Origin of the sequence: Lysinibacillus sp. A1, assembly GCF_000801965.1 — a bacterium.
GTDB classification, from domain to species: domain Bacteria; phylum Bacillota; class Bacilli; order Bacillales_A; family Planococcaceae; genus Lysinibacillus; species Lysinibacillus fusiformis.
Genome location: NZ_JSZM01000043.1, coordinates 1 through 50807, shown reverse-complemented (window position 1 = coordinate 50807; position 50807 = coordinate 1). Strand labels below are relative to the sequence as shown.

Here is a 50807-nt window from a genome sequence, read left to right as displayed (position 1 = left end):
AATGGTAATGGTAACGGCAATGGTAACGGCAATGGTAATGGTAATGGTAATGGTAATGGTAATGGTAATGGTAATGGTAATGGTAATGGTAACGGCAATGGTAATGGTAATGGTAATGGTAACGGCAATGGTAATGGTAATGGTAATGGTAATGGTAATAAAAATAATACTGAAGTTATCATGCTTAAGGCATAATTCACCTCAGAACAAGCAAAAAGAGAAATTGCTCTGTGCAATTTCTCTTTTTGTCTTTTCGTATAAGGCCATTGATATTCTCGACATTTTTGATAAAAATCTGTACCTCTTTATCTTTCATAAATAACATCATTTACTTATGATGAGGATCTTCGCAAAACTGCCAAGCGGGCTTTTATTTATGAACATTTATTCAAAAATCCCTAATAACATCACTGATGCTAACATTTATATTAATGGTACGGCACATAAAGAAAAATTTTTACTTTTATTAAGCTTCTAGTGTTCTATAAATCTTTTCGACTCTTTTTAATTGTGGTGCTGTTAGGTATTTTTCTCTTTTTCGTAACACTTTCAATAATTCATTTTTATTTTCATCTGTTACGGCTAACAGCGTACTTTCCGAGTGCTGAGGAATTTCCTTTGGTCTGCAATTCTAAAGGTGATGAAGTAATATTGGAAAAATCACATCATTGTTTTCTTTACTGACAGCTGCTAGCTTCGCAAGAGTGAGGACACCTTTATCAATTGTAATAACTGAACCCATTTTCATCGCACTTTTTAATATAGTTAGATGAGCCATAATGGTTTCTGATGCTACCTCGGCAATCGTTGCCAATGCCATCATCCCGCCCCAGACCAAACGATTATTAGAGCTTTTTAGCAACTCTATAAAAGTCAGGACATACTTACTGATCAGTTCCGGTTTAACTTGCCCAATTTCGTATGCTACTTTCATACAATCATATTGAATTTTTTTATCTTTGCACGTTAGGTTTTCAATTATTTCTTCTATACCCGCATAATTTTCTTCATGTATCAATTTATGTGCAAACTCCATATTTGGCTCTTCATCGTTTCGACCTAGTTGAGAAGCTAACAGATCCACAACTGACATGATTATCCCCCACTTACGAAATTTATTTAATGTAGAAACATTATCACATTTAGCTCTTAACAGATCAGCTATCTTCATTACGGAAATCATCTCATTTAATAGTAGAAATATTATTGCAATATAAATGCCATGGACGAAATCAAATTAACATCTCCTTGTTCTTTTTCTCAAAAAAATCTATGTTACGATGATTCTACATTAACAACTAAGAACGCACATGGAGGATTAATACATGCTTAAAAAAATAATTTCAATTGTACCAGTTGCAATGCTTTCGGCAACTTTAGGTGCTAATGCTCAAGCTGCAACAATTAACGTACAAAAAGGTGATACTCTTTGGGATTTATCTCGTACACATCATACTTCTGTAGAAAATATTAAAACATTGAATCATATGACTACTAACCTTATTCACCCTGGTGATGTCCTTACCATTGCACAACAATATACCGTTAAGCAAGGAGATACACTATGGGATATAGCCCTAGATCATCAAGTCTCTGTTTCACAAATTAAAGAATGGAACCAATTACAGACGGACCTTATTCATCCCGGTTTACATCTATCGATTATCGATGGTACGAAAACAAGTAAGGCTGTAACTGACAAACCAATAAAGCCTACAGCTCATGCAGCAAAGGAAACGACAACTTCAGTAACAAATAATACAACTGCAGTAGAAAGTAAACCTGAAGCGACCGCTCCATCAACAAGTACTACTGCTTCAAAGGATAGTGCACCTGAAGCAACTGCTCCATCAACAAGTACTACCGCTTCAAAGGAGAATGCTCCTGAAGCCAACGCTTCTTCTACAAATAAAACTGCTTCAAAGGAAATTATAGTGGAAGCTTCAGCCTATACGGCTTCATGTGAGGGATGTTCTGGTATTACTTCTACTGGCATGAACCTTAAAACCAACCCAAATGCGAAGGTCATCTCAGTTGACCCAGCTGTAATTCCATTGGGTAGTAAAGTTTATGTGGAAGGCTATGGTGAAGCAATTGCAGGGGATACTGGTGGTGCCATTAAAGGAAAACGAATCGATGTCTTTTTCCCTTCTCAACAAGATGCCATTAATTTTGGAGTAAAACAATTAAAGGTCACAATATTAGACTAACTTAACCAATCTAAAAAGCCAAAAAAGAACCAGTTTATGTTCTTTTTTGGCTTATTTATTCAGTTCTATATATTTTTATAAAATGCATAATTCATGGTGATAGTTCCAAAGAATTGCACTTTCTTATGATACGATTCGCCGTAATGGATTTAAGTGCGGTTTTTTCGTCTAACCTTTATAATAAAATAAAGGACGGTGATAGCATGTTAAATCGAGAAGTTGAACAGCAGTTAATAAAAACAATTAATGAACAATTGAATCCAGCTTTCATCCTATGAACGTTTTACGCTTGCCGGAGACTTGGCAGTATCACACGGCACTTTATATAAGTCTAACGAAGCCTCAACTTCCTTCTCAATAAGCTCTACAATGTCCCCATAGTCCTCTGTCGTATGTGCTTTGTCTAATGCATCGTAATACGCCAATCTATTTTCTATTCGAATAATAATGTGGATAGCCAGAATTCATTAGCTCTAAATTTAACAACAATCTTGATGTACGACCATTCCATCAATGAATGGGTGAATTCCAATAAAAATTGCATGTAACAACGCTCCACGAACGATTCGGTGTAATGCTTGTGCTTCCCTTCCGTTCCAACTCATTAAAGCATTCATTTGCTCTTGAATTTTGAAAGGTGTGCGCATCCATTTTAACATGTCGATGAATTGTTTAAATGATTGTAGAAGTAAATCAGTGCTCAACTTCTAAAATCGTTCTATAACTCTTTTCATGAAACCTTCAGCTGCTTTACTCAAATATTTGTCGTTACGATAGAAGATATCTAGTTCCCTCGTTGGTGCATTTTCAATGGGTATTGATCGAATACCTAGCGATTGGAAGTTTTCGATAAGTTGGCTAGGTTGAATAGTAGCACCAATGTCTTTTTGAACGAGTTGAAATAATGATGTAGCTGAACCAGTTTCCATAACACTATTAATCGTTACTCCTTGCCTATCACACCATTTATCGATTAGATCACGACCACATTTCCCTTGAGGATACATAACAAGTGGTATATCTACCAACTCTTCTGGTTTGACGCTCTTCCTCTGAGATAAGTCATGACTTTCATTCACAAATAAACTGTACCTCTCCGTATAGAATGGAATACGCTCTAAATGAGAATTTCCTTCTACCTTTAAACCAATGCCAATATCAACTTCATTACCTAGCACTTTTGTTAAACTTTCTATTGTCGGAAATACTTGCACTTTTGTGTTGGGGAATTCCTTTCGAAAATCAATTAAAATCTCGGTTAAGCGATAATCAAGATCCGAAGGCAGTATTGCGATACGTAAATGTCCCTTGTTAAAATCTATCAAATCAGAGATAGCTTTCTTGGCATTTTCTAAATCCTGTTGAACTTTTAGAGCATAGTGCTCAAGTAACTCACCAGCTTCCGTTTTCACTGTTTTTTTGCCAATTCGATCGAATAATGGTGCCCCTATTTCACCCTCTAGAACACGTATCTGCTGACTTAATGTCGGTTGAGAAATCCCCAATTTAAAAGCTGCTTCAGAAAAATGTAACTCCTTACACAGCATAAGGAAGTAATTTAATTGTCTAATCTCCATATCAAACCCTCCTTTTCTATAGCCAAAACCTATTGTTTGTATAGAAAAAATAGTATTGAACTATTATATTTCAAATTTTACAATGAACGTATTAAAAAGGAAAGGAACTTAGGTAGGATACTGTGGTGAAAAATTATTAGAAAAGGAGTTTACAAATATGAAGAACAGATATATTGAATTGATGGAAAAGAGGCGTTCAATTTACGCTCTAGGAAAAAATGTAGAACAGACTGAAGGAAAACTTCAAGACACTATTATGGAGGCAATAAAGCATAGTCCAACTGCTTTTAACTCACAAACTTCACGGGCAGTAATTTTATTTAACGAACATCATGATAAATTATGGGATCTAGTTGAAGAACAGTTACGCTCAATTGTTCCAGCAGAAAACTTTGCCCGAACAGAAGAAAAAATAGACTCTTTCCGTGCAGGCTTCGCTTCCATTTTATTTTTTGAAGACCAAGACGTCATTCAACAGTATCAAAATCAATTCTCTCTATATGCAGAACAGTTTCCTATCTGGTCTGAACAAGCAACCGGAATTGCGCAGCATTCTGTATGGATGGCATTAGCCCAAGAAAGACTAGGTGCCTCCCTTCAACATTACAACCCACTTATCGATCAAAATGTGAAAGACGAATGGGAAATTCCCAATAATTGGAAATTAACTGCACAAATGCCATTCGGAAGTATCGAAGCAGTGCCAAGTGAAAAAGAATTTTTGGCAAATGAAGAGCGCTTTAAAGTGTTTCGTTAATATACCTACGAAAGTAAAACTTTAATCCGTGGTAGTTTTTTTATCTCCCACCTAACTTTTTTGCCGACAGCTAAATTTTGAGGTGGGGGTGTTCCTGCCCGATAATGCAGGATAAAAGGATTGGAGTCTTGTAAAAATGTCTAAAAAAACAAAAGCTTATTTCGCAGCAACCATGTATGCACTCATCATCGGCTTTTCATTTATGTTCGTAAAACTGAGCCTTGTTGCTTCTTCACCGCTTGATACACTGGCACACCGCTTTTCTATAGCTTTTGTTATCGCTACTGCTATTATTGTCTTGAAAAAGATTCGCTTAAATGTGACAAAGAAGGACGTATGTAATATTATTCCATTAGCTTTAATTTATCCTACTTTATTTTTCACATTTCAAACGTTCGGTCTAGTCTATGCTTCTTCTTCAGAAGCCGGTATTATTCTAGCTACTGTACCAATTTTCACTCTGATTTTAGCATCAGTATATTTGAAAGAACATACAGTACCATTACAAAAGGCCTCGGTGTTATTATCAGTCTCAGGTGTCATTTTCATTTTTGTTATGAATGGAGCAGATACAGGTTCACAAAATGTAAAAGGAATTTTCCTTATGTTACTGTCAGCCCTTACTGGTGCTTACAATACCGTTTTAGCACGTAAACTTGTGCAACATTACTCATTTTTTACGATAACTTACGTTATGACGCTCTTTGGCTTTATCTTTTTTAATATTGTAGCTATTGGAAATCATATGATAACGAAAACGATGCATCAATTCATCGAACCGTTCTCAAGCGGAACGTTTATCATCGCTATTGTTTACCTTGGAGCACTTTCATCTTTAGGAACTTCCTTTTTCTCCAATTATGCACTTTCGCAAATTGAAGCGTCAAAAATGAGTGTCTTTAATAATTTAGCTACATTAATTACGATTATTGCTGGCGTCCTTTTCTTAAACGAAACGATTCAATCCTATCATATTTTCGGTACAATCATTATTCTACTAGGTGTTTTAGGATCTAACTATAACGCTCAGCAAAAAAGTGAAAAAGCCTATGCTATCCCTAGACAAGTAAATGAGGATTAACCAGAAGTTCGAAAATAGCGTACATTTATTGATGTAAGAAAAGCAAGCACCCTTAAAGTTCAAGATGATTTTTGGCAATTACGGCGTGCTTTGAACGAAACATTCTAGATACAATTTCGAAAGCTTTCGCTTATAAAGATTGTTTCAAATAACGACACAAAGCGAAAACTCACGAATCGTAATTGTTGTCGAGACAAATCACCTTAGGAGTTTTCGTTTTGTGTTATCAGTCTATTAAATTGAGCTTCCTTACACACTAGTGAACGTTGGTTTCACGTATATGCAACGGAACAACTAGTAAAAGAAAAGGCATAAGCTATTACATTAAATATGAGTGAAAAACCGCACTTACTTATGATACGGTTCACCCTTCATAATTCTAAAGCTTCGATAAACCTGCTCTACGAGTACGAGCTTCATGAGCTGGTGCGGTAATGTCATTTTGCCGAAGGATTGTTGCTCGTCGGCTCTTTTTAGGACGTCTTCGTGTAGGCCTAGGGAGCCGCCGATGACGAAGGCAATTTTGCTTTTGCCGTAGGTCATGAGTGATTCAAGATCAGCAGCCATTTGTTCAGAGGTTTTCATTTTGCCATTGATAGCGAGGGCAATGACATACGCGTCTGCACTAATTTTGGCTAGTATCCGTTCTCCCTCTTTTTTCTTCACGATATCCATTTCAGCATCACTAAGTTGTTCGGGTGCTTTTTCGTCAGGTACCTCAATCAAATCCATTTTTGCATAGCCGCCTAGTCGTTTTACGTACTCATCGATCCCCATTTTTAAGTACTTTTCTTTTAACTTGCCGACTGATACAATCGTTATATTCACACGTTATCCACCTTTACAATTCATTTACAAACAAATTATCCACAAAAGTTATCAACATATCCACATGCCATTGCTATATATTGTGTAAAGTTATTTACTTGATACAATATATTCTGCTGGCTGTTCACAGTAGCTACACTTTGTGGATAACTTTTTTTCCTCTTCGATTTTATCCATAATTGGGAACACTTTTTGCTCTGCTACAAACATGTCTAAAGCGTGTTCTATATGGCTTTCACAGCTGTATTTTTCCATTTTTTGATGTCTCCTTATTTTCCGAAATTTCCACAAACTTATTCACATTTCGGTCTATGTTATCCACAACCTATTGTATCAAAGGAATAGCATGTATGGAAGAAGTGCCTTTTCCTCACTGTTTATTGTATACAATCAGTATTCATAATTTTCTAGTTATCCACAATATTTTATTAAAGGACTTCTCTATCTCCACAAAAAAGCAGCGGAGATTTTTTCAATCCCCACTGCTATTCACCCTTTTTACAATGAATTACCGTTCGTTAATGTAAGTGTAAGTTCTACCAATTTACCTTGGCGGTAAACTTTTAATGTTAATTGATCACCGATTTTTTTCTCATTATATAGATGTTTACGTAAATCAATGGCTGTTTCTATTTTTTGACCATCCATTTCCACAATAACATCATATTGTTGGATTCCTGCTTTGGATGCTGGTGAGTTATTCATTACATCTGTAATCACAACTCCTGTTGTCACCTCAGCTGGTAATTTTAATGTTTGTTGTTGGTAGAAGGCTGGAACATCTGTTAAGTCAGCTAATGAAATTCCCATTGTTGGACGTTTCATTTCACCATTTTTCTCTAGCTCCTCAATAATCGGAATGGCTGAATTAATTGGAATAGAGAAACCTAAACCTTCCACAGAGGATTCTGCAATTTTCATGGAGTTAATCCCTATTAACTCTCCAGCTAAATTGACAAGTGCTCCTCCGCTATTCCCTGGATTAATGGCTGCATCCGTTTGTAATACTTCTTGCTGCCAATCTTCTGTGCCATCACCGTTTAAGTCTACTGGTACAGAACGATCCTTACCTGAAACAACGCCAGTTGTCACAGAGCCATAGAAATCTAAGCCAAGTGGATTACCTATTGCTATAACTGTTTCCCCTTGTTTTAACACATCGGAGTTACCGAATGTTGCTACTGTTTTTACATTTTTTGAGCTAATTGAAATAACGGCAAGGTCTGTCCAAACATCATGGCCCACTAGTTCGGCTTGCTCTTTTGTTCCATCAGGCATTGTGACCTCTAGTTGTTTAGCCCCTTCAATAACGTGATTATTTGTTACGATAAAGGCTTTGTCACCTTCAATTTTATACACTACACCTGAACCGCTTCCCGCTTCTTTTGTTGTTGTTGATTGCTGGCTCCAAAATCCTCCGCTTGTTACTTCCTGAATGTTAGTAATACCCACAACGGCTGGAGAAGCTTTATCAACGGCTTTTGTAACATCCGTCGTTACCTCTGTGGCAACTTGATCAATGGTCGTATTATTTTTCCCTGTATTACTTGATGTTGTACCAGGCATTTGATTGACCAGACCAGGCAACATCAGCCAAACAAGTAAGGCACCTATAATGACGCCGACTAAGCCACTAAAGAAATAGCCACCTTTTCCTCCGCCTCCACCTTTCTTTTTATGACGCTTGGCCTGCATTTCTTGCTCCTCGCGCTCTAGTCTTTCTTGAAGAGGTGATTTCGGTATTTCATCATTTTTTAGGAAATCACTGTTTTTATCATCATCTTGAAAATAACTCATGTTCCTCATCCTTTCCTTTATTGCTTTTGTTAATTGTTACCCTAATCTTACGATTCAAACATTAAAATCAGATGAAAAACAAATAAAATGGACATAAAAATAGCTGCCCAACGCATTTACTCAAATGCGTCGAACAGCTTTAAGTTTTACCTAAATAACGAGTCGTTAAACCGTTACTAATTTTGTTGGCTCCTCTGCATCTGTATCAAAAAGATGAACGTGTTCGCCAACCATAACGCCACAGGATTGTAAGGTTTGTGACACGCTCATGCGCGCCAGCTCTTTCATATTATTATCCTTACTTAAATGCGAAAGATAGATATTGGTCGTCTTATCAAATATGACCTCACTCATTGCAATCGCTGCATCCTCATTGGACACATGTCCTACATCGCTTAAAATACGGCGTTTAATGGACCAAGGATAACGTCCTATTTGAAGCATATTAACATCATGATTACTTTCAAAAACGAAGGAATCTGCTCCGCGTATAATACCCTTCATACGATCACTGACATACCCTGTATCTGTAATAATAACAAGCTTGCGACTACCCTCATGGAATGTGTAGAACATTGGATCTGCTGCATCATGTGAAACAGCAAAAGATTCAACAGCTAAAGAGCCAAAATGCTTCACTGTATCCATGTCAAACTCAAAACGTTGCTCTACAGGAATATCACCAACTAGCCCGTCCATTGCCTGCCATGTTTTGGCGTTTGCATAAATCGGTACATTATATTTTCGTGCCAGTACACCTATCCCTTTAATATGATCACTATGCTCGTGTGTAACGAAAATTCCACTAAGCTGCTTCATATTACGATCAATTTTTGTAAATAGCTGCTCCATCTTTTTCCCACTAAGACCAGCATCCACGATAAAGGCATAATCGTCATTCTCTACATAAATCGAATTCCCTGTACTGCCACTTGCTAAAACACTAAATCGCATTATTCAACTCCCCAGTCTTCTTCTTCGCCCTCTTGCTTGTCCTCCTGGATTTCAATGACTTTGCCTTCTACTGCATTGACAAAATACTCTTCTGTTTCTCCATCCGATAATTTCACTCGTACTTCCCATGTTGGCACTAATACCTGTGTACGAGTCAATTTAACAAGTGTTGAGTAACCTAACTTCATTTGCGTAATACGTGAGTCTGGCTTGAGCGGTCCTTTTGCATATAAAGTTTGAATAATTTGAAGGGGAGGAATGACAGTTTCCTGTTGTTCCATTTCTTCAATATTATCAATCATTGTTTGCTCATACATAGTTACTTCATTATTGGTATTCCATTTAATTTTTAATGAACCATTGTAATAGAACATCCGGTTATTAGTCTTCTGGAAAAAAATTGCGATGCGCTCTTCGCGATCTACTTTCCATAAGGCATACGATGCTCCCTCATTTACGTTTGCAACAGCAAAATCCGTAAAGCTTGCATCATCACTCACATTCCGTAATTTAACAGGCTTTATGAAAATAGCACGAACTTTCGTATTCGTATTATCCCTAAATGTAATTTGTTGGTTACTATTACTAAATTCATCTGTAGTGAATTTATGCACTTGAGCTGTCATATACGAAGCAAACTCAATATTATTTGGTAAGGAGCCATACGTAATATTATCATCTTTTAAACGAGCTTCTATTGTTTTTTCACCCGGAACCTCAATATCTTTCGCCTCATTATAGCGATTTACATAAAGGGAATATAAGAAGATGTTTAGAATTAAAAAAACGAATATAAAAATAGATTTCGTTCTATTCCAATCCATTTTTAACACCTCCTAAAACTTCAGGAGTTAGTTTAATCCAAGATCCATTACGGATGACAAACCAACAAGGTTCAAATGTAAATATATTTAGTTCTTGATTTTGTGTTAAATAATAACCTAAAACAATTTCATCGATATCTGCTAAGGCAATATTATTCCCAACTTTTAATCTCTCGGCAATATCTGCTCCCGACGATAATTCTTTAATTTCCTTTTCTGCTTCAATATCCATATCTAATGAGAAGTATGGACGCTTATAATGGAAAATCCGGCTATCTCCCCAAATTGTCGTCATTCGGGTAATGACATGATTGCTATAGACCGGTAAACCTTGTAAATATAATTGATAATCCATTTGATTTTTATTTGTGTTCGTTGAAGCATAACGGAAATCGGCAGTATATCCACCATGCTCGTTGATAAATTCAAAGCTATCTTTTAGCAATTTTGAAGGCTCTATTCTAATACTGCTTTCTGCAGCTGGATAAACATAGTTTAATGACTTTAGATTTGTATCTAATGTCATTAATGACATACCATCTGTATATTTTTCAGAAGAAGCACTTTCAACATTGCGTCGCACTATATTTGGATCTGTAAATAACACATTTTTAAATAATTCTGGTGTGATTTCTTCAATATAGTACGTAAATTTTACAGATTCCATTTTATTGTTATCTACATAAAGAGATGTCTGATTTTCTCGCTCAATTTCTTTAAACGCACCATATTTTTTTTGCAGGCTCTATGACTTCCTGTATAAATTGGTTCATGTTTGGCACGCTTACATGTGAGCGGAATAATGATTGGTTATTACTACTAATGTAATAAACCATTAACTCTTTGGTGCTTGAATTACTCCAGTCAATAATCATACGATTGAAGGTTGTTTCTGGTAACTCCTTATCAGCAAATTGAAAAATGGTGTTAAAGGCTGAAAATGGAACCTCACCAGTGAAAAAGATTGTCATTCGATGGTCTGCGCCAATAATTTGATTTACATAGTTTGGCGAAAGGTTGTTGTTAACAGGCTCTAAATCTAGAACGTTCCAGCCTTTAAAAGTTTTCATCAAATTCTTCATGGAATTATTAGATACTGTGCCTGTATAACCCTCATCAAAACGGAAAATAGCCTTGTATGGACGAATAATATCCTCCATTTCCTTTTGTGGCTTAATTAAAATTTCCTTCCGCTCCGTATTTTCAATATATTTATAATCTGGTGTGTACGTCCAAATCAAAAAAGTTAGAATCACACTTAGCATGACAAGTAGAAATAAAACAACAGATTTAACTGGCTCTATATATTTCATTCCCACTCACCTGCCTCACCAAATTCATCTGCATCATATGGTAATGTGAAGAAAATAGTCGTGCCTTGCCCTTCCTCACTCTCTGCCCAAATCTTTCCGCCATGCGCTTCAATCATTTCCTGCGCAATAGCAAGCCCCAAGCCTGTTCCTCCCATAGAACGAGCACGGGCCCGATCGACACGATAGAAGCGATCAAAAATGCGGCCTACATTTTCTTTAGGAATCCCCATGCCATCATCTGAAATCATGACTTTTAGCATGTCACCTTGCCCCGTGAAGCCAAAGCGAATATTTCCGCCATCTGGAGAATATTTAATGGCATTCGAAATGATATTATCAATGACCTGTGTCACCTTATCCGTATCAATTTCTACATAAAAGGAGGTTTCAGGGAATAGTCGTGCAAACTGTACTTTATCAGACTTAGACATTTCAAATCGATCGATAATTCGATTAAAGAATGAATTAAATAAGACAATATCTTTGTTTAACTCATAGTCTGAACTATCCATTCGTGATAATTGCAATAAATCATTGACTAGTCGAATCATACGTTCTGTTTCAGTTTGCGTTACGTTTAAAAATGTAGGAGCAATATTTTCATCCTTCCATGCCCCATCTGCTAGTGCCTCTAAATAACTACGCATAGTTGTTAATGGTGTTCTTAATTCATGGGATACATTCGATACAAACTCGCGACGATCCATTTCTATCTTTTCCTGCTCTGTTATATCGTGTAATACAGTAATAAGACCATTAATAAAGCCTGTCTCTTTTTGAATAACCGAGAAATTGGCACGTAATATATAAGGTGCATCTGATGTACTGAAATTTAAATTAATAGCATCACTCATATGAATTAAATCTTCAAAGCTATATTCCTGATCAATCCCTAATACCGAAGCAATGGGACGACCTAGTGTAATATCCCTTGAAATATGCAGTAACTCCAGCGCCGGGTCATTAATTAAAATAATACGTCCCTTACGATCTGTCGCAATAACGCCATCTGTCATATTACTAAGGACTGAATCTAGCTTTCGCCGCTCCGCATCAGTAGTGGATTGTGCCTCTTGCAAACGGTTGGTTAAATGATTAAAGGTAACGGCAAGCTGACCTATTTCATCTGTACCATATACCCTTACCTTGCGAGAATAGTTGCCCTTTGCCATCGCTTGAGCCTGCTTTCGCATATCAGCAATTGGTTGTGTTATTGTTCGAGCAACGAGAATACCTAAAAAGATAGCAAAGACTAACGACATAGCTGTGCCGCCAAGGAAAATACGGTTAATTTCGTTCATTTGTTCAAAAACGGACTCAATATTCGCTTCAATATATAGAACACCTATAATTTCATCGTCTGGCCCTGCACCAGCTCGAATCGGGTTTGCCAATACCCATACTCGATTCCTCGTTTTGTTATCGAGTTTTATAATATCAAAGAGCGTTTCAGCAGATATCGCACGACGCACAAGGTCTGTGTTAGAGCGTTGTCCTATTAAATTTTGATTCTCGAGCTCAGATGTGGCAAGTATTCTTTGTCTATCATCAATGACACGAATTTCTAAAATATCACCATTAGAAACGTCTCTTAAACCCGTTGAAAACTCTGTAACGATTGACTTCAAGCTTTCCTCTAGTTTAGGCATGCTTTCGTCCCGTTCCTTTAAAATTTCCTCACGAAGACTATATTGCATCAGGTCAACTCGCTGAAAGATAGAATCTTGGAAGTTGCTCTTCAAATTTTGTTCTAACTGGCGAGCAAAATAAATACCGATAATTTGTAAAGCAAGCAATATTAATAAAATATAAATCAGCACTAGTTTGACATGAATGGATTTAAAGAAGCTCACTTTCTGCATTCCGATTACTCCTGTTCAGGATTTCGTAAATAATAACCTACACCACGTCTTGTGACAATCCAAGCAGGGTGACTAGGATTATCCTCGATTTTTTCACGTAAACGACGAATTGTTACGTCAACAGTACGAACATCCCCAAAGTAGTCATAGCCCCATACCGTTTGTAAAAGATGTTCACGTGTCATTACTTGTCCAATATGTTTACCTAAATAATGTAGTAGCTCAAATTCTCGATGAGTAAGCTCAATAGCCTCATCACGCTTCATTACTAAATAAGCATCCGGCTGGATAACAAGGGATCCTACAACAATTTCGTTTGATTCCTCTTCTGCTTCTTCTGCTGCAGGTGCAGCAACCTGTAAACGTCGCATATTGGCCTTTACACGAGCAATAAGCTCTCGTGTACTGAATGGCTTAGTGACATAATCATCTGCGCCCATTTCTAAGCCTAATACTTTATCAATCTCAGAGCCTTTAGCCGTCAGCATGATAATAGGGAAATCATATTTTTTCCGTATCTCTCTACATACTTCCATACCATCGCGCTTTGGTAGCATGATATCTAGTAGCATTAAATCTGGTTGCTCTTCCTCAACCTTCTTTAGTGCCTCATCACCATCATACGCACATATCACTTTATATCCTTCTTTTATTAAATTAAATTGCAGAATATCTGCGATTGGTTTTTCATCATCAACAACTAAAATCGTTTTGTTCATTCATTCTCTCCCTTTCGTTTTTTATCTATTCTTAAACATGTTGTATTTGTAAGTTCACTACTCTTAACTCTATCATGCTTTCAGTTTCCTTGCATTAATCGTTCATCAATCACTTTAAATACTTTGACATAATGGGCTATATTTCAACAAGTATTTCTCGGGAAATAATAGAAAAGACAGCCCACTATTTGGACTGTCTACTATTAAAAATGTTTATCGACCTACATATGATAACGGATTAACTAATGAACCGTTCTTTTCAACTTCAAAGTGTAAATGTGTGCCTGTCGAATTTCCAGTAGAACCCATAATACCGATAACAGAACCCTTTTCCACTACTTGTCCTACTTCAACATTAATAGAAGATAGATGTCCATAAAGCGTTGTATAGCCATTATTGTGATTAATAACAATGCGATTACCATAAGTACCAGACGTACCAGCTGCACTAACTACACCATTATCGGCCGCCAAAATATTATAATTACTTGGACGAGCAATGTCGATTCCACGGTGGAAGGCGCCCCAACGTTCGCCCATACCGCTTGAGATATAGCCTCCTACAGCTGGCCATGAAAATTCACCTGTACCACGTGAAGAGATTACCTTTGTCCCAACTACTTCAATTTGGTCCACTGGCTCTTGGGTTACTTTTTCTTCTAATGCAACTTTTGCTGTTTGCTTACCATTTTCAGACGTTAGGGCGTAGGTTGTTTCTTTTTTACCATTAGCGCCTTCTTGCTTGATGACCTTTTCACCTTTATACATAGTAGGATCTTCTTCCACTACTTTTTTGAATGGAATCACATCTGCTACTTTCTTTTTCTTTTTAACCTCAAGATTTACAAATGGCTTTGCCACCGTTACATTCAATTCCTGTCCAACTTGTAAAACAGTATCAACTGTTACATCAGGGTTTAAATCTAGCAGCTCATTCGTTGTTAAATTATGTTTTTTTGCGACAGAACCTAATACATCACCTGATTGAATTTTATAGCTATCTTGTTCAAGGTAGCCTGTCATTAAATAGTTGACAGCTTGCTCAGGTGTTAAGATTTGAGTTGGTGTAACTTTTTGAGATATTCCTGAAACATCCTGTTTAAATGAAATATCTAAAAGTCGTGATTCGCCTGCTTGTAATTCTTGTAAATTAATTGTAGATTGTTGGTTTTTCGCTAATTTATCTAACTCTGGCTGAGAAATATATTGTAGCTTCAACAGTTGAACCGTTTTTTCATAGGCTTCCGTATTTTTTAATGATACGACTGGCTTATGATTTACTAGTAATGTAAAAGCATCCGATTTCGCTACTAAAGATTGCTTTAGTTTGGATAATGTTTCTGCATCTTTTGTTTCATTCGTAAAAACCTGTTCTGGGATTATTTTAACAGATGAGCTAGCATCCATAGATAACTCTTTGAATTGCTGACTTGCTTCTTTTTCTTTTGATGTAATAACTTCTTGAATAGCTTTCTCGTCAGATACTGCACCAATATAATCATTTCCCACATAAACATGGTATATTTTATTTAAATTTTCTTTCGTATGTTCTTTAGCAAAACCCATATTTATCGTTAGGCTCGTCATTAAAACTGCCATGATCGAAACCTTTTTAAAAGAAGAAAAATTGTAGGTGAATCTATTGTTTTCTTCTTTTTTATTCCAAAACGAATTCATCAATAAAGCCCCTTCCAACTTTCCCTTGTGATAGGATGATTTACCCACAAGGAATTTTTGCACCCTTATAATGTATCATAAAGAAAATAGCGTTTGAATGATTTCACTCTTTTGTAATGTAAATGTATTATTTATCTACTAATTGTTACATAGAATATATTTTATATAGTTGATAAATACTGTATTTTTATTCATAAAATGGGTATTGAACAACATTATTTACCGTATTAAAAATCATATACTTAGCCATTGGTATAGTATTCTATTATTTTTTTCAAGTGAATTTAGGCATAATACTTTTTACTTTTTTAATATTCCGATAAAATATAAAAGAAGGCACATTATGGATTGGAGCGATTAAATTGAGTGATTCACAGACCTCTGATATGGCAGCAAAAATGCTGCGGCATCAGAAAAGTAACATGCGTAAAACATTTCTAAGGATTATTATGGTATCGTTAGGTGCAATCATTATGGCTTTGGGCTTAGAGTTATTTTTAGTACCCAACCACATTATGGATGGAGGCATCGTAGGTGTTTCCATTATTACATCTCATTTATTAAATTTACCCCTTGGTATCTTCATCTTCATTTTAAACTTACCTTTTATTTTTTTAGGCTACAAACAAATTGGTAAAACCTTTGCGCTGTCCACAGGGCTAGGTATTACTGTACTCTCTACTGCAACACTTGCCTTACATAACCTACACCCATTTACGGAAGATACATTATTGGCCACAGTTTTTGGTGGGATGATTTTAGGAGTTGGTGTCGGTATTGTCATTCGTTATGGTGGTTCGTTAGACGGAACTGAAATATTGGCAATTTTATTTAATAGTAAAACTCCTTTTTCAGTTGGAGAAATCATTATGTTCTTCAACATTATTATTTTTGCAATAGCAGGATTTGTATTTAACTGGGAACAAGCAATGTATTCCATCATTGCATATTATATTGCTTATAAAATGATTGATATTGTCATTCAAGGGTTGGAAGAATCAAAATCAGTTTATATCATAAGTGATGCTATTGATGAAATTGGACAAACCATTATGGATCGACTTGGTCGTGGTGTCACTTTCCTTCATGGTGAAGGGGCTTATACAGGAAATGATAAAAAGGTCATCTTTACTGTTATTACTCGCTTGGAAGAATCGAAGCTGAAAACCATTGTTGCCGATATCGATGACAATGCATTTTTAGCCATTGGTAATATAGCAGAGGTAAAAGGTGGTCGTTTTAAGAAGAAGGATATTCACTAAGAAAAGGGCGTACCATCTATGGCACGCCCCTTTTATTGTATTTATTTTATTAGGCTTCCCAAACATCTACTAATACGTTTGTTTGCTCACGAGCAGGACCAACTGAGAAAGTAGCAATTTGAATACCTGTTAATTCACTAACACGCTCTACATAGCGTCGTGCATTTTCAGGTAGCTCTTCTAAAGTACGGCATGCTGTAACGTCCTCAGACCAGCCTGGAAGCTCTTCATAGATTGGTTCACATTGTTCAATAATATGAAGATTTGCTGGGTACTCTGTAATTGTTTCACCTTTATAGTTATAGGCTGTACAGATTTTTACTGTCTCTAAACCAGATAAAACATCAATTGAGTTAAGTGCTAGATGCGTAATACCACTTACGCGACGTGAGTGACGAACAACTACCGTATCGAACCAACCTACACGACGTGGACGGCCTGTTGTTGTACCATATTCACGACCAACTTCACGAATTTGCTGACCTACTTCATCAAATAATTCTGTAGGGAATGGACCATCACCTACTCGAGATGTATAAGCTTTAGATACTCCAATAACGCTTGTTACAAGTGAAGGACCAACACCAGCACCAATTGCTACACCGCCTGCTACAGGATTTGAAGATGTAACATATGGATACGTACCTTGATCGACATCAAGCAAAATACCTTGAGCGCCTTCAAATAATACTTTACCGCCTTCATCAAGTACATCATTCAAAATTTTAGATGTATCTGTCACATATTTTGCGATTTCTTGACCATAACCATAGTATTCCTCAAAAATCTCTTCGAAAGTAACACCTTCGACTTCATAGAATTTCTCGAATAATTTATTTTTAATGGCTAAATTATGACGTAGTTTTTCTTCAAAAATATCCTTATCAAGTAAATCAGCCATACGGATACCAATACGAGCTACTTTATCTTGATAGCATGGTCCGATCCCTTTACAAGTTGTCCCAATTTTATTATCTCCGCGGCTTTCTTCATCCGCAATATCTTGCTTTATATGATACGGCAGAATAACATGTGCACGGTTAGAAATACGTAAATTATCTGTATTAATGCCACGTTCTTGTAAGCCTTTTAGTTCTGTTACTATTGATTTTGGATTGACAACTAATCCATTACCAATAACTGAAGTTTTTTCTTTATAGAAGATACCTGATGGAATTAAATGTAGTTTATATGTTTCACCATCTATTTTAATGGTATGTCCTGCATTATCTCCACCTGCAAAACGAGCGATTGCATCGGCTTTTTGCGAAAGGAAATCCGTAATTTTACCTTTTCCTTCGTCTCCCCACTGTGTTCCTACAACTACTACTGATGTCATAATCAGCACCTCCGTTAGATACCTGTGTATCTCAATTTTTTAGCCTCAATCATTGTAACAATGATAGAAACACCTCGTCAATAAAAAATAGTGAAAAAACACGAACATAAAATCAAAAAATCTGATTCAACGTTCGTGTTTAATAACAGAATGGTATGAATATTATCGAACATTCAGATTAATTCAGTCCAAGGTTAATTTGTAGAGGCAATTTATCTGAATGACGCACATGATTAATCACGTGACGGTGGCGGTGGCATTTGTGACCAATCCACATTAATGAATTTATTGAACTCTTTTTTAAAGGCAAGTGTAACAGTCCCTGTTGGACCATTACGTTGCTTTGCAATAATAATTTCGATCATATTTTTACTTTCAGACTCTTTATCGTAATAGTCATCACGGTATAAAAAGGCTACAATATCAGCATCTTGCTCAATACTTCCCGATTCACGTAAATCACTCATCATCGGACGTTTATCTTGTCTTTGCTCCACTCCACGAGATAGCTGCGATAAGGCAATAACAGGCACCTTTAATTCACGTGCTAGTCCTTTTAGCGATCGTGAAATCTCAGATACCTCTTGCTGACGGTTCTCGCCTGGTTTCCCACTACCTTGAATAAGCTGTAAATAATCAATCAGGATCATTCCAAGCCCATTTTCTTGAGCTAAACGTCGACATTTTGCACGAATCTCATTAATACGTACACCCGGTGTATCATCAATAAAAATCCCTGAATTCGATAAACTCCCCATTGCCATAGTTAGTTTACCCCAATCTTCCGTAGTTAAAGCACCTGTACGTAAAACTTGTGCATCAATATTTCCTTCTGCACATAGCATACGCATGACAAGTTGCTCTGCACCCATCTCTAAAGAGAAGATTGCAACATTCTCTCGTGCCTGTACGGCAACACTTTGCGCAACATTCAAGGCAAAGGCAGTTTTCCCTACGGATGGACGGGCAGCTACAATAATTAAATCATTACGTTGGAAGCCAGCAGTAATGTTATCCAAATCACGGAAGCCTGTCGGTATCCCCGTTACATCTCCCTTTTGTGATTGAAGCTGCTCAATGTTGTCGAAGGTTTCCACTAGCACATCTTTCACATGCTTAAAGTCCCCCGCATTCTTCCTATTGGCAACCTCCATCATTTTTTTCTCTGCTTCGCCTAGTAATGCCTCTACTTCGTCTTCTCGTGTGTAGCCATCCTCAACAATTTTAGTAGCAACACGAATTAAGCGACGTAATAGTGCCTTTTCCTCAACGATTTTAGCATAGTGAGCAACGTTGGCAGCTGTAGGGACAGCATTGGCGAGCTCTAGTAAATAAGATAGCCCGCCAACGTCTTCAATCTCTTTTTTAGCTGATAATTCTTCTGTAACTGTAACAACATCTATCGCTTTTCCTTGATCGCTTAACCGTAGCATTGTTTCAAAAATCTTCTTGTGGGCGTTTAAATAAAAATCATCTGCCAATAAAATTTCCGATGCTGTGATTAAAGATTGTGGCTCAAGGAAAATTGCACCGATAACCGATTGCTCCGCCTCCCGGTTATGCGGTGGAACGCGGTCCATCATCGGTTCGTTCATGGATCGTCGCTCCTTATTCTTCCGTTACATGTACTTTTAATGTAGCTGTTACTTCATGATGTAGTTTTACAGGAACATTTGTAAAGCCTAGTGCACGAATTCCATCATTTAAAGTCATTTTACGTTTATCAATTTTAATGCCATGCACTTTTTGTAGGGCATCAGCAATTTGCTTGGTAGACACTGAACCAAATAGACGACCGCCTTCACCAGACTTTGCTTTTAGCTCAACTGTTAATGTTTCTACTTTTTCCTTTAACGCTTGTGCTTCTGCTAGTTCAGCTGCAGCATTTTTTTCTTCTAATTTCTTCTGACCATCTAATTGACTTAGTGCTTGAGCGTTTGCTTCTGCTGCATAGCCATTTTTAATTAAGAAATTTTGTGCGTAACCATCTGCTACGTTTTTAATTTCACCTTTTTTTCCTTTTCCTTTAACGTCTTTTAAAAATACTACTTTCATTAGTCAGAACTCCCTTCAAAGACCTCTTCTATGGCCTCTTCTAATTGTGTTTTCACGTTATCAATTGTTTTGGCTTCTACTTGGCAGGCAGCGTTCGTTAAATGACCACCACCGCCAAGTCTTTCCATAATAAGCTGGACATTGACTTCGCCTAGTGATCGGGCACTAATTCCTATTTTTCCATCTGCCCGATGTGCAATAACAAAGGATGCACCAACATCCTTCATAGTTAGTAAAATATCTGCTGTTTGTGCAATTAAGACAGAGTCATACACTTTCGATTCCTCACCTACAGCTACAGCAATTCCTGGCTTTACGAATTTAACCGTTTGCACTATTTTTGATCGCTCAATATAGGTGTCTACATCTTCTTTTAAAAGACGTTGCACTAATACTGTATCGGCACCATTCGTCCGTAGGTACGAGGCAGCTTCAAACGTACGTGCACCCGTTCGAAGTGTAAAGCTCTTCGTATCGACAATAATACCCGCTAGTAGTGCAGTAGCCTCTAGCATATTAATCTTTGCTCGCTTCGGCTGATATTCTAATAACTCAGTTACCAGCTCAGCAGTTGATGAGGCATACGGTTCCATATAAACAAGTGTTGGATTTTCAATAAAATCCTCACTTCGTCGATGATGGTCGATTACAACAACCTTTTCAGCTAGCTTTAATAGGTGTGAATCAATAACTAAATTAGGTTTATGTGTATCCACAATAACAAGCAAGGACTTTTCGGTCATTTTCCCTGCAGCTTCCTCTGGTGTTAGGAAGTTTTCATAGAAATCAGATTTACTCTCTATTTCATTCATTAAACGTGTAACGCTACCATTTAACTCATCAAAATTTATGATGACATAGCCCTTCACATCATTCATTTGTGCCATTTTCCGAACACCGACAGATGCACCAATCGAGTCCATATCAGGGCTTTTATGTCCCATAACAAATACTTGATCACTATCTTGAATTAAATCACGTAATGCATGTGAGATGACGCGAGCTCTAACACGTGTGCGCTTTTCAACCGGATTCGTTTTCCCGCCATAAAATTTTAGCTTTCCTGTAGGTTGCTTTATGGCAACTTGGTCACCACCACGTCCTAATACGAGATCCAGACTTGATTGTGCCAATTCGCCAAGCTCCACTAGGGAGGACGAACCCGCTCCTACACCAATACTTAATGTTAAAGATAAATTCTTTTGCGCTGTTTTTTCTCGGATAACATCTAAAATAGCAAATTTTTTCTTTTCAAGCTCTGTTAAAATTGACTCATTTAATACTGCTAAAAACCGATCTGATGATATTCGTTTTACAAATACACCATGCTCAGCAGCCCATTCATTGACGATTGAAGTAACCATTGTATTCGTTAAACTACGTGGTTGGTCATCCATGGCCTGTGTGATTTCATCGTAATTATCAACAAATAAAATAGCGATAACTGTACGATCTGCAAAGTATTGCTTCTCAATAGCAATCTGCTCAGTAATATCAAAGAAGTATAGTAATCGTTCCTCTTTTTTATAATAAACACGATATTTACGATCACGTAATGTAATTGTAGCCTCATTTGTTTCTTCAGTCTTCATTAGTACATAGATATCATCAGATATATTAACAATTCCTTCTCCGACTAATGATTCCATATTTAAGATACCTTGCATATATGGATTCGACCATTCTATTTCATATTGCTCGTTCACCAACAGTATCCCAATTGGCATTTCAAGCAATGCTTCTTCCCCTACTTTTTTCATGCGGAATGAAATGGATTCTATATGCTTTTCAGTTTCTTCAAAAGCAATCTTTTCCACCTTCCATGTGTAGACCATCAGTAAAGCAAAACCTATTCCATAACCTATACCTATCCCGATATTCCAAATACATAGAAGTACGAACGTCACAATTCCAAAAATGGAAAGAACAAAAAGCGGATAGCGAATTGGTCGTTTTCTAAAAGTTCCCATTACAATCAGCCCCTTATTCTTTAGTCTTCCCCTTTACAAGTGAACGTACGTCAAAACCTAAATCAACGATACCTAGTAAGATCATGAAGGATGATAATGGAATAGCTAACACGGTAGCAACCCATTTAACCCCATTTGGCATCCCTTTTCTAGAAATGAAATAATGGATAAATGATATCCCTTGTAGAATGAGTAGCACCCATAAAATATAAGAAACATTCAATACAATTATATCTAGTGTAGAACCAGCCTCTGGACGCATAAATAAATTAATGCATAAAACGATCATGTAGTACCATAAAATAGATCGTGGTAAGCGCATATTTTGGAATGGTGCAAACTTTGGAACATCCACGCCAAGTCGTTTTAAAGCTGGCAAATTTAGCGCTATGATAATAAATGCAGCAAAAAATGCTGATATTGTTATTGTTGCAGGCATTGTCAGCTCGATCGTGTTAAACATAGCCTCTAGCTGTTCCGGCTTTATCGCCACTTGCCCTGTAACGTTTTTCGCAAATTCATTTGATTGCTCATAATTTTTGCGAGCCATCTCTAGACTCATGCTAATAAAGTCAATTCCTGCAAGTTTTACATAGGCAACATAAACAAGTGCCATCGAGATTAGATTAGCAATCCCCGTTGACATAAATAAATAAAGCTTACTCTTCTTCTGATAAATGGCGTTACCCATTACGACGCCCAGCAACCCCATTACAAAGGCAAATGGTAGCATCGATAGTCCACTCGTTATAGTGGTTAACATACAGCCTACTATTGCTACGAGTATTGATGAAGAACGTTTGTAATTTGCGCTATACCAAGCAATCGGTAGTGGAGCGAATATTAAAGCTACTATAAAAACGAATGGTACATATGCGGAAATCAGCATTAATATTGTAAAAAGTGCAACCATCATCGAGCCTTGGACAAGCGCTTTTGTTTGATTATTCGGCATTGAAAACCTTCCTTTTTTTCAGTCAAACTTACTACCCTTTATTGTACCATTTTTTCATAGTATTGAACAAAAATCGCTTAGATCACTATATGCTTTATTATGAATTTTATCTAAAAAACGTCTACTTCAATTTTCGATAAAAAAAACCAGCATACCCGATACGAATATCGTAATATGCTGGTATTCAAAATTGATGTAAGGTCAATTCCTTAACGTCATCAATCTTATTTGTCTTCTGCTACGAATGGAAGTAATCCCATGATACGAGATACTTTAATAGCTGAAGTTAATTTACGTTGGTACTTTGCACTTGTGCCAGTTACGCGACGTGGTAAAATTTTACCGCGCTCAGAGATGAATTTTTTTAATAAATCTACATCTTTGTAGTCGATGTGCGTAATATTGTTTGAAGTGAAGTAGCAAACTTTACGGCGTTTGCGGCCTCCGCGACGTGGTGCCATAGTGTGTCTCCTCCTTATCTTTTTTTATTGTAGAAGCATTAGAATGGAAGATCATCCTCAGATACTTCTATCGGTCCTTTGCTATTAGCAAATGGATCCTCATCTACACGTGTATAGTTTGGCTGATTCATAGGTGGTTGATTTTGCTGATAAGCATCGCCGCCGCCATAGGAACCCTGTCCTGGCATAGCGCCACCAAACTGTTGTTGTGGTTGACCACCGCCATATGACGGTTGGTTATTACCGTAAGTTTGTCCACTACCGTATTGAGGAGCAGGAGCTCCGCTACCATTACGTGGTTCTAAAAACTGTACGCTATCCGCCACAACGTCTGTTGTATATACTCGCTTACCGTCTTGTCCTTCATAACTGCCTGTTTGGATACGACCTTCTACCCCAATTAAACTTCCTTTTCGCATGAAGTTCGCTAGGTTTTCAGCCTGTTTTCGCCATGCAACACAGTTAATGAAATCAGCTTCACGTTCACCTTGTTGATTTGAGAATGCACGATTCACAGCAACTGTAAATCTTGTAGACGCAATTCCATTTGGTGTATAACGTAGCTCAGGATCTTTTGTTAGTCTTCCAACTAATACGACACGGTTTATCATCAGAATGCAACCTCCTTTTCAGCGTTTTGTTAAAAATAATTCAATATTAAGCTTCTTGGCGAACTGCAATGTGACGAATGATGTCTTCGCTGATGTTAGCTAGACGTGTATACTCGTTGATTGCATCTGAAGTAGCGTTTACTTTTACGATTTGGTAGTAACCTTCGCGGAAGTCTTGAATTTCATAAGCTAAGCGGCGTTTGCCCCACTCTTTTGATTCGATGACTTCTGCACCGTTAGAAGTTAAAGCTTCGTTGAAACGTTCAACTAGAGCTTTCTTCGCTTCGTCTTCAATGTTCGGACGTACGATGTACATTAATTCGTATTTTCTCATCTGTTTACACCTCCTTATGGACTAGGCTCTCCTATATTAAGGGAGCAAGGAGCAAGTAATAAATTATTACTCACATCAATGAATTGTAACATATAGGTACTTTTCTTTCAAGTCGCAAACTTACAATTCATTTTATATAATGAACGTAACCTGTTTAATTCGTGAAAGGAGAACTTTTGTGCTACAGAATAAAGAACCTATTGTTATTGAATTAAATATAAAAAAATTAATGATCGACAATAATGTGATCACAATTGGTCTTGTCATATTATTTATAGCCATTCAATATATTTGCTTTAAAGATTTTCACTTTTCTTTTTGGGCTTTCATTGGTGGTACAGTACTGTTTGTTATTCTGTATGTAGTTTTTATTATTTTGCATGAAGCTTTTCATTTGCTTGGCTTTATGCTCTTTGGCAAAGTACCTTTGAAGTCTTTACAATATGGCATAAACTTAGAGCTAGGTGTTGCCTATGCAACTACTACAAAGCCTCTATATAATCACGCCATGAAACGGGCATTATTGCTGCCATTTTGGACGACTGGCGTTCTTCCTACTATTGCAGGGTTTTATTTTAATAATACCATTTTAATACTGGTAGGAGCCTTATTAATAGCAGGTGCAGTAGGTGACTTTGCCATGTATAAGGAGTTACGAAAATATCCTAATAACGCCTTAGTGCAAGATGATCCTAAATTACCGAAGCTTTATGTTTATATAGAAAATGACCATTCACCAAGGCAAGATACATACGAAAATTAGACTCTGTCGTTCGTCAAAATGACAGAGTCTAGTCACAACTCTTAAGGAGTTAAAAAGCCATGCTGTGCAGCTGTATACAAATTCCTCCAAATGCGATTTATTGAGGCAGTCTCGGTAATAGCATCCATGCCAAGATTACGTATTAATTTATTGGCAATCTCTATACAAGCAGCAGCAATCTCTTTACTCATTTGTGTAAATTGTGTTAGTTCTTCCTCTGTCAAAGATTTATCTCCCTGATGCTTTTGCCAATATTCCGACAAGGTTGTATAGAACTGCTTTTCAAATTGTTTAAAATGCTTCTGTTTCTGCATGAGTAAAAATTGTAATGCTCCCATACGCTCAGCTTTATGGGCATCATGATTGCGTTGCTTTATTAAAATAAATGCTTCTTCTAAAAAATTCTCAGTTATCCCTAGACAAACGCTTAAAAAGGAAGCCTCTGCAAAGGTGGTAAATGGAAAGGTGTGTACAGCATTCCCATAGCTATTTCTAATCGTACCTATTTGGAAAGTAGCCTCTTGAGGTACCCATACGTTGTTCACGCGAATAGTATGACTTGCCGTTGCCTTCAAGCCCATTGCGCGCCAATCATTTAAAACTTCAACATCTTGACGGTCTAAGGAACAACTAATGACCTTTTCTGTTTTCACGCCATCTTGCTCTATCAAACAATTCATTGTAAAGGTTGTAGCATAGTCCGAACCACTACAATATTTCCATTGCCCTGTTACTACATAACCATCTTCTACTTTTACAGCTACACCCGTTGGATAACCACTACCTGCGATAACTGCATTTTTAGGGGTAAAGATTTTTTCGCACATTTCTTGGCTAAATGCTGGAATAAATGCATTACCTCCAGTCCCGATTGTCACAAGCCAACCAACATTACCGTCGAGGGCAGCTAGTTGTTGAAACACTTTTATTCCCTCTACTAAATCTAGATTCTTACCTCCTAGTTCATTTGCAGTGAACAATTTGAACAATTTCTGTTCATACATAAACTCTAAGACATCCTGGGGTAATCTTTCTAGCTGCTCAAACTCTAGACCACGTTCTTTTATGTCCATTACGTTCATTTGATGTCACTCCCATACACTAAAAATTCAGATAAAATAACAATTGAAAAAAGGCAATCACTAAGATTGCCCTCTGTTCATCTTATACATTAAAGCGGAATAACATTATATCGCCATCTTGAACTTCATACTCTTTACCTTCAAGACGTACCTTACCAGCTTCCTTAGCCGCTGCTTGAGAACCTGCCTCTAATAGATCATCATAAGCAACTGTTTCAGCACGAATGAAGCCTCGTTCAAAGTCTGTATGGATGATCCCTGCACATTGCGGTGCCTTCATCCCTTTACGGAACGTCCATGCACGAACTTCTTGTACACCAGCAGTGAAATACGTAGCTAAGCCTAATAAGTCATAAGAAGTACGGATGAGCTGATCTAAACCAGACTCTTTAATTCCTAATTCTTCTAAGAACATAGCCTTTTCCTCATCGTCTAGCTCTGAGATTTCTTCCTCGATTTTTGCACAAATTGTAATGACTTGAGCACCTTCAGCTGACGCATATTCATGTACCTTTTTGACATATTCATTATTGTCAGCATCCGCCACTTCATCTTCTGAAACGTTGGCAACATACAGCATTGGTTTAATTGTTAGCAAATGAAGACCTTTAATTACCTTTAGTTCATCATCTGAAAGCTCGGCAGCACGCGCTGGTTTACCGTTCTCTAACTGCTCTTTAATTTTTAAAAGTACTGGCTCTTCAATCATGGCCTCTTTGTCTTTTTGTTTGGCCATTTTGCTAACACGTTGGATACGTTTATCTACTGATTCTAAATCGGCTAGTGCTAGCTCTAGGTTAATAACCTCGATATCATCAATTGGATCCACCGCACCCGATACGTGTGTAATATTTTCGTCTACAAAACAACGTACAACTTGGCAAATGGCATCTACTTCACGGATATGCGCTAAAAATTTATTCCCTAGACCTTCACCTTTGGAAGCACCTTTTACAATCCCAGCTATATCTGTAAATTCAAATGCTGTTGGTACTGTTTTTTTAGGTACAACTAATTCTGTTAATTTATCTAAACGTGCGTCTGGTACTTCAACGATACCGACATTCGGATCAATCGTTGCGAATGGATAGTTTGCAGCCAATGCGCCCGCTTTTGTAATTGCGTTAAATAATGTTGATTTTCCAACGTTAGGTAAACCAACGATTCCAGCTGTTAATGCCATGAATGGACACAACCTTTCTATAATCAGTTCAAATTTTCTCTCATATAACCTTTTCTATTATATTGATTCACTTACAAAAAGTCTAATATGCCTGAAGTTTAGGCCTCACTAGCAGAAAGTAAAACCTTTTTCATTTTTTTCTCAAATTCTCGACGTGGAATCATTACGCTATGTTGGCAACCTTCACATTTAATTCGAACATCAGCACCCATACGAATAATCTTCCATTGATTCGTACCACAAGGATGTTGCTTTTTCATTTCAACAATATCATTTAAACCATATTTCTTTTCTTCCACCTTACTCACTTCTCCCCTCACCTTTGTCATAGAACATCATTTTTGGATGAGCCATTGGTATACGATGCTCCTCAAAAAGCTTTGTCACATCTCGGCGAATACTACGAGCCACTCCATATTGTTGCTGCGGTAATGTTTCTGCTGCAATGCGGATCGTTACCTCTGTACCTTTGACATTTTGTACACCTAAAAACACTGGTGCCGCTATTAATTCTTTATGTTTTTCTGGTAAAGATTCTAAATACTGATTAATAACCGTTTCCGCTTTTTCAAAGTCAGCATCCGCGGTCATTTGTAAATCTATAAAAATTTTGGAGTTGTTAACAGAGTAATTGACGACCTCACCAATTGCACCATTAGGAATGATAAATTGCTCTCCAGTCCCCCCATTAATTTTCGTAGTACGTAAACCAATTTCTACAACTGTACCTTCTGCTCCATTAATTTTTATATAATCACCTACACCAAACTGATCTTCAAAAATAATAAAGAAGCCCGTGATAACATCCTTCACCAAACTTTGGGCACCAAAACCGACGGCTAAACCAACAATCCCTGCCCCTGCTAAAAGACCGGCTACCTTTATATTTAAAGAAGATAGAATGCCAATGATTGCAGAGAAATAAACAACATAGGAAATTACACTTTGTAATAATCTCGAAATCGTACGTTGACGTCGCTCTGAATGATTTAATGGGGAACGCATACGGATTAAAAATAATTTTTTAATTAATTTTTTACCCATTCTTACAGCTATCCAGGATGCTAGTAAAATTAGCATAATCTCAATAGAAGAATCTATGACACCTTCCCAAAGTTTGTCAGATGTGAGCTTTTCCCAGTATCTCTCCATTAATTTCTTATTCCATTCCATCGTTTCCACCTCTTGAATAACTTGCTAAAAATTTGCGTATACTGCATAAAAATTGAGCACTTCTAAAAATAAAAAGAAAGTGAGTTTTTTTATGAATACTATACCAAATTTGTTACTACCTTATTCCCTTCATCACGAAAGTAAAAATGCTGTTTGGCAATTAAGTACATTATTTTTAGAATATATACCGTTTCATCATGAACGACTAATTTTTTGCTGCATTGGCAGCGACCGATGTACAGGTGATACGCTTGGACCGTTAACGGGTAGCTTTTTAAATAAGTCAGTTAGCTTCCCCTATGAAATTGTCGGTTCTTTAGAAGATCCGCTACATGCTCTAAATCTAGATTCTACTATTCAACAGCTACACAATCATACTACAAAACCATTCATTATTGCGATTGATGCCTGTCTTGGTAGTGAGCAAAATGTCGGTCATATTTCCGTTCAAAGCGGTCCTATTTTTCCTGGGAAGGCTGTAAAAAAAGAATTACCCCCAATCGGTGACATTTCCATTAAAGGAATCGTCAATATTGGAGGTTTTATGGAAATGCTTGTTTTACAAAATACAAGGCTTCATATTTCTTATGCTATGGCTGAAAAGCTTTCAAGAGCATTATTACTGGCTGCCCACCGTTATTCATTGAAAAATGTAGAAGAAAGCAACCATAATACCAACAATGACGATACCTGGCAGCAAGTTAGCAGCCTTGATCTTAGTTAAACCAGCTATATTTAACCCTATTGCCATAATCATAACGCCGCCAACGGCTGTCATTTCGGTAATATACATTTGTAGCGCAGCATCAGGTATAAAAGAACTAATGACCCCTGCAAAAACTGCAATTAATCCTTGATAAATAAAAACAGGTATCGCCGAAAGCAATACACCTATACCTAATGTGGATGCTAGAATTATGGATGTAAAACCATCTATTAATCCTTTTGTAATCAATACATTATGATCATTACGAAGACCGCTATCAAGTGCACCAATAACAGCCATGGAGCCAACAACAAAGATTAATGAAGCAGTGACAAACCCTTCTGCAATGCTAATTTGATTTTGATCATTTCGTTTTGTACGAAATAATGACTCTACCCATTTGCCTAGGCGATTCATTTGCTTATCTAAATCTAACCACTCACCTACTACAGTACCCACCACTAAACTTACGATTAAGATAATAAAATTATCACTTTCAAATCCCATTTTTATCCCTAATAATGCGACTGCTAAACCAATTATGGATAGGACAGTAGACTTCATAGATTCAGGAATATTTTTGAAAATTCGCCCCACTAATGCACCTGCTATAATTAGCACAGCATTAATCAATGCCCCTAGTATTACCACCCTTTTGCCTTCCTTCTCTCTAAAAAATAGAGAGCGCCTGTTTGCTTGGCGCTCTGATTAAATTATATAAATATCATTTATTCTTCTTGTACATTGAGGATTTCTAATATGCGCTCTAAATCATCTTCAGAGTAAAATTCTATTTCAATTTTCCCTTTATTATTATTCTTTCTAATTTGAACATTTGTTCCAAAATAATCTCTTAATTGAGATTCCTTCGCCGCCACAAATATATCTTTTTTCTTGGGCGGAATTGTTTCACGTGAAACTTCCTCATTTAAGGATTGTACTAACATTTCAACTTGGCGGACATTTAAACCTTGCTTCATTACCTTCATGGCAACTTCAGAGATTCGTCTTTTATTTTTTAAGCCGAGTAATGCCCTACCTTGTCCCATAGATAGTGTGCCATCATTCATAAATTTTCGTACATCTTCAGGTAAAGCAAGGAGGCGAACATGGTTAGCTATATGTGGTCTACTTTTTCCTAAACGCTTTGATAGCTCTTCCTGTGTTAAATGTAAGTTTTCCATTAAGCTTTGGTAGGCTTCTGCTTCTTCAATGACTGTTAGATCCTCACGCTGAAGGTTCTCTAGAATAGCTAGTTCCATCATTTGTGCGTCTGATAATTCTTTAATGATTACAGGAATAACATCTAAACCTGCTAGTAAACACGCTCGATAACGACGTTCCCCTGCAACGATTTCAAATTTACGCCCCTTTTTCCGTACAGCAATAGGTTGCAAAATGCCATGCTCATTAATCGAATCTGCTAATTCTTGTAAAGCTTCTTCATCAAAAATTTTACGAGGCTGAAATGGGTTTGCAACAATTAAATCTAATTGAATTTCTTCCACTTGCCCACTTTGTTCTAATGACTCTCCTGGAAATAGTGCACCAATGCCCTTTCCTAAACCTTTAGCCATTTTTAATCACTTCCCTCGCCATCTCCAAATAAACTTCTGCACCTCTAGATCTTGCGTCATAAGTGATGATTGGTTGCCCATGACTAGGTGCTTCACTTAAACGCACATTACGAGGAATTATCGTTTTATATACTTTATCTTGGAAATATTTTTTCACTTCATCTATAACTTGTAAGCCAAGGTTTGTTCGTGCATCTAGCATTGTTAGTAAAACACCATCAATATATAACTGTTGGTTCAAATGCTTTTGTACAAGACGAACAGTAGATAACAATTGGCTTAGACCTTCCAATGCATAATATTCGCATTGTACTGGAATAATCAATGCATCTGAAGCTGTTAAAGCATTAATTGTTAAAAGTCCTAAAGATGGTGGACAGTCAATAATTATATAATCGAAATCTTCTTTTACATTTTGTAATGCATGTTTCAAACGCACTTCCCTTGAAATAGTCGACACCAATTCAATTTCAGCGCCTGCAAGCGAAATTGTGGCTGGCACAATTGATAAATTATCTACATTTGTTTTTTGAATGACATTTTCAACATCTTCATCATCAATGAGCACATCATAAATACAACTTTGTATGTCTCCTTTATTAATACCAAGGCCACTTGTTGTATTCCCTTGCGGATCAGTATCAATAAGTAGCACTTTCTTACCTAAATAGGCTAGGCAAGCGCTCAAATTGACTGAAGTTGTTGTTTTTCCTACGCCACCCTTTTGATTGGCGATTGCTATAATTCTACCCATTTAAAAGCACCTGCTTTCATTTATCAACGTTTACTTTGACAAATCATTTGTAAAATCAATGTATTTAACCCGCATCTAACTTTCATTCTATCAAAAAAACAGTTAGAAGTTGTATAAAATATTAAGAATATATACAAAAAAGGAGACACCTCATTCAACTTTCTGAGATATCTCCTTTTTATAGTGAGGGAAAATTTACTAATAAATTATTCCGAGATAATTTATTGCACCTTTTTCTTTTTAGGTATCTTCACCGTAATTTGATAATATTCTTCTGTATCTTCTTCTTCCGTATTTACCGTAATACCACTTTTCGTTACCATCGTTAATGATTGCTTAATAGTATTTAAGGCTATACGGACATCTTTACTAATGGCTTTGCGTTTCGGCCTTGCTTTCTTTGGTACCGACTCCTCTTGCTCGTCTGTTACCGGGTGCAAGATGGCCTGAATCTGTTCCTCTAACTGGCGAACATTCCAATCACTATCAACTGTTTGTTGTAAAATTTCTAGTTGTAATGGTTGATCTTTAATAGCAATTAATGCACGTGCATGTCGTTCAGAGATCTTGCGCTGTAATATGGCTTGTTGCACTTCATCTGGAAGCCTTAATAAACGTAATTTATTGGCTACAGTGGATTGTCCTTTTCCAAGTCTTTGGGCAAGAGCTTCTTGTGTGAGCTCATGTAGCTCCAACAATTTTTGATAGGCTACCGCTTCTTCAATTGCAGTTAATTCCTCACGCTGTAAGTTCTCTATTAACGCAATAGAAGCTGTCTCCTTATCGGTTAAATTACGTACAATAGCAGGAACCTCTGTCCATTGTAGCTTTTTCATAGCTCGATAACGACGCTCACCGGCAATGATTTCATATTGATTTTCTGATGTTTTACGTACAACAATTGGCTGAATCACACCATGCGTATGAATGGTTCTTGATAATTCTTCAATTTTTTCATCATCAAAAATAGTACGTGGCTGAAAACGGTTAGGTACAATTTCATCAATAGGCAATTTTATGACTTCTTCTGCTGTTTGAACCGCCTCTGCTTGTTCTACTTCATTTTTCACAATAGGCTCTGTTTTACTTCCGCCTCCAAAAAAACGTGAAAAAGGACTTTTCATCCAAGTGGCACCACCTTTAAGTAACTATCTTGCTCTGTCTCATTCTATTATTATTTATTATATTTCCTCAAATGTATATAGTTCATAGATGACTTTTGCGTGAACCATCCATAACTAGTATGTATGCTCAAAATAGAAAAAATATATTCTACTTTGAGAAAGTTTCACATGAAACACTAATTATTGAATTGGTGTTTTATTTGGTACACCTGGCTTACGCGGGTATTTTTTCGGTGTTCCTTTTATTTTATCAAATATATATAAAGTGCGGTCACTTTCTTCCACAGGTAGCTTGAAAGAATATTCTTCTTTCAGTTTAACACCTAATGTTGTTAATGCTTTTTTAGCATCTTTTAATTCTTCTGCACCTGCAGCTGCTTTTAAGGCAACAAAATAGCCATCTTGTTTTGCTAATGGCACACATAGCTCCGATAAAACAGATAAACGAGCTACTGCACGTGCTGTCACCACATCATATTGTTCACGATATTTTAAATTTTGACCAAACTCTTCTGCGCGGGCATGCACAAAATTCATATTTTCTAATTGTAACTCATCACTTAAATGGTTTAAAAATGTAATTCTTTTATTTAAGGAGTCGACAATTGTGACATGTAAATGTGGGAAACAGATTTTTATTGGGATACTAGGGAAACCAGCACCTGCTCCTACATCACAAACAGTTATTACTTTTGAAAAATCAAAATAAAATGAGGCACTGATTGAGTCAAAGAAATGTTTTAAATAAACACCTTCTAAATCTGTAATAGCAGTCAGGTTCATCTTTTCATTCCACTCGACTAGTAATTCAAAGTATTTTTTAAATTGAGCAATTTGCTTTTCGGAAAGCTCGATGCCTTTTTTTTTAAGTGCCTCAATAAATTGTTGTTCGTTCATGTAAAGTCTCCTTTATTAATCTAGCCATACTAGTACATCTTAACAATAGTATTGCTTTAAAAATAGGAAGCGGGCACAATGGTATGCCCGCCCCTTATTCACTTTACTGTTCTTATTAACCGCTTATTTTCGCGATTTTACCTTGTTCAATGTAAACAAGCAGAATAGAAATATCTGCTGGGTTCACACCAGAAATACGAGAGGCTTGTGCAATGGAAAGCGGTGTAACTTGTTTTAATTTTTGACGCGCTTCTGTCGCTAAACCAGAAATTGCATCATAATCAATGTTTTCAGGAATTTTTTTATTTTCCATTTTATGCAGCTTCTCTACTTGTAGCAATGCTTTTTCGATATAGCCTTCATATTTAAGCTGAATTTCAATTTGCTCTTTTACTTCTTCTGTAAATTCGATATCTGCCGGAATTAATGAGGAAATCATCTCATAATGCATTTCTGGGCGTTTTAGTAAATCAGCGCCACGAATTCCATCTTTTAATTCACTACCACCAGCAGAACGAATAACAGCTTGTGTAGCTTCATTCGGTTTAATAATTATTTCACGAAGACGTGCAATTTCATTATCAATCAATGCTTTTTTCTCATTGAACTTGTCATATCGTTCTTGTTGAACCATGCCGGTTTTATAGGCTAACTCTAATAATCGTAAATCAGCGTTATCATGACGTAACAATAAGCGATACTCTGCACGAGATGTTAGTAAACGATAAGGCTCGTTTGTTCCTTTTGTCACAAGGTCATCGATGAGTACCCCTATATAGGCATCCGAACGACTAAGGATTAATTCCTCTTTGCCAAGTACATTAGCTGCAGCATTCATTCCTGCCATTAATCCTTGGGCGGCCGCTTCCTCATAACCGGATGTACCATTAATTTGGCCAGCTGTATATAAGCCTTTAATGCGCTTTGTTTCTAGTGTTGGCCACAATTGTGTGGGTACAATTGAATCATATTCAATGGCATAGCCAGCACGCATCATTTCTGCGTTCTCTAAGCCTGGGATTGATTTTAGTAAACGTGTTTGAACATGCTCTGGTAGGCTTGTTGATAAACCTTGAACATAAACCTCACGTGTATTACGTCCTTCTGGCTCTAAGAAGATTTGATGTCTCGGCTTATCGTTGAAGCGTACTACTTTATCTTCAATTGAAGGGCAGTAGCGTGGACCTGTCCCTTTAATCATCCCAGAATACATCGGTGAAAGATGTAAATTCGCCTCAATTATTTCATGTGTTTCAGGGCTTGTATACGTTAACCAGCAAGGTAGTTGGTCCATAATGAATTCCGTTGTTTCAAAACTAAATGCACGTGGAACTTCATCTCCTGGCTGAATTTCAGTTTTATCATAATCAATTGTACGATTATTAACACGTGGTGGTGTACCGGTTTTAAATCGAACAAGGTCAAAACCAAGCTCTTTTAAATTATCAGCTAAGCGAATTGACGGTTGTTGGTTATTAGGACCACTTGAATATTTTATATCCCCTATAATAATTTCACCGCGTAGGAAGGTACCTGTTGTGACAACTACTGTTTTGGCACGATAAATTGCACCAATTTGTGTAATAACCCCTGTTACTTCTCCATCCTCAATGATAAGTTCTTCTACCATTCCTTGATGGATTGTTAAGTTTTCGGTTTCTTCTAATATGCGTTTCATCTCTTGTTGATACAAAACTTTGTCAGCTTGCGCACGTAATGCACGTACAGCTGGGCCTTTTCCTGTATTTAACATTCGCATTTGAATATGCGTTTTATCTATAACTTTCCCCATGACGCCACCTAAAGCGTCTATTTCACGTACGACGATTCCTTTGGCAGGACCACCAATGGATGGATTACATGGCATAAATGCAATCATATCTAAGTTGATCGTTAACATCAGTGTGTTAGCACCCATTTTAGCCGCAGCATGTGCAGCTTCTGAACCTGCATGACCTGCGCCAATAACGATCACATCAAACGTGCCTGCCTCATATTTTGTTGGCATGCTCGTATCTTCCTTTCTTTCTTAAAGTTATTTTCCTAAACAAAACTGAGAAAATAGCTGGTTGATTAGGCTTTCTTGCACTGTGTCACCTATAATCTCACCAAGTAATTCCCACGTTCTTGTGACATCAATTTGTACCATATCAACTGGAACTCCAGCTTGAGCAGCTGCTATTGCATCCTCAACTGTCGCCTGTGCTTGATGCAATAATGCAATATGTCTTGCATTTGAAACATATGTTAAATCGCCCGCTTCAAGTTGCCCTTCAAAGAACAATGCAGCTATCGCTTCTTCTAACTCTGTAACACCCTCCTCCTGTAAGAGAGAAGTCGTTACAATGCGATGTTTACCTGCTAGCTCTTTGACACGCGCTAAATTAATTTTTTGCGGTAGATCTGTTTTATTGATAATAACGATGTAGTCCATCGCCTCAATAGTTTCGAATAAACGCTCGTCCTCAGCAGTTAACTCATCTGCATAGTTTAATACGAATAATATTAAGTCTGCTCCACGAAGCGCTTCTCTCGAACGTTCTACGCCAATTCGTTCAACAATGTCTTCTGTCTCACGAATACCCGCTGTATCCACTAAACGAAGCGGAACACCGCGTACATTAACGTACTCTTCTATAATATCACGAGTAGTACCAGCAATATCTGTCACTATGGCCTTATTTTCCTGTACCAAGCTATTTAAAAGAGAAGATTTCCCTACATTTGGACGCCCTAAAATAACAGTCGATAAACCCTCGCGTAATATTTTCCCTTGAGAAGATGTTTGAAGAAGTTTAATAATCTCATCTCGTACCCATGTACATTTTTCTACTAAAACAGGTACAGTCATCTCTTCTACATCATCATACTCTGGATAATCTATATTAACCTCTACTTGCGCTAATGTCTCTAGTAAAGCTTGGCGCAAGTCACCAATAAGTCTTGATAATTTTCCATCCATCTGACCCAAGGCAACATTCATTGCTCGATCTGTTTTGGCTCTTATCAAATCCATTACTGCTTCAGCCTGAGATAAATCAATACGCCCATTTAAAAACGCACGTTTAGTAAATTCACCTGGCTCTGCTAATCTTGCTCCATTCGTTAATGCTAGTTGTAAAACACGATTAACTGAAACTAATCCACCGTGACAATTTATTTCAACTACGTCCTCGCGTGTGAAAGTTTTTGGACCACGCATTAATGATAGCATTACTTCCTCTACTACCTCTTTTGTTTTAGGATCCACTAAATGACCATAATGAATAGTGTGCGAATCCTTTGTCGTTAAACTTTTTCCACCTGGTGATTTAAATATTTTATCTGCAATCGCCACTGCTTCGTCCCCACTTAAACGAACGATGGCTATGGCACCTTCACCCATAGGTGTGGATATCGCAGCAATTGTATCAAACTCCATTTAATGACCTCCTTAACGTTATCCACATGTGGATAATCGAAACCGACCAATACTTACTAACACCTTAGACTAACATATTTTCAACAAAATCTAAAGTAAGGATCATTTCCAAATGTGGATAACAGCCATTTTTTATAGGACTAAATTTCGACAATACTACAATCTTTGCCTCATAAAAAAAGGTCACTTTATCGCGAGGGATAAAATGACCTTTAAAACTATAGTGTCTGTATGTTTTTGAAAATAATCTAATTGTTTTTGACAGGCTCAATGACTAAATAACGATTTGGTTCTGAGCCTTCTGAATATGTCTCAAGATCAAGACGATTTGCTAATTGATTATGAATTATTTTTCTTTCGTATGACGGCATTGGTTCAAATGCCACACGTTGATTTGAACGTAATGCTTTATCCGCCATTCGATCAGCAAGTAACTCTAAAGCTACTTGTCGACGTTCGCGATAGTTTTCCACATCTAATTTCACCATTAAGAACTGCTTAGCGCTTTTATTGAGCACTAGCTGCGTTAATTGCTGTAAGGAATTTAATGTTTGACCACGTTTTCCGATAAGTAGAGCTGCTTTCTCACTTTTCAGCTGAAAATAAATATATTTCCCTTCACGTGTCATAGTTATTTCAAGATCATGAATATCCAATTGCTCAGCAATCGTTACTAAATAGGCTTTTGCCTCCTCAATTGGGTTTGCTGAATCTTCTTCCTCATTTTGTTCGTTTACAACTTTTTGAACAGCTTCGATTTCATTTGGTTGATCAGAAACTTGTGAACGGATTGTTTCAACATCATCTACTGCTAATTGTTTGTCTAATTGAGTCGTTATTTGCGATTCGGCTTCTTCACTTTCAATTACCGAAATCTGAACTTCCTTTACAGTTACACGAACTTCTGCAGAACGTGCACCAAAACCTAAAAATCCTTTTTTACCTTCTTGTAAAACTTCAACATCTACTTGTTCACGGGTTTTGCCAAGTTTCTGTAACGCCAATGAGATCGCTTCTTGTGTTGTTGCGCCTATTTGCGTAAGTTGTTTCACTTTTTAGCCCCTCCATTTTGAGCAGGTTGTGTTTTATCTTTATTCCAAGGCTTATAAATATACAGGTTTTGGAAAATCGAAATAATGTTCCCGATTACCCAATATAGTGATAATGCAGCTGGTAAGGCCATACCAAAAGCAATAATCATGAATGGCATAATATACATCATGATTTTCATTTGAGGATTATCCATTGCTGGTCCTGTACGTAATACGATAAATTGCATTAAACCTGCTGTAATTGCTAATGCAGGTGCAGGATCCGCTAGAGGGAAGATAAAGAAATTCCCTAAATCAAATGTAGATGTAGCATTCATACGGCTAATTGCATGATAGAAACCAATTAAAATTGGCATTTGAATGATTACTGGTAAACACCCTGCAAGTGGGTTTACACCTGATTCACTCATCAGCTTCATCATTTCTTGCTGATATTGTTGTTGTGTCTGAGCATCCTTAGAAGCATACTTCTTTTGCAGTTCCTTCAATTTTGGCTGAATTTCTTGCATCTTTTTAGAACTCTTTGTTTGTTTAATCATTAGTGGCAAAATTGCTAAACGAATAATAATCGTTACGGCAATGATCCCCCATGCGTACGTGCCAAGTAGATCAGCAAAGTATTTTATCGCTGATACCAACGGCCAAACAATGAATTCATTCCAGAAGCCAGTGCTGTCTTTGGAAATTGGTTCATTGAATTCTGTACAACCAGATAGTAGTAGAGCTACTGATACTAGTGACAAAATTACCCAATGTTGTTTTTTCAACCTTCTTCCCCCTACAATTACTATTCACTTTTTCTAAATCTATATGCATCTTCTTTATTCACTGACTGACAGTTTCCTGCCCTAAAATCTGTGACATCTGACAGCAGCTTTATCTAAACTTAAACAAAGATAAAGTTATCAGCTATTTTATCATGCCTATAACGTTTCACTCTACTAAATATTCTCACAATATACACTTATTCCTGAGTTTTGTGGCGAATTTAACATATTCTTAAGTGAAATCTAACGTTGAAAATACCCCTATACGTATACTTCCCTAGGTTATGGTATGCAATTTCACTCTCATTCTTAAAGCTAATAATACAGGCGCATTTTACCACTCGGTTGCATACATTACACTTTCTTTAATACCTTTGCGATTTTTAGTACATGTTGCAAACTTTGTTTCACTTCATGAAAATCCATAGTGGCCGCCGGTTGTCTGGCGATAATAACATAATCCATATTCGTCTTTAGATCATCCTTTAAATCAAGAATACTATGTCGAATATAGCGTTTTATTTGGTTGCGTTTTACCGCATTCCCAAGCTTTTTACTAACCGATAAACCTACACGAAATTCTGTTTGTTCCTCTTTTGCTAAAAAGTAAACAACAAACTGACGATTAGCGAAAGATTTACCTTTTTTAAACACCTTTTGAAAATCATCATTCTTCTTCACTCTTTGGCGTTTTTTCATTTCTTTCACCTGCTAATAGATAATATCTTTTGATCCTCATTTCTAGGTTTACCAAAAATAAAGAAAAAAAAGACCACTGATGTGGCTCAGTGGACTTATTTTATGCTGATAAAACTTTTCTTCCTTTACGACGACGAGCAGCAAGAACTTTGCGACCGTTTTTCGTGCTCATACGTGCGCGGAAACCGTGAACTTTACTGTGTTTACGTTTCTTTGGTTGGTAAGTACGTTTCATTTATATAGACACCTCCTGATATATGAGTTGAATTTTTCAACATACAGACTCGAATATTATATAAAGTAACTAGTTATTTTGTCAATGTATTTCACAAATTTCTTTTAGCTAGTCATTCTATGTATCTAAATGAATCTACTTTATCTTCCCTAATGACCATTCCAATCCTCCGTAAAAAACAATATTACTAACTTTTTCTTAAAAATATTTATCCACAGAATACTTGTTTTTTTTGCACAGAGTTGTGTATAGTGTTTTTTGCATATTTTTTTATCCACAACATTTATCTACAGCTTTTTCACATACACAGTGCTTGTGGACAACTCCAAAGTGCATAACTACAAGCTATGTGGATAAGTTTCGTAAACTATTGAAATAGCTTTGTTTTTCTGATACGATTACTGTGCTTCACTTTGTTGAAAACTGAAATGAACATTTTAATTATCCACAACTGTTAATATGCTGTGGATAATTTTTATCACAGCCTTTGGTTAACTTTTATCCACAACTTGTGATTATGTGGACGAGTTGTAAAATGAACGTATTTGCCATTTCTATAAATGCAATGTTTTTATGTATTGAACACTGTAAAGGAGATTAGTAGCTTGGAACATTTAGAAGAATTATGGAATAATGTCCTGGCTCAAGTTGAACAAAAAATTTCTAAACCAAGCTTCGAAACGTGGCTAAAGTCTACCAAATTACTGTCCTACAATGGCAGTGGTTCAACTGTGACAATTGCTGCGCCAAATTCGTTTGCTCGAGATTGGCTTGAGAATCATTATATTCATTTGATTACAGGTATATTAACGGAGCTTACAGGCGAAGACTTGCTTATTAAATTTGTTGTTCAAAAAAACCAGGATTCGGACGATTTTGATTTGCCGGCGCCGATTATCCAAGCAAAGAATAACGATCACCATGATATTTCACCGGGTATGTTAAACCCGAAGTATACTTTTGATACGTTTGTTATTGGCTCTGGTAACCGCTTTGCACATGCTGCCTCTCTAGCAGTTGCTGAAGCACCTGCAAAGGCTTATAACCCTTTCTTCATTTATGGGGGAGTTGGGCTTGGTAAGACGCACTTAATGCATGCCATTGGTCATTATGTTTTAGAGCATAATCCAAATGCAAAAGTAGTCTATTTATCATCTGAAAAATTTACAAATGAATTTATTAACTCTATTCGTGATAACAAAGCACTTGATTTTCGCAATAAATACCGCAATGTGGATGTACTGCTAATTGATGATATTCAATTCCTTGCTGGAAAAGAATCAACTCAAGAAGAATTTTTCCACACGTTTAATACTTTACATGAAGAATCCAAGCAAATTGTTATATCGAGTGACCGACCTCCAAAGGAAATTCCAACATTAGAGGATCGTCTACGTTCACGTTTTGAATGGGGATTAATAACGGATATTGCACCTCCTGATTTGGAAACACGTATTGCTATTCTGCGTAAAAAAGCAAAAGCAGATGGTTTAGAGGTACCCAATGAGGTGATGCTCTATATTGCGAACCAGATTGACTCCAATATTAGGGAGCTTGAAGGTGCGCTTATTCGCGTCGTTGCCTATTCGTCACTCGTTAACAAAGATATTAATGCGGCACTTGCTGCAGAGGCACTAAAGGATATCATTCCTAATTCAAAGCCACGAACTGTGACAATATTAGACATTCAAAATGCTGTTGGTGAGCATTTTAGTATACGTTTAGAAGATTTTGCGGCGAAAAAGCGTACAAAGCTAATTGCTTTTCCTCGCCAAATTGCCATGTATTTATCACGCGAATTAACAGATTTTTCGCTGCCGAAAATTGGTGAAGAATTTGGCGGACGTGATCATACAACTGTGATTCATGCTCACGAAAAAATATCTTCTTTGTTGAAAAATGACGTCCAGCTTCAACAAGATGTTAAACAAATTCGTAGCATGCTAGGGAAGTAATTACTGTGGACAATCCTACTATTTAAACACAAACTTATACACAGTCTATCTACATGTGGATAGACTGATTTTATTCATAAAAAGGCACTTATCCACAAATCCACAGAGCCTATTACTATATCTTTTTTATTTTATATAAATAAATAATATAAATATGTGAGGGAAAACGAATGAAATTTGATATTTTACGTGACCGTTTATTAGAGGGTTTAAATGATGTCATGAAAGCAGTAAGTTCTAAAACAACTATTCCGATTTTAACAGGGATTAAAATTGATGTGACAGAAGAAGGTATTCGCTTAACAGGTAGTGATGCGGATATTACAATTCAAACATTTATCCCTGTTGAGGAAGATGGACAACAGATTATTCACATTGCAGAAACAGGATCAATAGTTGTACAAGCCCGTATGTTTAATGAAATTGTACGTAAATTACCAACAAATGATGTTGAAATCCAAGTAACACCTGGTTTCCAAACTCATATTCGCTCTGGTAAATCTGAGTTCCACTTAATTGGTTCTGATGCAGCTGAATACCCATTATTACCAGAATTAACGGAAGATCAAAAATTTACTATTCCTGCTGATCTTCTAAAAACAATTATTCGTGAAACAGTGTTTGCAGTTGCCACTTCAGAAAGTAGACCGGTGTTGACAGGTGTAAACTGGCAAATTAAAAATGAAACATTAATCTGTGTTGCAACAGATAGTCACCGTTTAGCAAGACGTAAGGTGCAACTAGAAAATTTACCAGAAGTTGAACATAGTGTTGTTATCCCAGGAAAAAGTTTAAATGAGTTAAATAAAGTACTAGAGGATTCTACAAATCTTGTTCAAATTGTTATTACAAGTCAACAAGTATTATTTAAAACAGGGGATGTTTTATTCTTCTCTCGTTTACTAGAAGGAAATTACCCAGACACTTCTCGCTTAATTCCTGAAGAATATCAAACTAATGTAACGATTAACGGAAAATCTTTATTACAAGCTATTGACCGTGCCTCACTAGTAGCAAGAGGAGACCGTAATAATGTTGTCCGTTTTGAAATATTAGGCAACCAAGCAGTTGAGGTTTCTTCTAATTCACCTGAAATCGGTAAAGTACAAGAGGAAATTCCTGTTGAGTCATTAGAAGGGGAAGGCCTGAAAATTTCTTTTAGTGCCAAATATATGATGGAGGCATTGAAGGCAATCGACGGCCAAGATGTAGTCATTCAATTTACAGGCGCAATGAGACCGTTTATTTTACGCTCGGTTCATGACGATGCAATTTTACAATTAATTTTACCTGTACGTACTTACTAAAAATTTAAGATCTGTTAGGATAGTCGCAATTTGCGGCTATCTTTTTTACTTATGGCGAAATTTTAGGTATGATAGAGAGATAGTCAGTCTGTATTTGGAGGGGAACACACTATGCAGGACATTAAAATCGATGAGGAGTTCATCACGTTAGGGCAGCTATTAAAAATATCTGATGCCATTAGTTCAGGTGGAATGGCGAAGTGGTTTTTACAGGAAAATGCTGTATATGTCAATGGAGAAGTAGACGATCGTCGAGGTCGGAAATTACGTAACGGAGACGTTGTAAATATACCAGGATGTGGTCGTTTTCAGATCGTAGGACCAACTGGGCAATAAACTATGCATATTGAACAAATAAAACTTACAAATTACCGTAATTATGATGCCTTAGCTTTAAACTTCTCTCCAAAAATTAATGTTTTCATTGGTGAAAATGCTCAAGGAAAAACAAATGTTATGGAGTCTATCTACGTATTAGCAATGGCTAAATCCCATCGAACAACGAACGATAAAGAATTGATACGTTGGGATTCAGACTATGGTAAAATAGAAGGGGCCGTTCAAAAAAGACATGGTATTTTACCGATTGAGCTTACGATTACAAAGAAGGGTAAAAAGGGCAAGATAAATCATATAGAGCAAAGTCGCCTTAGTCATTATATTGGCCAAATGAACGTCGTAATGTTTGCACCAGAGGATTTAAACGTTGTAAAGGGTAGTCCGCAAATACGCCGACGTTTTATTGATATGGAGATTGGGCAAATTTCGCCTGTCTATTTACATGATTTATTAACCTTTCAAAAAGTTTTAAAACAACGTAACCATTTCTTAAAGATGAACCAGGGCAAGTCCATGTCAAATGATGTGATGTATGAGGTTTATAATGAACAATATATTCATGCAGCTACCCAAATTATTCGTAAAAGATTTCAATTTATGGATTTATTGCAGGAGTGGGCTGAACCTATACATGCAGGTATATCACAAGGGAAGGAAACGCTCGTTATAAAATATCGTACGGTAGCTGGAATAGAAAAAGAACATTCTTCTAGCGAAATTGAAAATACTTTACATCAAAAATTGATAGAAGCAAGAGAACGCGAATTTGACAGAGGTGTGACGTTAGTAGGTCCACATCGTGATGATTTGCAGTTTTTAGTAAATGGCTATGATGTGCAAACATATGGCTCGCAAGGACAACAGCGTACAACCGCATTGTCTTTAAAACTTGCTGAAATTGAATTAATTAAACAAGAAACAAATGAAACACCCATACTACTTTTAGATGATGTCTTGTCGGAACTCGATGATTATCGTCAATCGCATTTATTAAATACCATTCAAGGTGAAGTGCAAACCTTTGTCACAACTACAAGTGTTGAAGGAATTCATCATGAAACAATGGAGCAGGCCCAACTGTTCCACGTGAAACAAGGTGCGATTGAAAAAAGTTAGCCAGGGTAGTTTTTTAGATTACAAAAGAATGGTAATAGTCAGCTCGGTTGACTGTTCATTCATTTACACACAATGATGTTATGAAGGAGTAGATGAAAGCCGTGGCTATAGAGAACGAAGGTTTACAAAACCAAGCTTATGAGGCCGATCAGATACAGGTATTAGAAGGTTTAGAGGCAGTACGTAAAAGACCAGGGATGTATATCGGTTCTACAAGCTCAAAAGGGTTACACCACTTAGTATGGGAAATCGTTGATAATAGTATCGATGAAGCTCTAGCAGGATTTTGTACTGATATACAAGTAACAATAGAAAAAGAAAACTGGATTCGCGTAGAAGATAACGGTCGTGGTATTCCGGTCAGCATTCAAGAAAAGATGGGTAAGCCTGCTGTTGAAGTTATCATGACAGTTTTACATGCTGGTGGTAAATTTGGCGGTGGAGGCTACAAAGTTTCAGGTGGTCTACATGGAGTAGGGGCATCCGTTGTTAATGCTCTTTCTGTTGAAACAAATGTGCAAGTTCACCGTGAAGGTCATATTCATGAAATCAAATTCCAACGTGGAAAAACGATACAAGAACTAAAGATTATTGGCGATACAGATCGTAATGGAACAACAACACGATTTAAAGCGGACCCGGAAATTTTTAAAGAAACTACTGTTTATGAGTATGATATTTTAGCTCATCGTATTCGTGAATTGGCTTATTTAAATCGTGGAATCAGAATTACCATTGCCGATGAGCGTGAAGGTGAGGAGCGTTCAACTACATATCACTATGAAGGTGGTATTCGTTCATATGTTGAGCACCTAAATCAATCTAAAGAGCCTATTCATGATCCTATTGATGTACTTGGAGAAAAAGATGGTATCTCGGTTGAGATTGCTATGCAATATAATGCTGGATTCTCTTCTAATATTTTTTCATTTGCTAATAACATTAATACGTATGAAGGTGGTACACATGAGTCTGGTTTTAAAACAGCTCTTACACGCGTCATTAATGATTACGCACGAAAAGGTGGATTATTGAAAGAAGCTGATGCCAATTTGACAGGTGAGGATGTCCGTGAAGGTTTAACAGCCATTGTCTCTGTTAAACATCCAGATCCTCAATTTGAGGGGCAAACAAAAACAAAGCTAGGGAACTCAGAAGTAAGTCAAATTACTAACGCTTTATTCTCGGATGGCTTTGAACGATTTATGTTGGAAAATCCAACTGTTGCTCGCAAAGTAGTTGAAAAAGGTTTAATGGCAGCTCGTGCTCGTGTAGCAGCCAAAAAGGCCCGTGAGTTTACTCGTCGTAAAAATGCACTTGAAGTGTCAAGCTTGCCTGGTAAATTGGCGGACTGTTCTTCAACGAATCCAGCTGAATGTGAAATCTATATTGTTGAGGGTGATTCTGCTGGAGGGTCAGCTAAATCAGGTCGTGATCGTCACTTCCAAGCGATATTGCCTTTGCGTGGGAAAATTCTCAATGTTGAAAAGGCACGCTTAGATAAGATTTTATCGAACGCAGAAATCCGTGCAATGATTACAGCATTCGGTACTGGTATTGGAGAAGAATTCAATTTAGAAAAGGCCCGTTATCATAAAATCATTATTATGACAGATGCCGATGTTGATGGAGCGCATATTCGTACATTGCTTTTAACATTCTTCTTCCGTTTCCTTCGTCCACTTGTAGAGGCAGGCTATATTTACATTGCACAGCCACCACTTTATCAAGTGAAACAAGGTAAGCATGTTGAATATTGCTATGATGATGAAACATTAAAAGAAATTTTAGAACGACTACCAAAAATGCCAAAACCTAATGTACAACGCTATAAAGGTCTTGGTGAAATGAATGCTGAACAACTTTGGGATACTACAATGGATCCAGAGCACCGTACATTATTACAAGTAGAATTAGATGATGCAATTAAGGCTAACCAAGCATTTGAGCGTTTAATGGGCGATGAAGTTGAACCTCGTCGTCAATTTATTGAGGAAAATGCCGTTTACGCTAATTTAGATATCTAATTTTTCTTGAGAGGAGGTCTACACTTTGTCAGAACAAGAACGCTCCGGTGTTAAAGGAATTAATATTACAGAAGAAATTGAAACATCCTTTCTTGATTATGCAATGAGTGTAATTGTTTCACGTGCATTACCTGATGTACGTGATGGATTAAAACCAGTACATCGTCGTATTTTATATGGGATGCAGGAGTTAGGAAATACAGCAGATAAACCTTACAAAAAATCAGCACGTATTGTTGGGGATGTTATGGGTAAGTACCATCCACATGGTGACTCTTCCATTTATGATGCTATGGTACGTATGGCGCAAGATTTCAGCTATCGTTATATGCTTGTTGACGGTCATGGGAACTTTGGTTCTGTTGATGGTGATGGAGCGGCAGCTATGCGTTATACAGAATCACGTATGTCTAAAATTGCGATGGAAATGCTACGTGATATCAATAAAGACACAATTGATTATACAGATAACTATGATGGCTCTGAAAAAGAACCGATTGTTTTACCAAGTCGTTATCCAAACTTATTAGTAAACGGTGCTGCAGGGATTGCGGTTGGTATGGCCACAAATATTCCTCCTCACCATTTGGGAGAAACGATTGATGCGGTTATAGCACTTTCTGAAAACCCAGCGATTACTACAGAGGAATTGATGGAAATCATCCCTGGCCCAGATTTCCCTACTGGCGGATTAATTTTAGGCCGTAGTGGGATTCGTAGAGCCTATGAATCTGGCCGTGGTTCTATTATTATTCGTGCCAAGGTGGAAATTGAGCAAAAGGCAAATGGTAAGGAAACTATCCTTGTTCATGAATTACCATACCAAGTAAATAAGGCTAAGCTGATTGAAAAAATCGCAGAGCTTGTCCGTGATAAAAAAATCGATGGTATTACGAATTTACGTGATGAGTCAGACCGTCGTGGTATGCGGGTAGTTATCGAGGTACGAAAAGATGCAAATGCAAATGTAGTGTTAAATAATCTATACAAACAAACAGCTATGCAATCAAGCTTTGGTATCAATATGCTGTCATTAGTAAATGGTCAGCCAAAGGTATTAGGCTTAAAAGAAATGCTATACCATTATTTAGAGCACCAAAAAGTTATTATTCGTCGTCGTACTGAATTCGATCTTCGAAAAGCAGAAGACCGTGCACATATTTTAGAAGGCTTACGAATTGCATTAGATCATATTGATGAAATAATTGCGATTATTCGTGGTTCACGTAGTGGTGAAGAAGCGAAGCCTCAATTAATGGAGCGTTTTAATCTATCAGAACGACAAGCTCAAGCAATTTTAGATATGCGTTTAGTTCGTTTAAGTGGCTTAGAGCGTGAAAAAATTGAAGCGGAATATCAAGAGCTTCAGGTTCTAATCGCTGAATTAAAGGCAATTTTAGCGGACGAAGCAAAAATTGTTGATATCATTCGTACTGAAATTTTAGAGCTGAAAGACCGCTATAGTGATACACGCCGCACTGAAATTACTTCTGGCGGTATTGAAATGATTGAAGATGAGGATCTAATTCCTGTTGAAAATTCAGTCGTTACTTTAACGCATAACGGCTATATTAAACGTTTAGCTGCGAATACATATCGTAGTCAGAAACGCGGTGGTCGTGGTGTTCAGGGTATGGGTACAAACGAAGATGACTTTGTAGAGCATCTTATGAATACCTCTACACATGATACAATTCTATTCTTTACTTCCAAAGGTAAAGTATTTAGAGCGAAAGGTTACGAAATTCCAGAGTATGGTCGTACAGCTAAAGGGCTACCGATTGTTAACTTGCTCAATATCGATAAAGGTGAGAAAGTAACAGCGATGATTCGTGTTGGATCATTTGATGAAGATGCGTACTTTATCTTTACAACTAAAACGGGTATTACGAAACGTACACCTGTATCACAATTTGCCAACATTCGTACGAATGGTTTAATAGCTATCAGTTTACGAGAAGATGATGATCTTATTTCTGTTCGTTTAACAGATGGGGATAAGCAAATTATCATTGGTACACGTGATGGTATGCTTGTTCGTTTCCAAGAAGATGATATTCGTTCTATGGGACGTACAGCTGGTGGTGTACGAGGTATTAAACTTCGTGATGGTGACGAAGTAGTGGGTATGGAGATTGTTGAACCAGGACAAGAAATTTTAGTAGTTACTGAAAAAGGTTATGGTAAACGTACTTCTGAAGATGATTATCGTTTACAAAGCCGTGGTGGCGTTGGATTAAAAACAATGCAAATTACTGATAAAAATGGTCCGATGGTGGCTGTGAAAACAGTTGATGGTTCAGAGGATCTTATGCTTATTACTATTAACGGTATGCTTATTCGTATGGATGTTAATGATATTTCATTAATTGGGCGTAGCACACAGGGTGTTCGTTTAATTCGCTTAGGTGATGAAGAATTGGTTGCAACTGTGGCTAAGGTTGAAAAAGCAGAAGAATCGCCTGAAGACGAAGAGGACATAGAGGAATAATTTAAACCGATGACGACAACGTTCATGTCGTTCATCGGTTTTTTATTATAAATAATGAAAAATAAGTAATTATTTTGAATTACATGATAAAATAAAAGTACCCTTATTTGAAGCAAGTTAAAGTGGAGAGGTGTTCATTTCATGGAAACAATACATGTTCCAATTTCAGAGTTAGGTGTTGGTAGAGTAATTTCTGAAGATATTTTTGCTAATACACAGTATCCTATCATCTTTAAAGATACAATGATTTCCCATGTACATTTACAAGTTTTTCAGGCATTTAATATTTTTAACGTCCCTGTTTATAAAAATCAAAACGATATTCGGTCGGAAAAGAAAGAAATTGATGTAGAAGTAGTAGTAGAGGATATTCCGACTTTTAGGAAGTCTTATAATCATTCTATTGAACAATTTAAAAAGGAATTTAAAAATTGGGAAGCGGGTGCTAAAGTAGATATAGCCAAAGCAAGAACCATTATATTGCCTTTGGTAGAAATGGTCTTGGAAGATCGCACAATTATTTTTGATTTAAATGAGTTTTCTAACCCTAAGGACTATTTATATCACCATAGTGTAGCAACAGCTTTGATTTCCTCTGTAGTTGCTCAAAAGTTAGGCTATGATAGAGGGACAACAATTCAAATTGCGATAGGTGGCCTATTAGCTGATTGTGGAATGGCTAAAGTACACCCTCGTATTCGAGATAAAAAGACACCTCTTACTGAGCAGGAGTTTGATGAAATTTATAAACATCCAATTTATAGCTATAACATGGTGAAGGATTTAACCATTTTAAAAGAAACTATGAAAGAGGCAATATTTCAACACCATGAACGTTTAAATGGAAGCGGGTATCCGAAAGGCGAAAAAATCGCTAATATTTCTATCTTTGCGCAAATCATTGCCGTGGCAGATGTATTCCATGCCATGACTTGTGAACGTGTATATAGGTCAAAGCAATCATCGTTTAAAGTAATAGAAATGATTAATGAATCTGAGTTCGGTAAGTTTGATATTAAAGTGGTACGTGCATTAATCGATATTGTTGCGGATCTCCCTATAGGTACGATTGTTGAACTTTCTAACCTAGAGCGTGGAGAAGTCATGTTTGTAAATAAGTTTGCACCCACACGTCCTCTCATTAAATTAGTTCATACAGGCGAAATTTTTGATTTAGGAAAAAACCGCAGTTTTTATATTTCTCGAATCATTACTAATTTGTAGAAAGGCAAGCCATAATTATGGCTGCCTTTTTTTCATTTATAGTGAGGATTATAAAGTGGAGAGGTATACGGTTATATAAGTATAGTACCTTCAGTTTCCCACCTTCTCTTCTGCAGGCAATATACTATTTTTACTTAGTATCAAGTGTTTGAATCGTTAAAATATAATCTATTGAAATATTTTTTGATAATATGTTGACATAGTTGTCGAATCTTGATATTATTAGTGAGTCGCCAAGAGGTGACGCTGAAATAAACAACATGAACCTTGAAAACTGAACAAGCAAAACGTAATCAATAAAGTTTTTAGTAGCTAGCTTAGCTAGTGAA

Annotated in this window: 51 protein-coding genes; 13 read left to right on the top strand and 38 right to left on the bottom strand. The window is 36.9% G+C overall.

The annotated features are described in order from the left end of the window. Positions 1 to 182, bottom strand: a 182-nt coding sequence (locus tag PI85_RS24490) for a hypothetical protein (protein ID WP_200886596.1), incomplete at its 3' end; no start/stop codon positions are given. Positions 183 to 631: 449 nt separating this feature from the next. Continuing rightward, positions 632 to 1093 (bottom strand): hypothetical protein, encoded by a 462-nt coding sequence (locus PI85_RS22900; RefSeq protein ID WP_235318533.1) that lies wholly within the window; start codon positions 1091 to 1093, stop codon positions 632 to 634. 232 nt (positions 1094 to 1325) lie between these two features. Here PI85_RS22900 and PI85_RS22895 point away from each other — a divergent pair, with 232 nt between their 5' ends. Then, positions 1326 to 2210: a LysM peptidoglycan-binding and 3D domain-containing protein gene (locus PI85_RS22895; RefSeq protein WP_036121844.1), complete on the top strand. Its 885-nt coding sequence runs from the start codon at positions 1326 to 1328 to the stop codon at positions 2208 to 2210. A 272-nt stretch (positions 2211 to 2482) separates the two neighbouring features. On the opposite strand, the gene PI85_RS24980 is transcribed toward PI85_RS22895, so the two are convergent. From PI85_RS24980 to PI85_RS22885, 3 genes are read right to left on the bottom strand one after another with little or no spacing between them, the layout of a single operon-like run. Next, positions 2483 to 2635 carry a hypothetical protein gene (locus PI85_RS24980; protein ID WP_235318532.1) on the bottom strand — a complete coding sequence of 51 codons (153 nt, stop codon included), beginning with the start codon at positions 2633 to 2635 and terminating at the stop codon, positions 2483 to 2485. Between the two features lie 54 nt (positions 2636 to 2689). Then, on the bottom strand, positions 2690 to 2914 hold the full coding sequence (locus tag PI85_RS24975) for a Fic family protein (RefSeq protein ID WP_052323605.1): 225 nt from the start codon (positions 2912 to 2914) through the stop codon (positions 2690 to 2692). 3 nt (positions 2915 to 2917) lie between these two features. After that, positions 2918 to 3787, bottom strand: coding sequence for a LysR substrate-binding domain-containing protein (locus PI85_RS22885; protein ID WP_036121847.1), 870 nt, complete (start codon positions 3785 to 3787; stop codon positions 2918 to 2920). Between the two features lie 157 nt (positions 3788 to 3944). Between PI85_RS22885 and PI85_RS22880 the strand changes: the two genes are divergently transcribed. Together PI85_RS22880 and PI85_RS22875 are read left to right on the top strand one after the other, a co-directional pair. Beyond that, complete coding sequence (locus tag PI85_RS22880; RefSeq protein WP_036121849.1) at positions 3945 to 4544, top strand: nitroreductase family protein; 600 nt, start codon at positions 3945 to 3947, stop codon at positions 4542 to 4544. 136 nt (positions 4545 to 4680) lie between these two features. Further along, positions 4681 to 5625: a DMT family transporter gene (locus tag PI85_RS22875; protein WP_036121851.1), complete on the top strand. Its 945-nt coding sequence runs from the start codon at positions 4681 to 4683 to the stop codon at positions 5623 to 5625. Positions 5626 to 5973: 348 nt separating this feature from the next. Here the strand turns inward: PI85_RS22875 and rlmH are convergent, their stop codons facing one another. From rlmH to PI85_RS22830, 10 genes are all read right to left on the bottom strand, one after another. After that, complete coding sequence (gene rlmH, locus PI85_RS22870) at positions 5974 to 6453, bottom strand: 23S rRNA (pseudouridine(1915)-N(3))-methyltransferase RlmH (protein ID WP_036121853.1); 480 nt, start codon at positions 6451 to 6453, stop codon at positions 5974 to 5976. Positions 6454 to 6543: 90 nt separating this feature from the next. Then, positions 6544 to 6708, bottom strand: a complete 165-nt coding sequence (locus PI85_RS24145; protein ID WP_008177923.1) for a CxxH/CxxC protein — start codon at positions 6706 to 6708, stop codon at positions 6544 to 6546. A gap of 243 nt (positions 6709 to 6951) precedes the next feature. Then, positions 6952 to 8250, bottom strand: a complete 1299-nt coding sequence (locus PI85_RS22860; RefSeq protein ID WP_036121854.1) for a S1C family serine protease — start codon at positions 8248 to 8250, stop codon at positions 6952 to 6954. 165 nt (positions 8251 to 8415) lie between these two features. Next, positions 8416 to 9204, bottom strand: a complete 789-nt coding sequence (locus tag PI85_RS22855; RefSeq protein WP_039392497.1) for an MBL fold metallo-hydrolase — start codon at positions 9202 to 9204, stop codon at positions 8416 to 8418. Then, positions 9204 to 10028, bottom strand: a complete 825-nt coding sequence (locus PI85_RS22850; protein ID WP_036121860.1) for a two-component system regulatory protein YycI — start codon at positions 10026 to 10028, stop codon at positions 9204 to 9206. Before PI85_RS22850 ends, PI85_RS22855 begins: the two co-directional genes overlap by 1 nt. Next, the gene (locus PI85_RS25150) at positions 10015 to 10740 is read right to left on the bottom strand and encodes a YycH family regulatory protein (RefSeq protein ID WP_255350120.1); all 726 of its coding nucleotides are present in this window, start codon (positions 10738 to 10740) and stop codon (positions 10015 to 10017) included. The genes PI85_RS22850 and PI85_RS25150 overlap by 14 nt, the downstream gene beginning before the upstream one ends. A 4-nt stretch (positions 10741 to 10744) precedes the next feature. Then, positions 10745 to 11341: a two-component system activity regulator YycH gene (yycH, locus tag PI85_RS25145; RefSeq protein ID WP_255350119.1), complete on the bottom strand. Its 597-nt coding sequence runs from the start codon at positions 11339 to 11341 to the stop codon at positions 10745 to 10747. Next, on the bottom strand, positions 11338 to 13203 hold the full coding sequence (walK, locus tag PI85_RS22840) for a cell wall metabolism sensor histidine kinase WalK (RefSeq protein WP_039392495.1): 1866 nt from the start codon (positions 13201 to 13203) through the stop codon (positions 11338 to 11340). Before walK ends, yycH begins: the two co-directional genes overlap by 4 nt. A gap of 5 nt (positions 13204 to 13208) precedes the next feature. Beyond that, complete coding sequence (yycF, locus tag PI85_RS22835) at positions 13209 to 13922, bottom strand: response regulator YycF (RefSeq protein WP_008177934.1); 714 nt, start codon at positions 13920 to 13922, stop codon at positions 13209 to 13211. 213 nt (positions 13923 to 14135) lie between these two features. Beyond that, positions 14136 to 15599, bottom strand: coding sequence for a M23 family metallopeptidase (locus PI85_RS22830; RefSeq protein ID WP_036121868.1), 1464 nt, complete (start codon positions 15597 to 15599; stop codon positions 14136 to 14138). 398 nt (positions 15600 to 15997) lie between these two features. On the opposite strand from PI85_RS22830, the gene PI85_RS22825 reads away from it, so the two are divergent. Then, positions 15998 to 16861, top strand: coding sequence for a YitT family protein (locus tag PI85_RS22825; RefSeq protein ID WP_042737493.1), 864 nt, complete (start codon positions 15998 to 16000; stop codon positions 16859 to 16861). A 49-nt stretch (positions 16862 to 16910) separates the two neighbouring features. Here PI85_RS22825 and PI85_RS22820 read toward each other — a convergent pair whose 3' ends face one another. From PI85_RS22820 to rpsF, 8 genes are all read right to left on the bottom strand, one after another. Further along, entirely contained in the window at positions 16911 to 18200 is a 1290-nt protein-coding gene (locus PI85_RS22820; protein WP_008177939.1) for an adenylosuccinate synthase, read from the bottom strand. Positions 18201 to 18433: 233 nt separating this feature from the next. Continuing rightward, positions 18434 to 19795 (bottom strand): replicative DNA helicase, encoded by a 1362-nt coding sequence (dnaB, locus tag PI85_RS22815; protein ID WP_008177941.1) that lies wholly within the window; start codon positions 19793 to 19795, stop codon positions 18434 to 18436. A 13-nt stretch (positions 19796 to 19808) separates the two neighbouring features. Continuing rightward, complete coding sequence (gene rplI, locus PI85_RS22810) at positions 19809 to 20255, bottom strand: 50S ribosomal protein L9 (protein WP_036121876.1); 447 nt, start codon at positions 20253 to 20255, stop codon at positions 19809 to 19811. Then, positions 20255 to 22225, bottom strand: a complete 1971-nt coding sequence (locus PI85_RS22805; protein ID WP_036121881.1) for a DHH family phosphoesterase — start codon at positions 22223 to 22225, stop codon at positions 20255 to 20257. Before PI85_RS22805 ends, rplI begins: the two co-directional genes overlap by 1 nt. Before the next feature lie 13 nt (positions 22226 to 22238). Then, a complete protein-coding gene (locus PI85_RS22800) occupies positions 22239 to 23180 on the bottom strand; it encodes a YybS family protein (RefSeq protein WP_036121884.1) in 942 nt (313 codons plus the stop codon). A 224-nt stretch (positions 23181 to 23404) separates the two neighbouring features. After that, positions 23405 to 23641, bottom strand: coding sequence for a 30S ribosomal protein S18 (gene rpsR, locus PI85_RS22795; RefSeq protein ID WP_004233359.1), 237 nt, complete (start codon positions 23639 to 23641; stop codon positions 23405 to 23407). Positions 23642 to 23679: 38 nt separating this feature from the next. After that, positions 23680 to 24252 carry a single-stranded DNA-binding protein gene (gene ssb / locus PI85_RS22790; protein ID WP_036121887.1) on the bottom strand — a complete coding sequence of 191 codons (573 nt, stop codon included), beginning with the start codon at positions 24250 to 24252 and terminating at the stop codon, positions 23680 to 23682. Positions 24253 to 24298: 46 nt separating this feature from the next. After that, positions 24299 to 24586, bottom strand: coding sequence for a 30S ribosomal protein S6 (gene rpsF, locus PI85_RS22785; RefSeq protein ID WP_008177955.1), 288 nt, complete (start codon positions 24584 to 24586; stop codon positions 24299 to 24301). Between the two features lie 178 nt (positions 24587 to 24764). Here rpsF and PI85_RS22780 point away from each other — a divergent pair, with 178 nt between their 5' ends. After that, positions 24765 to 25349 carry a DUF3267 domain-containing protein gene (locus PI85_RS22780; RefSeq protein ID WP_036121890.1) on the top strand — a complete coding sequence of 195 codons (585 nt, stop codon included), beginning with the start codon at positions 24765 to 24767 and terminating at the stop codon, positions 25347 to 25349. Between the two features lie 41 nt (positions 25350 to 25390). On the opposite strand, the gene PI85_RS22775 is transcribed toward PI85_RS22780, so the two are convergent. From PI85_RS22775 to PI85_RS22760, 4 genes are all read right to left on the bottom strand, one after another. Beyond that, on the bottom strand, positions 25391 to 26431 hold the full coding sequence (locus PI85_RS22775; RefSeq protein ID WP_036121892.1) for an acyl-CoA dehydrogenase: 1041 nt from the start codon (positions 26429 to 26431) through the stop codon (positions 25391 to 25393). Positions 26432 to 26513: 82 nt separating this feature from the next. Continuing rightward, positions 26514 to 27614, bottom strand: coding sequence for a redox-regulated ATPase YchF (gene ychF / locus PI85_RS22770; protein WP_036121895.1), 1101 nt, complete (start codon positions 27612 to 27614; stop codon positions 26514 to 26516). Between the two features lie 98 nt (positions 27615 to 27712). Further along, the gene (locus PI85_RS22765; protein WP_036121899.1) at positions 27713 to 27913 is read right to left on the bottom strand and encodes a DUF951 domain-containing protein; all 201 of its coding nucleotides are present in this window, start codon (positions 27911 to 27913) and stop codon (positions 27713 to 27715) included. Between the two features lies 1 nt (position 27914). Continuing rightward, the gene (locus PI85_RS22760) at positions 27915 to 28787 is read right to left on the bottom strand and encodes a mechanosensitive ion channel family protein (protein ID WP_036121904.1); all 873 of its coding nucleotides are present in this window, start codon (positions 28785 to 28787) and stop codon (positions 27915 to 27917) included. A 91-nt stretch (positions 28788 to 28878) separates the two neighbouring features. Here PI85_RS22760 and yyaC point away from each other — a divergent pair, with 91 nt between their 5' ends. Further along, a complete protein-coding gene (yyaC, locus tag PI85_RS24140; RefSeq protein WP_036121907.1) occupies positions 28879 to 29511 on the top strand; it encodes a spore protease YyaC in 633 nt (210 codons plus the stop codon). On the opposite strand, the gene PI85_RS22755 is transcribed toward yyaC, so the two are convergent. The 11 genes from PI85_RS22755 to rpmH form a co-directional block, all read right to left on the bottom strand. Then, positions 29428 to 30144 carry a DUF554 domain-containing protein gene (locus PI85_RS22755; protein WP_008177967.1) on the bottom strand — a complete coding sequence of 239 codons (717 nt, stop codon included), beginning with the start codon at positions 30142 to 30144 and terminating at the stop codon, positions 29428 to 29430. The genes yyaC and PI85_RS22755 overlap by 84 nt on opposite strands. Positions 30145 to 30221: 77 nt before the next feature. Next, a complete protein-coding gene (locus PI85_RS22750; RefSeq protein ID WP_036121909.1) occupies positions 30222 to 31070 on the bottom strand; it encodes a ParB/RepB/Spo0J family partition protein in 849 nt (282 codons plus the stop codon). Then, entirely contained in the window at positions 31063 to 31824 is a 762-nt protein-coding gene (locus tag PI85_RS22745) for a ParA family protein (protein WP_008177971.1), read from the bottom strand. The genes PI85_RS22750 and PI85_RS22745 overlap by 8 nt, the downstream gene beginning before the upstream one ends. Positions 31825 to 32045: 221 nt before the next feature. After that, positions 32046 to 32948: a nucleoid occlusion protein gene (gene noc, locus PI85_RS22740; protein WP_036121912.1), complete on the bottom strand. Its 903-nt coding sequence runs from the start codon at positions 32946 to 32948 to the stop codon at positions 32046 to 32048. Between the two features lie 180 nt (positions 32949 to 33128). Then, entirely contained in the window at positions 33129 to 33845 is a 717-nt protein-coding gene (gene rsmG, locus PI85_RS22735) for a 16S rRNA (guanine(527)-N(7))-methyltransferase RsmG (protein WP_008177975.1), read from the bottom strand. 115 nt (positions 33846 to 33960) lie between these two features. Beyond that, positions 33961 to 35853, bottom strand: a complete 1893-nt coding sequence (gene mnmG / locus PI85_RS22730; protein ID WP_036121916.1) for a tRNA uridine-5-carboxymethylaminomethyl(34) synthesis enzyme MnmG — start codon at positions 35851 to 35853, stop codon at positions 33961 to 33963. A gap of 27 nt (positions 35854 to 35880) precedes the next feature. Then, positions 35881 to 37266, bottom strand: a complete 1386-nt coding sequence (gene mnmE, locus PI85_RS22725) for a tRNA uridine-5-carboxymethylaminomethyl(34) synthesis GTPase MnmE (RefSeq protein ID WP_008177979.1) — start codon at positions 37264 to 37266, stop codon at positions 35881 to 35883. Positions 37267 to 37514: 248 nt separating this feature from the next. Further along, positions 37515 to 38318, bottom strand: a complete 804-nt coding sequence (gene jag, locus PI85_RS22720) for an RNA-binding cell elongation regulator Jag/EloR (RefSeq protein WP_036121919.1) — start codon at positions 38316 to 38318, stop codon at positions 37515 to 37517. Then, positions 38315 to 39085, bottom strand: coding sequence for a membrane protein insertase YidC (yidC, locus tag PI85_RS22715; RefSeq protein ID WP_036121922.1), 771 nt, complete (start codon positions 39083 to 39085; stop codon positions 38315 to 38317). Before yidC ends, jag begins: the two co-directional genes overlap by 4 nt. A 354-nt stretch (positions 39086 to 39439) precedes the next feature. Continuing rightward, positions 39440 to 39784, bottom strand: coding sequence for a ribonuclease P protein component (gene rnpA / locus PI85_RS22710; RefSeq protein ID WP_036121925.1), 345 nt, complete (start codon positions 39782 to 39784; stop codon positions 39440 to 39442). 100 nt (positions 39785 to 39884) lie between these two features. Next, positions 39885 to 40019: a 50S ribosomal protein L34 gene (rpmH, locus tag PI85_RS22705; protein WP_004233310.1), complete on the bottom strand. Its 135-nt coding sequence runs from the start codon at positions 40017 to 40019 to the stop codon at positions 39885 to 39887. A 560-nt stretch (positions 40020 to 40579) separates the two neighbouring features. Here rpmH and dnaA point away from each other — a divergent pair. From dnaA to PI85_RS22670, 7 genes are all read left to right on the top strand, one after another. Further along, positions 40580 to 41974, top strand: coding sequence for a chromosomal replication initiator protein DnaA (dnaA, locus tag PI85_RS22700; RefSeq protein WP_369794276.1), 1395 nt, complete (start codon positions 40580 to 40582; stop codon positions 41972 to 41974). A 170-nt stretch (positions 41975 to 42144) separates the two neighbouring features. Beyond that, positions 42145 to 43281 (top strand): DNA polymerase III subunit beta, encoded by a 1137-nt coding sequence (dnaN, locus tag PI85_RS22695; RefSeq protein WP_036121931.1) that lies wholly within the window; start codon positions 42145 to 42147, stop codon positions 43279 to 43281. A 111-nt stretch (positions 43282 to 43392) separates the two neighbouring features. Further along, the gene (gene yaaA, locus PI85_RS22690) at positions 43393 to 43617 is read left to right on the top strand and encodes a S4 domain-containing protein YaaA (protein WP_012291830.1); all 225 of its coding nucleotides are present in this window, start codon (positions 43393 to 43395) and stop codon (positions 43615 to 43617) included. A 3-nt stretch (positions 43618 to 43620) separates the two neighbouring features. Next, positions 43621 to 44736 carry a DNA replication/repair protein RecF gene (recF, locus tag PI85_RS22685; RefSeq protein WP_036121935.1) on the top strand — a complete coding sequence of 372 codons (1116 nt, stop codon included), beginning with the start codon at positions 43621 to 43623 and terminating at the stop codon, positions 44734 to 44736. A 92-nt stretch (positions 44737 to 44828) separates the two neighbouring features. Continuing rightward, positions 44829 to 46763, top strand: a complete 1935-nt coding sequence (gene gyrB / locus PI85_RS22680) for a DNA topoisomerase (ATP-hydrolyzing) subunit B (RefSeq protein ID WP_042737425.1) — start codon at positions 44829 to 44831, stop codon at positions 46761 to 46763. 25 nt (positions 46764 to 46788) lie between these two features. Then, positions 46789 to 49254: a DNA gyrase subunit A gene (gyrA, locus tag PI85_RS22675; protein ID WP_036121938.1), complete on the top strand. Its 2466-nt coding sequence runs from the start codon at positions 46789 to 46791 to the stop codon at positions 49252 to 49254. A 141-nt stretch (positions 49255 to 49395) separates the two neighbouring features. Next, positions 49396 to 50478: an HD-GYP domain-containing protein gene (locus tag PI85_RS22670; RefSeq protein WP_008177998.1), complete on the top strand. Its 1083-nt coding sequence runs from the start codon at positions 49396 to 49398 to the stop codon at positions 50476 to 50478. Positions 50479 to 50807: the final 329 nt, after the last annotated feature.

Bases quoted from the DNA above. Each gene is read 5' to 3' on its own strand.
- PI85_RS22900 (WP_235318533.1), bottom strand. From the start codon at position 1,093: ATGTCAGTTGTGGATCTGTTAGCTTCTCAACTAGGTCGAAACGATGAA.
- PI85_RS22895 (WP_036121844.1), top strand. From the start codon at position 1,326: ATGCTTAAAAAAATAATTTCAATTGTACCAGTTGCAATGCTTTCGGCA.
- PI85_RS22885 (WP_036121847.1), bottom strand. From the start codon at position 3,787: ATGGAGATTAGACAATTAAATTACTTCCTTATGCTGTGTAAGGAGTTA.
- PI85_RS22880 (WP_036121849.1), top strand. From the start codon at position 3,945: ATGAAGAACAGATATATTGAATTGATGGAAAAGAGGCGTTCAATTTAC.
- PI85_RS22875 (WP_036121851.1), top strand. From the start codon at position 4,681: ATGTCTAAAAAAACAAAAGCTTATTTCGCAGCAACCATGTATGCACTC.
- PI85_RS24145 (WP_008177923.1), bottom strand. From the start codon at position 6,708: ATGGAAAAATACAGCTGTGAAAGCCATATAGAACACGCTTTAGACATG.
- PI85_RS22860 (WP_036121854.1), bottom strand. From the start codon at position 8,250: ATGAGTTATTTTCAAGATGATGATAAAAACAGTGATTTCCTAAAAAAT.
- PI85_RS22855 (WP_039392497.1), bottom strand. From the start codon at position 9,204: ATGCGATTTAGTGTTTTAGCAAGTGGCAGTACAGGGAATTCGATTTAT.
- PI85_RS22850 (WP_036121860.1), bottom strand. From the start codon at position 10,028: ATGGATTGGAATAGAACGAAATCTATTTTTATATTCGTTTTTTTAATT.
- yycH (WP_255350119.1), bottom strand. From the start codon at position 11,341: ATGAAATATATAGAGCCAGTTAAATCTGTTGTTTTATTTCTACTTGTC.
- walK (WP_039392495.1), bottom strand. From the start codon at position 13,203: ATGCAGAAAGTGAGCTTCTTTAAATCCATTCATGTCAAACTAGTGCTG.
- yycF (WP_008177934.1), bottom strand. From the start codon at position 13,922: ATGAACAAAACGATTTTAGTTGTTGATGATGAAAAACCAATCGCAGAT.
- PI85_RS22830 (WP_036121868.1), bottom strand. From the start codon at position 15,599: ATGAATTCGTTTTGGAATAAAAAAGAAGAAAACAATAGATTCACCTAC.
- PI85_RS22825 (WP_042737493.1), top strand. From the start codon at position 15,998: ATGCTGCGGCATCAGAAAAGTAACATGCGTAAAACATTTCTAAGGATT.
- PI85_RS22820 (WP_008177939.1), bottom strand. From the start codon at position 18,200: ATGACATCAGTAGTAGTTGTAGGAACACAGTGGGGAGACGAAGGAAAA.
- dnaB (WP_008177941.1), bottom strand. From the start codon at position 19,795: ATGAACGAACCGATGATGGACCGCGTTCCACCGCATAACCGGGAGGCG.
- rplI (WP_036121876.1), bottom strand. From the start codon at position 20,255: ATGAAAGTAGTATTTTTAAAAGACGTTAAAGGAAAAGGAAAAAAAGGT.
- PI85_RS22805 (WP_036121881.1), bottom strand. From the start codon at position 22,225: ATGGGAACTTTTAGAAAACGACCAATTCGCTATCCGCTTTTTGTTCTT.
- PI85_RS22800 (WP_036121884.1), bottom strand. From the start codon at position 23,180: ATGCCGAATAATCAAACAAAAGCGCTTGTCCAAGGCTCGATGATGGTT.
- rpsR (WP_004233359.1), bottom strand. From the start codon at position 23,641: ATGGCACCACGTCGCGGAGGCCGCAAACGCCGTAAAGTTTGCTACTTC.
- ssb (WP_036121887.1), bottom strand. From the start codon at position 24,252: ATGATAAACCGTGTCGTATTAGTTGGAAGACTAACAAAAGATCCTGAG.
- rpsF (WP_008177955.1), bottom strand. From the start codon at position 24,586: ATGAGAAAATACGAATTAATGTACATCGTACGTCCGAACATTGAAGAC.
- PI85_RS22775 (WP_036121892.1), bottom strand. From the start codon at position 26,431: ATGAACGTAATGGACATAAAAGAACGTGGTCTAGAGTTTGAGCAGCTA.
- ychF (WP_036121895.1), bottom strand. From the start codon at position 27,614: ATGGCATTAACAGCTGGAATCGTTGGTTTACCTAACGTTGGAAAATCA.
- PI85_RS22760 (WP_036121904.1), bottom strand. From the start codon at position 28,787: ATGGAATGGAATAAGAAATTAATGGAGAGATACTGGGAAAAGCTCACA.
- yyaC (WP_036121907.1), top strand. From the start codon at position 28,879: ATGAATACTATACCAAATTTGTTACTACCTTATTCCCTTCATCACGAA.
- PI85_RS22750 (WP_036121909.1), bottom strand. From the start codon at position 31,070: ATGGCTAAAGGTTTAGGAAAGGGCATTGGTGCACTATTTCCAGGAGAG.
- PI85_RS22745 (WP_008177971.1), bottom strand. From the start codon at position 31,824: ATGGGTAGAATTATAGCAATCGCCAATCAAAAGGGTGGCGTAGGAAAA.
- noc (WP_036121912.1), bottom strand. From the start codon at position 32,948: ATGAAAAGTCCTTTTTCACGTTTTTTTGGAGGCGGAAGTAAAACAGAG.
- rsmG (WP_008177975.1), bottom strand. From the start codon at position 33,845: ATGAACGAACAACAATTTATTGAGGCACTTAAAAAAAAAGGCATCGAG.
- mnmG (WP_036121916.1), bottom strand. From the start codon at position 35,853: ATGCCAACAAAATATGAGGCAGGCACGTTTGATGTGATCGTTATTGGC.
- mnmE (WP_008177979.1), bottom strand. From the start codon at position 37,266: ATGGAGTTTGATACAATTGCTGCGATATCCACACCTATGGGTGAAGGT.
- rnpA (WP_036121925.1), bottom strand. From the start codon at position 39,784: ATGAAAAAACGCCAAAGAGTGAAGAAGAATGATGATTTTCAAAAGGTG.
- rpmH (WP_004233310.1), bottom strand. From the start codon at position 40,019: ATGAAACGTACTTACCAACCAAAGAAACGTAAACACAGTAAAGTTCAC.
- dnaA (WP_369794276.1), top strand. From the start codon at position 40,580: ATGCAATGTTTTTATGTATTGAACACTGTAAAGGAGATTAGTAGCTTG.
- dnaN (WP_036121931.1), top strand. From the start codon at position 42,145: ATGAAATTTGATATTTTACGTGACCGTTTATTAGAGGGTTTAAATGAT.
- yaaA (WP_012291830.1), top strand. From the start codon at position 43,393: ATGCAGGACATTAAAATCGATGAGGAGTTCATCACGTTAGGGCAGCTA.
- recF (WP_036121935.1), top strand. From the start codon at position 43,621: ATGCATATTGAACAAATAAAACTTACAAATTACCGTAATTATGATGCC.
- gyrB (WP_042737425.1), top strand. From the start codon at position 44,829: ATGAAAGCCGTGGCTATAGAGAACGAAGGTTTACAAAACCAAGCTTAT.
- PI85_RS22670 (WP_008177998.1), top strand. From the start codon at position 49,396: ATGGAAACAATACATGTTCCAATTTCAGAGTTAGGTGTTGGTAGAGTA.